This is a genomic window from Actinocorallia sp. A-T 12471, from assembly GCF_033875155.1.
Lineage (GTDB): Bacteria > Actinomycetota > Actinomycetes > Streptosporangiales > Streptosporangiaceae > Actinocorallia.
This window is the reverse complement of sequence record NZ_JAWZTE010000012.1, coordinates 1-56,366: the sequence shown is the minus strand read 5'-3', so window position 1 is coordinate 56,366 and position 56,366 is coordinate 1. Positions and strand designations below refer to the sequence as shown.

The window sequence follows — 56,366 nt, the reverse complement described above, 5'->3', positions numbered from 1 at the left end:
TACCCCGGCGACGACCGTCAGCTCGGCCTCGAGGTCGCCCGCATCCACGAACGCCCCCTGGACCGCCGCCGCCCGCTGTGGGAGCTGTACCTCATCCAGGGCCTCGAAGGCGGCCGCGCGGCCATCTACTGCAAGGTCCACCACGCGTGCGTCGACGGCGTCCTCGCCGCAGAGACCCTTGCCGCGCTCCTCGACCTCTCGCCCGAGGGCAACACCCCGCCGCCGTTCGCCGGCGAGCCGTTGACCCCTCCCGGGCTCGTCCCGATGCTGACCCAGAGCGCAAGGCGGGTCGCGCTGCACCCCGTCAGGACCGCCGAGGCGCTGGCCAGGACCGTCCCCTACCTCGACCAGCTGCCGATCGTCGGGCACCTGCCCGGCGTGCGCGAGGTGTCGAGCGCGCTGCGCAAGGCGCTCGGCAAGGAGAACCCGCAGCCCGCCGAGGTCGGCCCGGCCCCGCGCACCCCGTTCAACGCGCCGATCTCCCAGCACCGCGCGTTCGCGTTCGGCTCGCTGCCCCTCGAGGACGTCAAGGAGGTGCGGCGCGCGCTCGGCGTCTCGGTGAACGACGTCGTCATGGCGATGTGCACCGGCGCGCTCCGGCAGTGGCTGATCGACCACGACGCGCTGCCCGACCAGCCGCTCATCTCCGTCGTCCCCGTCTCGCTGCGGCGCAGGCACGGCCGCGACGACGGCAACGCCCTGTCGGCCATGTTCGCGCCGCTGCCCGTCCACATCGCCGACCCCGAGGACCGCTTCTACGCAGTCCGGGGCTCGATGCGCGGCGTCAAGCGGCGCTTCGCCGTCTCCTCCGGCACGTGGTTCGAGGAGCTGACCGGCATCCTGCCCCCGGCCGTCGCGGGCATGGCCACCAAGCTCGTCTTGTCGGCGGTCCCGGCGCTCAACCCGGTCAACCTGCTCATCTCCAACGTGCCGGGCCCCCAGCAGCCGCTGTACGCGCGGGGCGCGCGGGTCCTGGCCTACTACCCGGCCTCCGTCATCACCGACGCGACCGGCGGCGTCAACATCACTGTCTTCTCCTACGACGGCAACCTCGACATCGGCATCATCGCCTGCCCCGACCTGGTCCCCGACTCCTGGAACCTCGTGGACTACCTGCGCGACTCGCTGTCGGAGCTCCAGAAGCTCACGAAGGTCCCGGCCGAGGTCTGAGCCCGTCCCGCCCTGGGCCCGGCTCGCGGGCTCAGGGCAGCCGCCAGCCCACGGGGGTCGCGCCCTGCTGTTCGAGGGCGGCGTTGGCCCGGCTGAAGGGGCGCGAGCCGAAGAAGCCGCGGTCGGCGGACATCGGGCTGGGGTGGGCCGAGGTGATGCAGGGGTAGTCCGACAGCAGCGGCCGCAGGGACTGCGCGTCGCGGCCCCACAGGATCGCGACCAGGGGTTGGCGGCGTTCGGCGAGGGCGCGGATGGCCTGCTCGGTGACCTTCTCCCAGCCCTTGCCCCGGTGCGCGGCGGGCTTGCGCGGCTGGACGGTCAGGCTGCGGTTGAGCAGGAGCACGCCCTGACGGGTCCACGGCGTCAGGTCGCCGTTCGCGGGTCCCGGCAGGCCGAGGTCCTGCATGTACTCGGTGTAGATGTTCACCAGGCTCGGCGGCAGCGGCCACACCTCAGGCGCGACGGAGAAGCTGAGGCCGACGGCGTGGCCGGGGGTCGGATACGGGTCCTGGCCGACGATCAGCACCTTCACCCCGTCGAAGGGCTGCTGGAACGCGCGCAGCACGTTCGCGCCGGACGGAAGGTAGCTCCGCCCCGCCGCGATCTCCTGCCGCAGGAAGTCGCCCATCGCCGCGACGTCCGGCTCCACCGGGGCGAGCGCCTTCGCCCACCCCTCCTCAACGATCTCACTCAACGGCCGCGCCATAGCCCTACACCCTAATGACCCGGCTCACGCGCGGAGGGGGAACTAGCGGAGGATGCGGCCTTTGCGCTCCCCGGTGAACGCGCCCTCGACGACCACGGGGACGCCTTCCAGGAGGACGTACGGGATGCCGGTAGGGGGCGTGTCCGGGGTCGTGTAGGTGCCGGGGTGAGAGATGGTCGCGGGGTCGAAGCAGGTGATGTCGGCGTAGGAGCCGGGCAGAAGGGTGCCTCGTCCGTGCAGGGCGAAGGGGACGGCGTTGGCGGAGGTGATCTTGCGGACCGCCTCGGGGAGCGGGACGAGGGCGGCGTCGCGGACGTAAGCGCCGAGGAAGTGGGGGAAGCAGCCCCACGTGCGGGGGTGTTCCAGGCCGGTCGGGACGCCGTTGTCGGAGCCGATGCCGAGCAGCGGGTCGGCCAGCAGGGTGCGGACGTCGGGCTCGGACATCATCGTGATGACCATCGTCGCCGACGGGTCCGCGGCGATGAGGGCGCACGCGGTCGTGAAGGGATCGCCCGGCAGGGAGGCCAGGGTCCTGCCCACGACGGACGGGTCGGCGTGCGTGGTGATGAGGACGCCGTCCGGGGTCGTGTCGCGCCACAGGCCGGTGCCGCGCAACGGGACGGGGTCCTCGGCGGCGGCCCGCAGGGCGCTGAGGTCGCCGGAGAGGCGAGCGCGCAGGGCCTCCACGCCGCCTTCCAGGGCCGAGGGCGGGAGCAGCGCCGAGAGCGTCGTGCCGCCCGCGAGGTAGGGGTAGACGTCGCCGCGCACGTCGAGTCCCGAGGCGCGGGCCGCGCGCAGCCTTTCCAGGATCATCTCGGCGCGGCCGTGGTTGCGCGGCCCCGCGGTCTTGCAGTGCGAGACCTGAAGGGCGACGCGCGCCCTACGGGCGATCTCTATGGCTTCGTCCAACGCCTCGGACAGGCCCGCGCCCTCGTCGCGCAGGTGCGTCGTATACGGGCGGCCGTACCTGTGCGCGACCTTGGCGAGCGCGACGAGCTCGTCGGTGTCGCCGAAGGAACCGGGCGGGTAGATGAGCCCGCTGGACAGCCCGCAGGCGCCGGCCTCGAACGCCTCGGCGGCCAACGCGCACATCTCGTCAAGCGCCTTGTCCGTCATCTCGGGCTCCCACCCGACGACGGCCATGCGCAGCGTCGAGTGCCCGACAAGCGTCGCCATGTGGTTCGTCGGCCCGGCCGCCTCCATCGCCGCCAGGTAATCCGCGAACGACCCCGCCGTGACGGGCGCGCCCGCATATCCCGACATGACGTCGATATCCCGTTCCCGGACCGGCGCGTAAGAGAACCCGCAGTTCCCGTTGACCTCCGTGGTGACGCCTTGCAGCAGCTTGAACGGCTGCGCCTCCGGAAGCACGGGCACCATGTCGGAGTGGCAGTGCGGGTCGACGAACCCGGGCGCGACCGCGAGCCCGGCGACGTCGATCACCCGCCGCGCGGGACCCACCGAAGGCCCGATCGCGACGACCCTGCCCGCCGAGACCGCCACGTCGGCCGTGACCGAGGGCGACCCGAGGCCGTCGTGGACTTCGCCGCCGCGCAGAACGAGATCGTGCATGGCCGATCACTGTAGAGATCCGGATGTGAAGACGCGCGAGCGGAGATGACAAATGATTCCGACAGGTTTGTGAACATCTCCGATGAGGGCCGGGGCCCGCGCGGGCTAGGGTGCGTCAGTTCCCTCCCGAACGCGACTAGGAGGCCCCGTGGACTGGGGTGGACGGCTCGCCGAACTGGCCGCCGCGCACGGGGTGCCCGGCGCGTCGCTGGCGGTGCGGCACCGGGGCGGCACCGTCGAGCACGCCACAGGGGTGCTGAGCACCGCGACGAACGTGCCGGTGACGCCCGGCTCGCTGTTCCAGATCGGTTCGGTGACCAAGGTCTGGACGGCGACGCAGACGCTGCTGCTCGCCGAGCGCGGCGACCTCGACCTCGACGCCCCCGTCAGGGACGCGCTGCCCGAGTTCGCGGTCGCCGACCCGGCCGCCACCGCCGAGGTGACGATAAGGCAGCTGCTCAGCCACACCTCGGGCATAGACGGCGACTTCTTCTTCGACACGGGACGCGGCGACGACTGTCTGGAGAAGTACGTCAGGGAATGCGCGCGCCTTACGCAGCTGCACCCTCCGGGCGTCACCCAGTCGTATGTGAACGCCGGTTACAGCATCCTCGGCCGTATCGTCGAGAAGAAGACCGGCCTGGTGTGGGATCGGGCCATGCGCGAGATGGTCGTGGACCCCCTCGGCCTCGACGGCGTCTGCACCCTTCCCGAGGAGGCTTTGCTCCGCCGTACGGCGGTCGGACACCTCGGCAAGGGCGACAAGCTGAAGCCGACTCCCGTATGGGGGCTGATGCGCTCGGGCGGCCCCGCCGGGGCGACGATGTGCGCGACCGCCGCCGACGCCGTCGCGTTCGGCGCGGCGCACCTCGCGCCGGGCCTGCTCACCGAGGAGTCCCTGACGGCCATGCGCACCCCCCAGATCGAGGTGCCGAACCCGCACGGCCTCGGCACGCACTGGGGCCTCGGCTGGATTCTCGACACGTGGGACGGCCACCCCGTCCTGTGGCACTCGGGCAGCACGATCGGGCAGAACGCGGCGCTCTGGGTGGTGCCGGACGCCGACCTGATCGTCGCGCTGCTCAGCAACGGCGGCTACGACGGCGCGCTCGCCGCCGAGCTGTCCCGGGAGATCTTCGCCGAGCTGGCCGGGATCGCGGTGCGGGAGATGCCCGAGCCGTCGCCGGAACCGCTCGACCTTGATCTCGCCTCCTACACCGGCCTGTACGACCGCGGGCACGTCAGGACGACGATCACCGACACGCCGCGCGGCCTGCACGCGCGGGTCGAGACCACGACGCCGGCGCTGGCGGCGCTCTCCGAGCCGCTGGAGCTGGAACTGTCCCCTGTCGACGAGGTGACGTTCGTCGGCACGGCCGAGGGGAATCCCGCCAAGGTGCCGTTCGTCTTCCACCGGCTCCCCGACGGGTCATTCCACGTCCACTACAGCGCCCGTACCAACCCCCGGATAGCGGCGGCCGACAGTGCGCGCTGAGGGGTTCGACCGCGAGGCGATGACCGCCGACCTCGCGGCGCTGGTGTCGGCCGAGTCGCCGAGCGGCGACGCCGCCGCGCTCGCCGCGTGCCGCGAGGTCGTCGCGGAGCTGGGCGGCAGGCTGCTCGGGGCCGCGCCGACCGAGCTCGGCGAGCACCTGCGCTGGGGCCCGGAGCGGCCCAGGGTGCTGCTGCTCGGCCACTACGACACGGTCTGGCCGGTCGGGACGCTCGCGCGCCGCCCGTTCGAGGTCGCCGGAGCGCGCGCGACGGGCCCGGGATGCTTCGACATGAAGGCGGGGCTCGTCCAGCTGTTCCACGCGCTCGGCGCGGTGCCCGGCCGTGCCGACGTGGGCGTTCTTGTCACCTCGGACGAGGAGACGGGCTCGGAGACGTCGCGTGAGCTGATCGAGTCGACCGCGCGTGACGCCCAGGCCGTCCTCGTCGCGGAGCCGAGCGCGGGCGGGGCGCTGAAGACGTCGCGCAAGGGGCTCGCCCGGTACGACCTGCGGATCTTCGGCAAAGCCGCGCATACCGGGCTCGATCCGGAACGCGGGGTGAACGCGGCGCTCGAGCTGGCCCACCAGATCCGGGCGATCGCGGCGCTGGCCGCGCCCGCGCGCGGCACGACCGTCACGCCCTCGGTGTGCTCGGCGGGCACGACGGTCAACACGGTTCCGGCTTCTGCGGCTCTCGCGGTGGATGTGCGGGCCTATGACGCTGCCGAACTCGACAGGATCGACCGGTGGATGCGGGCGCGTCGCGCGGTCCTGCCGGGGGCGCGGCTCGAGGTGCACCCGGGTCCGCGCCGTGGACCGCTCCAGCGCTCGGCGTCGTTCGGACTGTTCCAACAGGCGGTCCGCGCCGCCGAGGAGACCGGGCTTCCCGCGCTGCGCGAGGCGTCGGTCGGCGGCGGCTCCGACGGCAACCTGACCGCCGCCCTCGGCGTCCCGACCCTCGACGGCCTCGGCGCGGTCGGCGGCGGCGCGCACGCCGACGACGAGTGGGTCGACCTCCGCGCCCTCCCCGACCGCGCCGCCCTCCTCGCCGCCCTCCTCCGCCGCCTCTCCTGACCGCCGGGCAGGGGAGGCTTGGGCCAGGAAGCCGGGCGCCCCGGCGCTGCCCCGCAGGCCCCCAGGGCCGGAGGGGCAGTGCCGGGCTTGCAAGCGCCCGGCTTCCGGGCCGCAATAAGCACTGTGAGATCGCACCAAAAAAGGGCTTTCGGTTGGCAGGGTGGACGATGAGTGCGGGCCGGAAGCGGGGCAGGCTTGTTCCGTGAGCGAGATCGAGGTGCGCGAGCCGCACGACCCCGCCGAGCACCGGGCGGCGGCTGAGCTGATGGCCGAGGTGTGGGGGCAGGCGCTCACCGAGCCCGGCATGCTGACGGCGCTCGCGCACTCCGGCAACTACGTCGCGGGGGCGTACCGGGGAGCTGAGCTCGTCGGGTTCTCCTTCGGCTTCCTGACCGCCGAGGGCGCGCTGCACTCGCACGCGACGGCGGTACGTCCCGACATGCGGGGGCGGGGGCTCGGCCGCAGGCTCAAGCTGCACCAGCGGGACTGGGCGCTGGAACACGGTCTGCACGAGATCGTCTGGACGTTCGACCCCTTGGTCCGCCGTAACGCGCACTTCAACATGCACGTCCTCGGGGCCTGCCCAGTGGAGTACCTTCCGGACTTCTACGGGGCGATGCGCGACCGCGTCAACGAAGGGGTTCCCTCGGACCGCCTCCTTGTCCGCTGGCCCCTCGACGCGCCTGCCACGCCCGTCCCGGATCGCGCGGCCCTCCAGGACGCCGGCGCACGCGTCCTCCTGTCCCCGGACTCCGAAGCCCCTGAGGACACCCCCTACAGCGGCGTCCTTCTCGTCGCCGTCCCCGCCGACATAGAGCGGCTGCGCGAGAAGGACACGGAACACGCCACCCAAGCCAGGTACGCGGTCCGTGCCGCCCTGGCCCCCGCGCTCGCGGCGGGCCTGCGGATCACGGGGATCACCCGCGACGGGTTCTACGCGCTCGAGGAGAGCCGATGACACTTGAGGGCCTTGAGCTGCGCTGGATCGACATCCCCCTGGTGTCGCCGTTCCGCACCTCGTTCGGCACCGAGACCGAGCGCCGCGTGCTGCTGGTGCGCGCGGTCACCGGCGACGGCGACGGCTGGGGCGAGTGCGTGGCGATGGCCGAGCCCGTCTACTCGCCCGAGTACGTGGACGGCGCGGCCCAAGTGATCCGCGACTTCCTCGTCCCGAAGCTCACCCCCGACGCCGACCCGTGGGCCGCCGAGCGCGCTTTCCGGCCCGTGCACGGCCACCCCATGGCCAAGGCGGCAGTCGAAGCGGCCCTGCTCGACGCGTGGCTGAGGGCGCGGAACACGTCGTTCGGCGAGTTCCTCGGCGCGGTGCGTCCGGCGGTCCCCTCGGGCGTCTCCGTGGGGATCATGGACTCCGTCCCGAGGCTCCTTGAGGCAGTCGACGGGTACGTCGCCGAGGGGTATGCGCGGATCAAGCTGAAGATCGAGCCCGGCTGGGACCTCGCGCCGGTGCGCGCGGTCCGCGAACGCCACCCCGACGTCATGCTCCAGGTCGACGCCAACACCGCCTACACCCTCGCCGACGCCCGCCACCTCGCCAAGCTCGACCCGTTCGACCTGCTGCTGATCGAACAGCCCCTGCCCGAGGACGACATCGCCGGCCACGCCGTCCTCGCGACCCGCCTGGCCACCCCGGTCTGCCTCGACGAGTCGATCACGTCCGCCGCGATCGCCGCCGACGCCATCGTGCGCGGCGCGACGTCGATCGTGAACATCAAGCCCGGACGGGTCGGCGGTTTCCTCGAGGCCCGCCGCGTCCACGACGTGTGCGCCGCGCACGGCGTCCCGGTGTGGTGCGGCGGCATGCTGGAGACGGGCATCGGCCGCGCCGCCAACGTCGCGCTCGCCGCGCTCCCGAACTTCACCCTCCCCGGCGACACCTCCGCGTCCTCCCGCTACTACGCCACCGACGTGACCGAGCCGTTCGTGCTGGAAGACGGTTGCCTGCGCGTCCCGACGGGGCCCGGCATCGGCGTCGTCCCCGACCAGGGCGTCCTGCGGGAGCTGACGGTGCGGACCGAGTTCCTGCCGGTCGGGATACACGGCTGAAAGAGGCGGGTCGTACCGTGGGCGCATGGCGTCCGGTTTGAAGCGATTGCTGGAGGATCTCGGCTCGACCGTCGTGGGGTTCGCCGCGCTCCCGTCGGACGGGGGCGCCGAGGTGACCGGGGTGCACATCCACGACCCGCTTGAGGGCGAGCCCGGTCTCGCGCCCGGCGCGCTCGTGCTCGGGGTCGGCCTCGACGGCGCGGCCGAGGAGCCCGTCGCGGCGCTGCTGGCCGAGCTGGCCCGCTGCGGCGCTGCGGGGCTGATGGTGAAGGCGGCCGCGCCGCCGGGACCCGCGCTGCGCAAGGCCGTCGCCGAGACCGGCGTCGGGCTGCTCGGCCTCACCCGCGCGGCGTCGTGGGCGCAGATCGCGGCGCTGGTCCGCTCGCTGCTCGGCGAGGGCGAGACCGGCGGCGACGAGAGCGAAGCCGACCTGTTCGCGGTCGCCAACGCCGTCTGCGCGCTCCTCGACGCCCCCGTGACGATCGAGGACCGCTCGTCGCGCGTCCTTGCCTACTCGGGGCGGCAGGAGGAGGCCGACGAGTTCCGCGTCGAGACGATCCTCGGCCGCCGCGTCCCGGAGAGATTCATCCGTCTTTATGAGGAGATGGGGTTCTTTCGGACGCTGTACCAGAGCCGCGAGCCCGTCCATCTCGACGTCCCGGGGATGCTGCCGCGCGCGGCGGTCGCCGTCAGGGCCGGGGACGAGATCCTCGGCTCGATGTGGGCGGCGGTCCGCGAACCGCTCACCGACCAGCGCGCCGCCGCGTTCGCCGACGCCGCCAAGATCGTCGCGCTGCACCTGCTGCGCCGCCGCGCCGGGTCCGACGTGCAGCGCAGGCTGCGCGCGGAACTGCTCACCACGGTCCTCACCCGGGGCGAGCAGGCCGCGGAGGCCGCCGCCCGCCTCGACCTCGCCACCAACCGGGTCTGCGTCCTGGCGGCCCAGCTGACGGCCGCGGGGGAGACGCTGAGCGCCCGCGCCGAAAGCGAACGGCAGCGGTTCTGCGACGCGCTCGCCCTGCACGTCGGGGCCATCCACCCACGGGCGGCAGCCGCCCTCGTAGGCAACGTCGCGTACGCCGTGCTGCCTTTGCAGGGCGGGCAGTCCCGCGCCGTCCAGGTCGCCGAGGACTTCCTCGCCCGCGTCGGCGCGCGCCACCCCGCCAACATCGGCGTCGGCCGCCTCGCCCGCTCCCTCGCCGACATCACCCGCTCCCGCGACGACGCCGACCGCGCGCTGCGCGTCCTGCAAGAACGCGGCGCGACCGGCAGGGCGGTCCACTTCCGCGACGTCCACTTCGACTCGCTGCTGCTCCAACTCGGCGACCTCGCCGCCCAACAGGACCAGGCCCCCACCGGCCCCTACCGACGCCTCATCGAGCACGACCGCGAACACGGCACCGACCTGTGCGCGACCCTCGCCGCCTACCTCGACGCCTTCGGCAACGTCAACGACGCGGCCGCCGCCGTCCGCGTCCACCCCAACACCTTCCGCTACCGGCTGCGCCGCCTCTGCGAGATCTCCGGACTCGACCTCGCCGACCCCGACGCGCGCCTCGCCGTCATGCTCCAGCTCAGGCTGTACGGATCGACAAGCGGGCCGTCGCGGCTTGTGCGATCCGATGAAGACTTAGCCGAGGGCGTTCGGAAACCTTGTGGATCTCCTCTCACCCCCCAGGGAGACCCCATGAAGAAGGCCCTCGCCGTCGGGCTCGCGGTGGCGCTGAGCAGCGCCGCGTGCGGCTCCGACGGCTCCTCCGACACGCCCGAGGTGGTCAGCGGAGGCACGTTCACGTTCGCGCTGTCGGCCGACCCCGGCGCGCTCGAACCCGCGAGCGCGGCCCTCGGCGTCACCAACACGACACTCGGGTTCGCCTACGACCCCCTCGTCCACTCCGACGCCGAGGGGCGGATCATCTCCGGGCTCGCCGAGCGGTGGGACGCCTCGGCGAACCAGGTCGTCTTCACGCTGCGCGAGAACGTCACGTGCGCGGACGGCTCGCCGGTGACGGCCAAGACCGTCGCGGACTCGATGAACTACCTGGCCGACCCGGCCAACAAGGCGATCCTGCTCGGCGTGCTCGTCCCGAGCGGGATGACGGCCACCGCCGACGAAGCCGCCGGAACCGTCACGCTCGCGACTAAGGAGCCGAATCCGTTCCTTCTCGAGTCGATGACGGCGGTCTCCGTGGTGTGCGGGAAGGGGCTCGCCGATAGGAGCCTTCTGCAAGCCGGGACGTCGGGATCGGGCCCGTACGAGCTCACCGAAGCCGTCTCGGGGGATCACTACACGTTCAAGGTCCGCAAGGGTTACGCCTGGGGGCCGGGCGGGGCCGGGATCGTCGCGGGGATGCCCGACACCGTCGTGCTGAAGGTCGTCAAGGACGAGTCGACGGCAGCGAACCTCATCACCACCGGCGGCCTTACGGCGGGTCAGTTCACCGGGCCGGACCGCGCGCGGGTGGCGGCGCTGCCCGGCGTCACCAAGGGCGAGGCGCCGGACGGCATCGGGGAGTTCTTCTTCCACCAGGGGGAGGGGCGGCCCGGGGCGTCACCCGAGGTGCGCAGGTCCCTCGTGCAGGCGCTGAACCTTGACGAGCTGCGCAAGATCGCGTCCGGGGGCAACGGGGTGCCCGCGACCCATCTGACGTCGCTCGCGCCCGACCCCTGCCGTGGCGACGCCGTCAGCGGGAACCTGCCCTCCTCGGACGCCACCGCAGCCGCAAGCGCGCTTGACGCGGCCGGCTGGAAGGCGGGTGCTGACGGTATCCGTACGAAGGACGGCAAGAAGCTCACCCTGCGCGTCGCGTACCAGACGTCGGCGGGGCCGTCCGTACAGGCGGGACTTGAGTACGTCGCGCAGAAGTGGAAGGACGTCGGGGTCGAGACCAAGCTCGTCGGCAGCGCCGATGCCGCCTACTCGGACTCGCTGTTCAAGAACGGCGACTGGGACATGGCGTGGGTGCCGCTCGGCCTCAGCCTGCCCACCCAACTCCTCGGCTACCTGTCCGGAGAGACGCCGGACAAGGGCGGCGTCAACTTCGCCCACCTGGACAACGCCGAGTACGTGCGGCTGTCCGGCGAGGCGGCCGGGAAGGTCGGCGCGGCGGGCTGCGACGGGTGGACCGCCGCCCAGGCCGCGCTGGTGAAGAACGTCGACGTGGTCCCGGTCGTGCTGCCGACGCAGCTCGTCGCGGCCAAGAACGCCGAGGTCGACGTGATCGGCGGCATCGTGCGTCCGACGTCCATCCGGATGCTCGCGCCGTGAGGTGGGGGCGGCGCGTTGTCCGGTTCGTCCTTTCCCTGGGCGGGGTCGTCGTGGCGTCCTTCGCCATGCTCCACCTCATCCCGGGCGATCCGGTGCGCGCCGCCCTCGGGCCCACCGCGCCCGCCGACGTCGTCGCGCGGCGCAGGTCGGAACTGGGGCTCGACCGGCCGCTGCCCGACCAGTTCACCGCGTACGTCGGCGGGATCTTCCGGGGCGACCTCGGGGAGTCGTTCCTTTCGCGCAGGCCGGCCGCCGAGGTGATCGGCGACAGGCTGCCCGCCACCGTCCAGCTCGTCGCGGTGACGATGCTGCTCGCCCTCGCCGTCGCGGTGCCGCTCGGGATGTGGGCGGCGGCCCGCACCGAGAACGGCAGGGGACGCTGCACGGAACTCGCGTTCACCACGGCCACGGGGGCGTTGTCGGTGGTTCCCGAGTTCCTGCTGGCGGTCGGGATGGTCGCGGTGTTCGGGGTGACGCTCGGCTGGCTGCCGGTCGCGGGCAAGGACGGGCCCGCGTCGTTCGTCATGCCGGTCCTCGCCCTCGCGGCCGGGCCGACGGCGCTGCTCGCGCGGCTCGTCCGGGTGGAGACGCTGCGGGAGCTCGGCGCGGATTATGTGCGGTTGGCGCGCGCTAAGAGGCTGCCGCCTGTACGCGTTCATCTGCGGCATCTGCTGCCCAACACCCTCACCGCGACGCTGACGACCGGGGGACTGCTGCTCGCGTCGCTGCTCGGCGGGTCGGTCGTGATCGAGTATGTCTTCCAGTGGCCGGGGCTCGGTGGGGCGGCCGTCGAGGCGATCGCGGGCAAGGACTACGCGCTCGCGCAGGCGGCGGTTCTGGTCTATGGGGCGATCTCGCTGACCGTTCTGCTCGCGGTGGACCTCGCGCTGGGTCTTCTGGACCGCCGCTCGGCCCTCGGGAGCCGGGGATGAGGCGGAGTCCGGCGGCGCGCTGCGGGGCCGTCCTCGTCGCGCTCACGCTCGTCCTGGCGGTGCTGGGGCCGTGGGTGTGGGGCGCGGAGGCCGCGCGGTTCGACCCCATGCACACCCTCGAGGGGCACAGCTCGGCGCACTGGCTGGGGACCGACGACGGCGGCCGCGACATGCTTGCCCGCACCCTCGCCGCCACCCGGCTGAGCGTGCTGCTCGCCGCTCTGGCGACGGCCTTGGGGGCCGTTCTGGGCGTCACCCTCGGGGCGTTGCCTTCGGTGCTCGGGGAGCGCGCTGCGCGGTTCGTCACGGCGGTCGTGAACGGGATGACGGCGATACCCGTGCTGCTGCTCGCCATGTTCGCGGCGCTGGTGGCGGGGACGGGGACGGCGGGCGCGGTCGTCGGGATCGGGGTCGCCTCCGCGCCGGGCCTGGCCAGGCTCACGCGGACCCTCGCGGCCGGGGTCGAGTCCGCCGACTACGTCGCGGCGGCGCGCATGCTCGGGACCGGACGGGTGCGGGTGCTCACCCGGCACATCCTTCCGAACATCGCGGAGCCGCTGATCCTGTCCGTCACAGCCGCGCTCGGGTACGCGCTGCTGGGCATGGCGACCCTTTCGCTGCTCGGCCTCGGCGTCCAGCCTCCGGACTATGACTGGGGACGGCTTCTGCACGACGCCCTACCGCGCGTGTACGTCGACCCGGAGGTGATCGCCGGGCCCGCGCTGGCCGTGGCCGTCGCGGGTATCGGGTTCACCCTTGTGGGGGAGTCCTTGGCCCGCGCCGCGGCGCGGACCCCTGTGCCGCCCGGAGCCGGGAAGGGGGCCGAGCTCCCCCTCGGGCCCGCCTCCCGGCCCGGGCTCTCCTCCGCTTCTGAGGCGGTTCTTGAGGTGCGGGATCTGACGGTGTTTTTCGGGGGCGTGACGCCGGTGCGAGGGGTGTCGTTCACCGTCGCGTCGGGGGAGGTCGTGGGGATCGTCGGGGAGTCGGGCAGCGGGAAGAGCCTTACCGCGCTGGCCGTAGGCGGGCTTGTGCCTTATCCCGGACGGGTGCGCGGGGATGTGCTCCTCGAAGGGAAGCCGCTCGGGGAGTTGTCGCGTAAGGAGCTGGGGACCCGGCTCGCGATGGTGTTCCAGGATCCGCTTTCCGCGTTGAACCCCGCGCTGCGGGTGGGGACGCAGCTCGCCGAGACCGCGACCGTCCATTTGGGGATGACGCGGCGTGAGGCGCGGGCGCGGGCCGTCGCACGGCTTGAGCGCACGGGGGTGGCGGCCGAGCGGGTGTCGTCGTTCCCGCACGAGCTCAGCGGGGGGATGCGGCAGCGCGCGGTCATCGCGATGGGGCTGATGGGCGATCCCCGGCTGATCGTCGCGGACGAGCCGACCACCGCGCTCGACACGACCGTCCAGCGCAAAGTGCTCGACCTCCTTGGCGAGGTCGTACGGGACACGGGAGCGGGGGCGGTGCTCATCTCGCATGACATCGCGGTCGTCTCCAGCCGGTGTGACCGGGTGCTCGTCATGTACGCGGGGAGGGTCGTGGAGGAGGTCCCCGCGGATCGGCTCCGCAAGGCAAGGCATCCGTACACGCGGGCGTTGGTGGCGTCGATACCCGACCTCGGTACCGACCGGAGCCTTCCGCTCGCGTCAATCCCGGGAGCACAGCCCGTTCCTTCCGCTGTGGGGGAGGGGTGCGCCTTCGCCGACCGGTGCGGGTTCGCGGATGAGGTGTGCCTCCGCGAGACGCCTGCGCTTGTGGGAGGGGTGGCGTGCCATCACCCGTCGGGGGAGGGCGCGGTGGGGGCGTCAAAGGAGGGGTCGCGGGACGGCAGGGGAGAGGTCGCGGCTGAGGGGAGCGGCGGATGAGGCTGTGGCGGCGTCAGGAGGGCGGGGACCGTGCGGCCGGGGGCGGGGTGAAGGTCGTGGATCTTCGCGTCCGGTACGGGGGTTTCACGGCCGTCGACGGGGTGTCGTTCGAGATCGCCGAGGGGGAGGTGCTCGGGCTCGTCGGGGAGTCCGGGTCGGGGAAGTCGAGCGTCGGGCGCGCGCTGGCGGGGCTCGTGCCTTACGAGGGGGAGGTGCGCGGGGGAGCACGCACCCAGATGGTGTTCCAGGATCCTTACGGGTCGCTCAACCCCCGGCTCAGGATCGGCGCGGCGGTCACCGAAGGGCTCGGGTCGGGCTTGTCGCGGGAGGAGCGGGCCCGTGAGGCGGGGCGGCTGCTGGAGACCGTGGGGCTCGCCGCCGACCTCGTCGGAAGGTACCCGCGCGAGCTGTCCGGCGGGCAGCGGCAGCGGGTCGCGCTCGCCCGCGCGCTCGGCGCACGGCCCGGCCTGCTCATCGCCGACGAGATCACCTCGGCGCTCGACGCGTCGGTCCAGGGCGCGGTGCTCAACCTCGTCCGCGACCTGCGCGACTCCCTGGGCCTCGCGGTGCTGTTCGTCTCGCACGACCTCGCCGTCGTGAGGTACGTGTGCGACCGGGTTGCCGTGCTGCGCGAGGGACGCATCGTGGAGTGCGGGACCGTCGACCAGGTAACGGGATCACCGGGACACGAGTATACAAAAGCCCTGCTAGAGGCGGTCCCGAGGCTGAAGTGATCGAACATCTGATCGAACGATGTGTTATACTCGGGGTATGGACGTGATGACGCTCCCCGGTCTCGAAACGGGCTCCGCAGAGATGGATCGCCTCACCCTGTCCGCCGATGAGATCTCCGCACTCGCGCTCTCCCTCGCGCACCTCGGCGCGGGTCCGCAGGCCGCCACCGCGCGGCGCGCGCTCGCCCACCTCGCCGAGCACGGCGGGCCCGACCTCGCCGCCCTGCTCACCCCACTCGAACCGGAGACGGCGCGCCGCGCCCGCGTCCTGGCCCAGGCCATCACCGAGCGCCGTGTCGTGCGCGTCCACTATGCCGACGAGCGGCGCCGGGTCTCGCACCGCGAGGTCGAACCCGTCACCACGCTCGTGCACGGCGACCACTGGTACCTCGTCGGCTGGTGCCGGCTGCGGCACGGCGTGCGCGCGTTCCGGCTCGAGCGCATCCTGGCCGTCGAACAGACCGAACTGCCCGCCTCCCCGCACCGTCCGGACCGCTTCCTGCCCTTCCAGGGCAAGCGCGGCCAGGGCGTCCGAGCCGCCTGACCCGCCGTCGGGGCCGCGTCCGACTCTCCCCCAGCGGCCGGCCCCGACGGCCAGCCCAGCGGGTCGGTGCGGGAGGATGGGCGCATGCATCTGGCGGACGGCGTGCGGACGGTCGTCACCGACCGCACCGGCGGGTTCAGCACCGGCCCCTACGACAGCCGCAACCTCGGCGCGAACGTCGGCGACGCGCCCCGGGCCGTCGCGCGGAACCGGGCCCGCACCGTCGCCGAGATCGGCGCGGCCGGCGCGGTGTTCATGCGGCAGGTCCACGGCACCCGCGTCGAGCAGGTCACCGCCCCGCACGACGGCGTGCCCGACACCGACGCCGTCTTCACCGACGTCCCCGGCCTCGCCCTCGCCGCGCTCGGCGCGGACTGCCCCGGCGTCGTCGTCGCGGGCGACGGCTGGGTCGGCGCGGCCCACGCCGGCCGCGCGGGCACCCTCGACGGCGTCGTCCCCGCCCTCGTCGAGGCGATGCGCAAGGCCGGCGCGGAATCCCTCACCGCGCTGATCGGCCCCGGCGCGTGCGGCGGCTGCTACGAGGTCCCCGAGGAGATGCGCGCGGCCTCCCCGCCCGTCATGCGCTCCACCACGACCTGGGGCACCCCCGCGCTCGACCTGCGCGCCGCCCTCACCGCCCAGCTCGCCGACCTCGGCGTCCCCGCCGTCCACGACCCCCGCTGCACCATCGAAACTCCCGAGCTCTACTCCTACCGCCGCGACACCACGACCGGCCGCTTCGCCACCTTCACCTGGCTCACCTGACCCGTGCGCGCCCGCCGCGCGGCGAGCCGACCTCAACGGCCTCACCGGTTCCGACGCGGCCCTGCGCTGAGACGAGCTGAGCCGCGGCCTCCACCGATGCGGGCCGGCCCCCGCCCGTGCGTAGGCTTGCGGGGTGAGACGAGCTGACCGCCCCCTCCCCGGGGTCCACAAGATCGCCCAAGGCGAGGCCGAACTCCTGCGCGACGCCGACCGCGACTCAGGCTGGCTCATCCTCATCGACGGCGTCCCCCAGTCCTACATAGACCTGGACGACCCCACCCACCTCGACTTCGAATACATGCGCCTTCTGGGCGACGTGGTCGACCACCTGGGCGTGGGCGACGAACCCCTCGACGTCGTCCACATCGGCGGCGCGGGCTGCACCCTGGCCCGCTACATAGCCGCCACCCGCCCCGACTCACGCCAAATAGTCTTCGACCTGGACGCCCCCCTCATCCAACTGGTCCGCGACAACTTCCCGGTAAAACACATCCGCGGCCTCAAAATCAAGATCGCCGACGGCCGCCAGGGCCTCTCCACCCTCCCCGACGCCTCCGACGACCTCATCGTCCTTGACGCCTTCTCCGGCGCAGTAATGCCCCTCCCCCTGGCCACTGTCGAATTCACCCAGGACGTGGCCCGAGTCCTCCGCGACGACGGCGTCTACCTGGTCAACGTCGCCGACGGCGCCCGCCTCCCCTTCGCCCGCCGCCTGGCCGCCACCCTCCAACAGGTCTTCCCCCACACCCTCCTCATGGCCGAACCCCCTCTCCTACGCGGCCGCCGCTACGGCAACCTCATCCTCGCCGCCTCCCACACCCCCCTCCCCACCCAGTCCCTGACCCGCATAACCTCCTCAAAACCCATCCCCGCCCGCTGCCTGGACACCGAAGCCCTATCCCGCTTCACCTCCGGCCACCCCCCCATCCACGACAACGACCAGGTCCCCCTCCCCACTCCGCCCAAGTCCCTCTTCACCTGACCCCCGCACCAACGCCGCAGCATCGCGGTTCCGGGGAACCTTGCGGGGGATTCGGGGGTCTTAAGGGGGACTGGGAGGAAGGGGCGAGTTGTGGGTGAGGGGTATCGGGTTCGGGAGGATGGGTTTGCGTTCTGGGCGCTTGTGGGGGCGTTGGTGGTGCTCGGGGTGGCCGGGGTGGCGGTGGCGGGGGTCGTGAGCGGGGGGCGGTGGGACGCGGTGCGGGGGAAGGGGGAGGCCGGGGTGTTCCGGTTTGAGGAGAGGGTGTGCTCGGGGGTGGGGCAGAACCGGTCTTGTCGGTGGACGGGGACGTTCAGCGCCGAGAGGGGAGGGTCGCGGGGCGGGGTCGAGCTTGTGGGGGGTGACGTCGAGGGGGCGCAAGGCAAGACCGTGCCCGCGGTCGACACCGGGTCGGGCAAGGAGGTCTTTGATCCGGGGATCTCGTGGACGGTGATGATCGGGCCCGCCGCCTGGGGGATCGGGGGAGCGGCGTTGCTGGTCGCCGCGCCCGTCGTGGTGGTGCGGAGGCGGCGGAAGGCTGGGTGACGGACCCCGGAAATGGGCGGCGCCCCCTTCTCCTTGAGGTCTTTGAGGAGGAGAAGGGGGCGCCTGTTCTCAAGGGGGTCAGGTGCCGATCTTGCCGCCGTCGTTCTTGGTGATGACGACGGTGGCGGAGCGGGGGCGGCCCGCCGGGTCGAAGTCGGGCCAGTTGGAGACGGCGCGGGGGTTGGCGGGGGTGGGGGTGCCCCACGCCGTGGACGCCTCGCCGGGGTGCTGGACGTTGACGAACAGGGAGCGGCCGTCGGCGGAGAACGTGAGGCCGGTGACCTCCGCGCCGCGCGGGACGGTCAGGAACCGCTTGATCTCCTTGGTCGTCGGGTCGGCCGCGAGCATCGCGCAGTTCCCGATGTTGTCGTAGCCACGCGACGGGAGCGTCTGCGACGAGTTCGAGATGTCCGTCTGGATCCACAGTCGGCCGTCGGTGTCGAAGCCGATGCCGTCGGGGGAGCCGAAGATCGCGTCGGGGCCGAGGTTGACGGCGCTGTCGTAGGCGGGGTCGCCCGCGAGGACGAAGACGTCCCAGGTGAAGGAGAGGGCGGTGTTGTCGCCGTTCTTCTCACGCCAGCGGATGATGTGCCCGTACGGGTTCGGCGTACGCGGGTTGGCTTTGCCGCCGTTGCCGACGCCGTTGGTGAGCGTCAGGTAGACGTCCTTGTTCCCGGGGTTGACGGCGACCCATTCCGGCCGGTCGAGCTTGGTCGCGCCGACGGCGTCGGCGGCGGTCCGGGTGCGGATGAGGACGTCGGCCTGGTCCTTCCAGCCGTTCGCCTTGGTCAGCGGGCCCTTGCCGAACTCCAGCGGCAGCCAGACGCCGGAGCCGTCGTCGTTGAACTTCGCGACGTACAGGGTCCCGTGGTCGAGCGGGCTCTGGCCGAGCAGCTTGCGCAGCCGCCACGCCCCGTCGCCGACGAACTTGTAGACGTACTCGCCGTCCTGGTCGTCGCCGGTGTAGACGACGACGCGGCCCTTGGACTCGGTGACTGTCGCGCCCTCGTGCTTGATCCGGCCGAGCGCGGTCCGCTTGACGGGCGTCGAAAGCGGGTTGAACGGGTCGATCTCGACGACCCAGCCGAACCGGTTGGCCTCGTTCGGGTTCTTCGCGATGTCCCACCGCGCGTCCGACTTGTGCCAGTTGTACCCGGACGCCGCGGTGATGCCGTACCGCTTCTGCTCCGCGTCCGGCGTGAAGGACTCGTCGGTCCCGAAGTACCCGTTGAAGTTCTCCTCGCAGGTCACGTACGTGCCCCACGGGGTGTAACCGCTCGAGCAGTTGTTGATCGTGCCCTTCGGCGAGCCGGTCGCCTTCAGCAGCGCGTGCGTCTCCTTGACCGGCCCGGAGAACTTGACGGGCGTGTCGGCCGTGACCCGCCGGTTGAACAGCGAGTCCTTCAGCTCCCACTTGCCGGTCTTCTTGTTCCGCTCGACCTTGACGACGCTGACGCCATGACCCGCGACGGCCTTGTCGACCTTCTCCTTGGTCATCGTCGCGCTGCCGTCGGCGTAGTGCAGGGTCGTGTCGATGTACTCGTGGTTGACCGCGAGCAGGCCCGACGATCCCGTCAGCGGGAACAGGTGCATGCCGTCGTGGTGCGCGCCGATCTGCTGGCGCTGCTCGGCGGCGGTGTTGGAGCCGTCCTTCTTGAACTTGGGTCCCTTGCTGCTGAGGGGGGTGCCCCACGGGATCAGGACCTGGGCGGAGTAGCCCTCCGGGACGCGCACGGCGTCGTCGGTGTTGGCCGCGACCGCCTTGAAGCCGAGCAGCTTCTTGGCCGGCTTGGTCGGCTTGCCGGGCTTGCCGTGGGCGGCGGCGGGGGTCGTCATGAACCCGGCGGCGGCGACGACGGTGCCGCCGACGATGACCGCCCTGCGGGACAGGACGTCGCGGATGTGCCGGTTGTCCGAGGGGTTGGACGGGACGTCGTCCGGGTCGACGTCGGCGGTGACGCGGGTCATGCGGAACTTCCTCATCGGCTCTGGTGCGGCTGTGCACGCTGGTGCGGGTGTTCGCTCCGTGAGCTTCGACGGCCCGGAAGGCGCGCGGGCAAAACCCCGGTGAACGACGGGCGAAGTACCGCGCAAACCATCGAATCCCCACTCTCGGCCTATACCCCTGCAACACCGGCCCCTTCGTGGAGATGTGGCCGGTGCTGCGGGAGTTCGCCGGGCCGATGCGCTGGTACCGGTGGGGGCAGCGCGGATCGGGATCGCGCGGCTGCCCGACACGCGCTACCACGACGTCACCCACGCGATCACCGGCGCGATCGCCGCCGTCGCGGGCTGTCTGGCGGCCTTCTCCCTCCTGTACTGGGCGGCCGCCGGGATAGCGCGCGCGTTCTCCGGGAGGGGTCGCGCGGCGGCCGGGCCGGATATGCCGCCACAATCGGCGGCATGACAGCAGACCTGCCCGGAGCCCGGAGGCTCGTGGACCTGAGCCACCCCGTCGTCTCCGGAATGGCGACGGTCCCCGGACTCCCGGGGCCCGAGATCGCCGACCACATGACCCATGCCGAGTCCCGCGAGCGTTACGCGCCGGGCACCGAGTTCCACTTCGCGCGGGTGACGCTGCTCGGCAACACCGGCACCTACCTCGACGCGCCCCTGCACAGGTACGAGGACGGAACCGACCTCGCCGGGCTGCCGCTTGCGTCCTTCGCCGACCTCGACGGCGTCGTCATCAGGGCCGAGGGCGTCACCGAGATCGGCCCCGAGCTCTTCGCCGACCGCGACCTGCACGGCAAGGCAGTCCTCGTGCACACCGGCTTCGACCGCACGTGGGGCACCGACGCCTACCTGTCGGGCGACCACCCCTACCTTGACGCCGCGGCCGCCGCCCTGCTCGTCGCGGAGGGCGTCGCCCTGCTCGGGATCGACTCCCAGAACGTCGACTCCATGACGGGCGGGGAACGCCCCGCCCACACCGAGCTGCTGGGCGCGGGAATCCCGATCGTGGAGCACATGACGGGCCTGGCCGCCCTCCCAGACGAGGGATTCCGCTTCCACGCCGCGCCTCCCGCCCTCGTAGGAGTCGGCACCTTCACCGTCCGGGCTTACGCGGTCGTCGGATAGCCAGGACAGGCCGTCATTACCGCGCAGTAGCCTTGGAACGTGAGCACCGACGGGAACAATCTCTTCCGGGTCGTGCCCGGACCGCCGAAGCTGGCGCTGCCAGGGCTGCTGCCGGTCTACGACCTCTACGTGCGGTCGGGCGCGGAACTGCTGAAGCTGACAAGCGCGCTGGAGGCCGAGCTGTGGCTGTCGGCCCAGCTCGGCGAGCTCAGCCAGGCCGCCCCCGACCCCGACGCCCTGGGCAAGGCGTACAGCGACCTCGTGAAGGTGCTGCGCCGCGCGGGCACCCCCGGCGCGCACGCCTTCCTCGCGACCATGGCGGCCGTCGGCCCCGACGACCACCGCCCCGCCGCCGCGAAGGCCGCAGCCGACCTCTCAGGCCCCCTGCTGCCCGCACCGCCCGCCTGGACCGCCGACCTCGGCAAGGCCGCCGCCGTCGACGCCTGCTCGATCGAGGACGGCACCCTCGACCGCACCCAGTACCTCGTGGAGTACCGCTATCCCGACGGCGGCGGCCACCACGCCATGTCGGTCTCCCTGTCGGCCGGTCTGCCCGTCCAGCTCGTCGCGGTCACCGACATGATGGGGATGCGCGCCGAGATCCGCAGGGTCCTCGAGGAGGGCGAGGTCGTGGTGAGCACGCTGCCGCTGCCCGTCGCGTCGCGGATTCTGCGTCCGGCGTTCGTCGAGCTGGACGCGGTGCCGCGCCGCGAGCTGACCGGCCCGTTCCACGCGAACCTGCTGTTCGCCGCGCACCGCATGTCCCTGCTGCCCTGAACGCCCCCCGGGAATCGGCGGCCGGGAAATATCCGACGGCCGCGAAACGACGGGCGGGCCGGTTGTCCGCGCGGATCTTTCGCGCATTTTCCGACACCCGCCCGCCCCGTTCGGTAAAAGATCGGCCGTGCGGGGCAGGTCGCTGGGACGTGCCTGGTCAACAGGGCAAAGATCGGGAGGCGGTCATCCTTTACCCTGGTCATGGAATGTCCATCCGATGGTCCGGGGTTGGACATTGTGCGGGCTCGATTCGGGCTCGCACGTCAGTGGTCCAGGAGGTGCTTTGATGGAAACCGCGATTCAGATGGTCTGCCTCGAGTGCGACACCCCGCTCGACTTCAGCGAGGACTGGGCGGACGGAGAGCTGGCCGGAATCCGGTTCGAACACCCCGCGCGGCCCGACGCCGCATGGGACCACGACCCGCTGCCCGCGCTCGCCGATCTCGCCGAGCCGGTGACCAACGGCTGCGACTGCTGCGGCATCTCCTCGCCGCGCCCCGAGGGCTTCGTCAACGTCTGGACGATCGCCCCCGACCGTCCGGTCACCCTGCGCGTCGGCGACCGCACGTACCACTATTCGACCCCCTGGCGGGTCTGCGCGGCGTGCTCGGCCGCGATCGCCGAGGACGACCTGAAGATGTTGCTGGCGCGCAACATCGAGTACAACCCCGCGCTGGAGAAGGTCACCCCGCAGCAGCGCGAGATGGGCCTGGCGCTCACCCGCGAACTCCTGCTTTCCTTCCTCGCGGCGCGCCCGCGCCTGCAGAGCGCGGAACCCAGCGTCTGAGCCGTGCGTTACGGGCTTGTGAAGTAGGTCACACAGGCCGCCTTGCGGGTCCGTACGGTAGGAGGTTTACGCTTCCGCAGGGAATCCCGACCGGACCGGCCATCCACGGTCACGCGGCAGACTGGGAGTCCCTGCAGGACGGGTCCGACCAGACGGACACCGAACGGATTACGGGAGAGCGGGAGAACAATGTCCGACTTCGGGCTTGATCACAAAGACGGGCGGCTGCCTCTTGAGGTAACCGAGGCGACCGAGGGCCCGGGCGGGCTCAAGATCGGCAAGCTCCTCAGCGAGACCGGGTACGTGACCCTGGACACCGGCTTCGTCAACACGGCGTCCTGCACGTCCGAGATCACCTACATCGACGGTGACGCGGGCATTCTGCGCTACCGCGGCTATCCGATCGAGGAACTCGCCGAGAAGTCCTCGTTCCTCGAGGTCTCCTACCTGCTCATCTACGGGGAGCTGCCGACCCCGGAGCAGCTCGCCGACTTCCAGGGCAACATCACCAACCACACGCTGCTGCACGAGCGGTTCCGCTCGTTCTTCTCCGGTTTCCCCAGCTCCGCGCACCCGATGGCGGTCGTGTCCTCGGCGATCGGCGCGCTGTCGACGTACTACCCCGACAGCCTCGACCCGTTCGTGCCCGAGCAGGTCGACCTCGCCTCGATCCGGCTGCTCGCCAAGCTCCCGACCATCGCGGCCTACGCGTACAAGACGTCGGTCGGCCAGCCGCTGCTGTACCCCGACAACAGCCTCGGCTACGTCGAGAACTTCCTGCGCATGACGTTCGGCCTGCCCACCGAGAACTACGAGGTCGACCCCGAGGTCGCCAAGGTCCTCGACATGCTGTTCATCCTGCACGCCGACCACGAGCAGAACTGCTCGACCTCGACCGTGCGGCTCGTCGGCTCCTCCCACGCCAACCTCTACGCGTCGGTCTCCGCGGGCGTGAACGCCCTGTGGGGCCCGCTGCACGGCGGCGCCAACCAGGCAGTCCTTGAGATGCTGGAGAAGATCAACGCCGACGGCGGCGACGTCAAGGCGTTCGTGAACAAGGTCAAGAACAAGGAAGACGGCGTGAAGCTCATGGGCTTCGGGCACCGCGTCTACCGCAACTACGACCCGCGCGCCGCGGTCGTGAAGAAGGCGACCCGCAAGGTCCTCGACACCCTCGGCGTCAACGACCCGCTGCTCGACCTCGCGATGCAGCTCGAGGAGGTCGCCCTCACCGACGACTACTTCGTGCAGCGCAAGCTCTACCCGAACGTCGACTTCTACACCGGCATCATCTACAAGGCGATGGGCTTCCCGGTGAACGCGTTCACCGTGCTGTTCGCGCTGGGCCGCCTCCCCGGATGGATCGCCCAGTGGCGCGAGATGATCAACGACCCGACCGGCAAGATCGGCCGTCCCCGGCAGATCTACGTCGGCTCCCCCGAGCGTCACTACCCGGCTTGATGAGCCCCTGCGCCGCGGTCTGACCTGCGGCGCGGCCCGTCAAGGCCGCCGACGAGCCCCCGAGGCCCGCCCCCCACACGGGGGACGGGCCTCGGCCAATTCCCGCGAGCCTTTGATTCCGCGGCCGCAGTCCCTTCGGGATTGCTGGGTGGGAAGCGAGGACCGCCTGGGACGCGGCCCGCGCGCCCCTGATCTCTTCCCCGCAGTCCCGAAGGGACTGCGGGGCCGATGTTCCGGGCGCGGCAGGCGAGACCGCATGCGGACAGTGGCCGCATCCGGCGCTCAGACCGACTCAGACACGGGCGGTCAGGCCGAGTCCCATGCGGACGGAATGGGCCTTTCCGGCAATCGGGCGGACCGGCTCAGGTGTGGGCGGAGCGGGTCTTGTTGGAGCCGGGGAGGGCGAGGCCGATGAGGCCCTTCAGGCCGGCGAGGGCGAACGTCGTCCAGTCGAAGTAGTCGCGCCACAGGACGATCCTGCCGTCACGGACGCGGAACGTGCCGGCCACCCAGAACTCGGCGCGGAACCCGCCGCGCACGAGCACGTCGGTCCGGCTGGTGAGGACCGTGTCGCCGTTGGCCGCGATGTCGTGGGTGACCACCTCGAAGGCGGTGAGGTGGCGCGTCATCAGCTTCAGCTGCCGCAGGGTCGCGGCGCGGCCGCGCGCGGGCGGAAGCGGGACGTTCTGGTACAGGACGCCGGGGGCGAGCAGCCGTTCGGCGGCGGCGAGGTCGAAGGACTCGAGGGCGGCGAGGAAGTCGAGGACGACGCGGGCGTTGGCGTCGTCCTTCGGGTCGTTCGCCGTGGTGGGCGTCGTGCTGTCTTCGTCCGGCATGGATCCTCCTCCGGGATCGCGGACTCCGTGTGATCCGGATCCTAAATCCCGATAAATCAAGTAGGAAATGTTGACTTGTCTGGTCCGTCCTGCTTCAGTGGAACGCATGAGCGCAAGCCTGACCCGGCGTCTTTACGTTGACCTGGGGCGCGTTCTCAGCGCGCAGTGTCAATGATCACGAGCGATCCGTCATCTCCCCCGCCAGACCCCCCGTTCCAAGGAAGACGCATGTTCAAGATCAGACACCTGCTGCCCGCGGCGCTCCTGCTCGCGACGACCGCACTCACCGGATGCGGCTCGGGCGGCGCGGCCGCCGAGAACGGCGTGACCACCCTGAAGTACCAGGGCTCCGTCGGCACCGTGACCCCCGCCGAACTCGCCGAGGACCTCGGGTACCTGCCCGGGATCAAGCTCGAGTGGGTCGGCAACACCATCTCGGGACCGCAGGACATCCAGTCCGTCGCGACCGGCCAGATCGACTTCGGCGGCGCGTTCAACGGCGCCATCGTCAAGCTCGTCGAGGCCAAGAGCCCGATCAAGGCGGTCGTCAGCTACTACGGCAGCGACAAGGACACCGCGATCGGTTTCTGGACCCTCGACGGCAGCCCCATCAAGGGCCCGCGCGACCTCATCGGCAAGAAGATCGGCGTCAACACGCTCGGCGCGCACCTCGAGGCCGTCATCAAGGAATACCTCCAGCGCGGCGGCCTCACCAAGGACGAGATCGGCCAGGTCGAGCTCGTCGTCGTGCCGCCCGTCAACACCGAGCAGTCGCTGCGCGCCAAGCAGATCGACGTCGGCGCGCTCAGCGGCATCCTGCGCGACAAGGCGCTGGAGCGCGGCGGCATCACCGAGCTGTTCAACGACGTCACCCTGCTCGGCGAGTTCAACGCCGGCAGCCTCGTCGTCCGCGACGACCTCGTCAAGAAGAACCCCGAGGCGGTGAAGACGTTCGTCACCGGCGTCGGCAAGGCGCTCGACTGGGCGCGCGAGACCCCGCGCGAGGAGGTCATCGCCAAGTTCAACGAGATCGTCGAGAAGCGCGGACGCAACGAGGACTCCAGCGCGCTCCAGTACTTCAAGGGCTACGGCGTCTCCTCGCCCGGCGGCCGCATCGCCGACACCGAGTTCCAGACCTGGATCGACTGGCTGACCCGCGAGGGCGAGATCAAGTCCGCGCTCAAGCCGGCCGACGTCTTCACCAACGAGTTCAACGCGGGGAGCTCGTGATGGGGCTGCCGAAGATCAGCATCCGGGGCGTCACCAAGACGTTCAACGTCCGGGACGCGGGCCTCGGCCGCCCGAGCGAGTTCACCGCGGTCTCCGACATCGACCTCGACGTCGCGGCCGGCGAGTTCCTCACGCTCGTGGGGCCGTCCGGGTGCGGCAAGTCGACCCTGCTCGACCTCGTCGCCGGGCTTAGCGAACCCGCGTCCGGCGAGATCCTGCTCGACGGCAAGCCCATCACCGGGCCGGGACTCGACCGCGGCATCGTCTTCCAGCAGTACGCGCTGTTCCCGTGGCGCACCGCGCGCGGCAACATCGAGTTCGGGCTCGAGGCGGCGGCCGGGCGGCTCGGGCTCGGCCGCAAGGAGCGGCGGGCGCGCGCTGCGGAGTTCCTCGACCTCGTCGGGCTCGCCGCGTTCGCCGACCGCTACCCGCACGAGCTGTCCGGCGGGATGCGCCAGCGCGTCGCGATCGCGCGGTCGCTGGCGTTCGACCCCGAGGTCCTGCTCATGGACGAGCCCTTCGCCGCCCTCGACGCGCAGACCCGCGAGTCGCTCCAGGAAGAACTCCTGGCGATCTGGCAGCGGACCGGCAAGACGGTCATCTTCATCACGCACGGCATCGACGAGGCCGTCTACCTCGGCCAGCGCGTCGCGATCATGACGTCGCGCCCCGGCCGCATCAAGGAGATCGTCCCGATCGACTTCCCGTCCCGCGAAGGCGACCTGCGCGCCGACCCGCGCTTCGGCGAGTACCGGCACCACATCTGGAGCGCCCTGCGCGACGAGGTCGCCGCCGCCCAGGCCCACGAACGCGAGGCGGTGACCTCCCATGCCTGAAACCTCCCTCGACTCCCCGAACCGCAGCACCCCCACCCCACCCCCAAATCCCCCAACCCCCGCCCCCCAGCCCCAAGAATCTCACCCCCAAGAATCTCAGACCCCAACCCAAGAAGCTCAGCAGCTCACCCAAGAAACTCGGGACCAAGAGACTCAGGCTCAGGAGACTCAGGTTCAAGAGGTTAAGGAGGTCGGCCAAGAAGCTCAGGGCAAAGGGGTTCGGGGTCGGGCGGGGGTCGGCTTCTGGGCGAGGGTCGGGCGGCTGGTGCGGAGGGGGGTGCACCGGATTGCGGCGATCGTGCTGTTCCTGCTGGTCTGGGAGGCCGCGCCGCGGCTCGGGCTCGTGGACGCGGTGTTCCTCACGCCGTTCTCCGAGGTCGTCGTGGCGACCAAGGACCTCGCGGTGAGCGGGGCGCTGTGGGAGCACACACAGGCGAGCCTCGTCAGGTCGCTCGCCGGGTTCGGGATCGCGGTCGCGGTCACGATTCCGCTCGGGCTGATCCTCGGCTGGTACCAGCCCGTCGCGGACTTCCTCGACCCGCTGCTCGAACTGTTCCGCAACACCGCGGCGCTGGCGCTGCTGCCCGTGTTCATCCTGATCCTCGGACTCGGCGAGACGTCGAAGATCTCGATCGTCGTCTACGCGTGCGCCTTCCCGATCCTGCTCAACACGATCGCGGGCGTGAAGGGCGTTGACCCGTTGCTGATCAAGTCGGCGCGGTCGCTCGGCCTGCCGCCGCACCGGCTGTTCCAGAAGGTGATCCTGCCCGCCGCCGTCCCGACGATCTTCACCGGCATAAGGCTCGCCGGGGCCTACTCGATCCTCGTCCTGGTCGCCGCCGAAATGGTCGGCGCGAAGGCCGGCCTCGGCTTCCTGATCAACGACGCGCAGTTTAATTTCCGTATTCCCGATATGTATTCTGGGATTATCACGATCTCGGTGATCGGGCTGCTGTTCAACGCGCTGCTGCTCCGCCTGGAGCGCCGCTTCTCGACCTGGAGGACAACCCGGTGAGCACCCGACGTCTGCACCTCAACGCCTTCGTCATGGGCGTGGGGCACCACGAGGCGGCCTGGCGCCATCCCCGCACCGACGCCGCCCACACCATCGACCTCGCGCACTACCAGCGGATCGCGCGCAAGGCCGAGGAGGGCAAGCTCGACTCGATCTTCTTCGCCGACGGCGTCGCCCTGTACGGCAACGTCCGCTACAACGCGCTCGACCAGTTCGAACCGCTGACCCTGCTCGCCGCGATCGCCGCGGTCACCGAGCGGATCGGGCTCATCGCGACCGCGTCGACCACCTACAACGAGCCCTACAACCTCGCCCGCAAGTTCGCCTCGCTCGACCACATCAGCGGGGGCCGCGCCGGATGGAACATCGTGACGTCCGCGTCGGAGGCCGAGGCGCACAACTTCGGCATCGACCGGCCCGACCACTCCGACAGGTACGCGCGCGCCGACGACTTCGTCGAGGCCGCGCTGAAGCTGTGGGACAGCTGGGAGGACGACGCGGTCCTGCGCGACGTCGGACGCGGGATCTTCGCCGACACCGGCAAGATCCACGAGATCGCGCACGAGGGGCCCTACTACCGGGTGAAGGGCCCGCTCAACATCTCGCGCGGACCGCAGGGGCGGCCCCTGCTCGTCCAGGCGGGGTCGTCGGAGACGGGCAAGGAGTTCGCCGCGCGCTGGGCGGAGGCGGTGTTCACCGCACAGCAGACCCTCGCCGAAGGCAAGGCGTTCTACGCCGACCTCAAGGGACGGCTCGCACGGTACGGGCGCAGCGAGGACGAACTCCTCGTCCTGCCCGGAATCTCCCCGTTCATCGGGTCCACCGAGGCCGAGGCCAAGCGGCTCGAGGAGGAGTTCCAGGAGCTCATCAACCCCGAGTACGGCCTCACCCAGCTGTCCCACATGACCGGACTCGACCTGAGCGGCCACCCGCTCGACGGTCCGCTGCCCGACGACCTGCCCGAGTCGACCGAGGGCAACCGCAGCCGCTTCGACCTCGTCATCGGGCTCGCCAGGCGCGAGGGCCTCACGATCCGGCAGCTCATCGCCCGCCTGGCCGGCGGACGCGGCCACCGCGTCGTCGCCGGGTCGCCCGAGCAGGTCGCCGACCAGATCCAGGAGTGGTTCGAGAACGGCGCGGCCGACGGGTTCAACGTCATGCCGCCGCACTACCCGCAGGGTCTCGACGACTTCGTCGACCACGTCGTGCCGATCCTGCGTGAACGCGGTCTGTTCCGCAGCGAGTACGAGGGCGCGACCCTACGGGAGAACTACGGGCTCGCAAGGCCCGACAGCCGTTACGCGGGCCGCAGCGGCGCCGCGCACGAGGAAGCAGGAGTGCCGTCTTGAGCGAGACCGTCAGCGAGGCGGTGGGCCACACCGTGACCGACCTGAACGCGCGCCGTGGCATCGGGCCCGAGCTGTACCGGGAGGCGCTCGGCGCGCACGCGGCGGGGGTCGTCGTCGTCACCGGGCAGACGCCCGACGGGCCCGTCGGGCTCACCGCGACGTCGTTCTCCGCGGTCAGCCTCGCGCCGCCCCTCGTGTCGTACTACGCGGCCCACTCTTCGCGGACGTTCCCCGCGTTGAGCAAGCTGCCGTACTTCGCCGTCAACATCCTCGCCGAGGACCAGCGCGACGTCGCCGCGCGGTTCGCGGCCAAGGAGGGCGACAGGTTCGCCGGGACGTCATGGCACACCGGCCAGTACGGGGTGCCGCTCATCGACGGGGCCGCCGTCCAGCTCGTCTGCCGCACCTACGATCGGCTCGATCTGGGGGACCACACCCTCGAGGTCGGCTACGTGCTCGCCGCGGACGTGACGGGAAGCACACCCTTGCTGTATCTTCGTGGTTCCTTCGGCGGCTTCGTTACTGAAAACCGCTGAATGTCCAGCTTGTAGGCCGGTTCCGGGCTCGCGCGGAGGGCCCGGAACCGGCACTGGTCTATACCAAAACGTAACCGCCCTGCTCAGGAGCGTTGGAACGGTACCGAGTTAACTTCGGGTTTACACAAGGGCAATCGACGTGAAATCGCGGCTCATCAGACTCTGCCGTAGGCAAAACCCCGGAGTCACCATCCCTCGCACACCAGGCAAGGATATTCATGAGCAGCAAGGTCAAGGCTGAGTACATCTGGATCGACGGCACCGAGCCCACCGCCCAGCTGCGGTCGAAGACTCGCATCCTTGACAGTGCCGAGAAGGCCAAGCTGGAGAACCTGCCGATCTGGGGCTTCGACGGCTCCAGCACCAACCAGGCAGAGGGCACCTCTTCGGACTGCCAGCTCAAGCCGGTCGCGGTGTTCCCGGACCCGGTCCGCGGCGGTGAGCACGTCCTGGTCCTGGCCGAGGTGCTGAACGTCGACGGAACCCCGCACTCGACCAACACCCGCGCGCTGCTCACGCCGATCGCCGAGAAGTACGCCGGGCAGGACCCGTGGTTCGGCATCGAGCAGGAGTACACCCTGTTCAAGGACGGCCGCCCGCTCGGCTTCCCCGAGCACGGCTACCCCGGCCCGCAGGGCCCGTACTACTGCGGCATCGGCGCCGACAAGGCGTTCGGCCGCGACATCGTGGAAGAGCACCTGGACGCCTGCCTCGCCGCCGGCCTGACCGTCTCCGGCATCAACGCCGAGGTCATGCCCGGCCAGTGGGAGTTCCAGATCGGCGCCGCCGGCCCGGTCGAGGTCTCCGACCACATCTGGATCGCCCGCTACCTCGCCGCGTTGATCGCCGAGAAGCACGGCGTCGTCTTCTCCATCGACCCCAAGCCGGTCAAGGGCGACTGGAACGGCGCCGGCGCGCACACCAACTTCTCCACCCAGGCGATGCGCGAGGGCTACGACCCCATCATCACCGCCTGCGAGGCGCTGGGCGAGAAGTTCCTCGAGCACGTCAAGGCGTACGGCGCCGGCGTCGAGGACCGCCTCACGGGCGCCCACGAGACCGCCCCCTGGAGCGAGTTCTCCTACGGCGTGTCCAACCGCGCCGCCTCCATCCGCCTGCCCTGGCAGGTCGAGATCGAGCGCAAGGGCTACCTCGAGGACCGCCGCCCGAACGCCAACATGGACCCCTACGTCGTGACCCGCATGATCACCGACACCTGCTGCACCGCCCTGGAAAAGGCCGGCCAGGTCTGACCCAAAGCCCCCCGAAGCCCCCGGCCCACAGCCGGGGGCTTCGGCCGTTTCCGGGCGCTGCCGCGCGGTGTGGGGGTCAGGTGCAGTTGGACCAGGGGGTGGTGGTTGAGGCTTTGGGGGTGCCGCCGGAGATCTTTACGCAGATGGAGGGGGCGGAGAGGTAGACGGGGCCCGCGTAGTAGGCGAAGGGGCCTCGGTCGGTGGCCGACTTGTTGTCGGACTGGCGGGTGAGGGTGGTCCAGACCGTGGTCTTCTTGCCCACGGCCGTGGTCTTCATGGTGACGGCGCAGTTGAGCTGGGTGGAGGCGCTGTAGAGCTGGTAGACGACGCCGCCCGGGAAAGTCGCCTTGCGCTGGACGGTGTAGCCGGTGCCCTTGCCGCCCGAGTCGCACACCCCGGCGGGGGAGTAGGGGTTCGTCGCCTGGCCGCCGGAAGGAGGGGAGGCGGGGGTGGGGGTGTTCTCCGACGGCTTGGGGGAGGGGGCCGCGGCGTCCTGTGACTTGGTGGGCTTGGGGGAGCCGGCGTTCGTGCGGGGCGGCTTGGGCGGCTTGCTGGGGGACGTCTGGGCCTGGGTGGGCTGAGGCGGTGCGGGGGCGGGTGCGGGAGGGAGGGCGGGCTGTTCGGCGGCGGAGAGGGTGTCCCCGTCACGGGCGACGAAATAGCCGGTGACGCCCACGCCCACACCGAGCGCGACGACTATGGAGGCCGCGGCGATCAGGGGTGTTCGCACCGAGCCACGGCCGCGCGACGCAGGCGCGGCCGCGTACGCGGGCGGAGGCTGCGTCCCGGGGTGGAAGGCGGGGGCCGGTGCTGGAGGCGGCGTCATGGGGGGCGGAGGGAACGCCGGGGCCGGGGCGTCGGGGGACGTCGAGCTGAGAAGGGTGGAGTGTGCCTGGGCGGGCGTGGGGCGGGCCGAGGGGTCCTTGGCGAGGGAGGCGGCGACGACCGAGCGCAGGGGTTCGGGGAGGGGGGACAGGTCGGGGTGGGTGTTGAGGATGCGGTGCAGGATCGCGCCGATCTCGGGGGCGGTGAACGGGGCGGCGCCCGTCGCGGCGAACAGCATGCTCGCGCCCCAGGAGAACATGTCCGACGCGCCCGTCAGCGGAAGGCCGTTGACCTGCTCCGGCGACATGTACGCGGGCGTGCCGACGGCCTGGCTCTGGGTCGTGGCGTCGAGCGCGCGGGCGATCCCGAAGTCGATGACGCGGGGGCCGTCGGGTCCCATGAGGACGTTCTGCGGCTTGAAGTCCCGGTGGACGAGCCCGGCCTGGTGGATCGCCGCGAGCGCCGTCAGGGTGCTCATCGCGAGGCGTTCCAGCGCGCCGCCCGCGCGCGGCCCCTCGGCGGTCACCAGCTCCTGGAGGGACACGCCGGGGACGTACTCGCTGACGATGTAGGGCTGGTCGCCGTCGAGGTCGGCGTCGAGGACCTGCGCGGTGCAGAACCTGGCGACGCGTTTGGCCGCGTCGAGTTCCCGGACGAACCTGCGCCGCGCGTCGCCGTCCTCGGCGAACCGCGTGTGCAGCAGCTTGAGCGCCACCTGTGCGCCGTCGCGTTCGGCGAGGTACACCGACCCCTGGCCGCCCTCGCCGAGCAGTCCCGTCAGCGTGTACGGGCCGACGGCCGCCGGGTCCCCCGCCCGCAGCGCCCGCGCCTCACCCATCCGTCTGCTCCCGTCTTCACCCCGATCGACCGTCCGACCTTACTCCGAAAGAGCGATTCGTACGATCTTGTCCGATAATCCGGGTATCCGCAGGCCATCCCCGGCACAAGGAGGCCCCGCGCGTCAGGCGCAGGTGCCCCAGCCCGCCGTGGCGCTGCCGTTGACGCCGCCGCCCGCGACCCGGACGCAGTCGCGCGGCGCGCGGATGAACAGCGGCCCCGCGTAGTACTCCTGGAGCCCACGGTCGGACGAGCCGGCCTTGTCGGACTTGCGGGTGACCCTCGCCCACAGGTCGGTGGGCACGCCGATGTCGGCGGTCTTGAGCGTCACGACGCAGTGCGTGCGGATCGCCGGGTTGAACAGGTGAACGACGCGCCCGCCCGTGAACGCCCGCGCGCGCACGACCCGGAAGCCGATACCGCGTCCGGCGGACTCGCACACCTGGACGGCCCCGTACGGGTTCACCGTCTCGGTCGGCGTGGGCGTCGGCGTGGGGGTCGGCTCCTCGGGGGGCGTGGGGGTCTCCGACGGGCTCGCCGTCTCGGTGACCGTCACCGTCGTGGTGGGCACGGCCGACGGCTTGCCGGAGGTGGCCTTGCCCGACGGCGTCGCAGAGGCGGACGTCGACGGCCTCGGCGTAGGCGACTTCCCGCTCCCCGACGAGCTCGGCGCGGGCCCCTGCGGCCCGCTGGGGAGCTGGCCGCCCGCGACGGCCCCCGGCGAGACAGTCACGGCGGCGTCCGCGTCGTCGGCCTTGTCGCCGCCGCCCCTGGTCAGCGCCCATCCGGTGACGCCGATCGCGAGCATCAGCGCGATGACGATGGCGATCACGATGGTGGGCCCGCGCCCGGCGAGCGCGTCGCTCTCCCCGGGCGGCGGCCCGATCTCGAACGGGTAGGGCTCCCGGTCGGGCTCCGAGTGCGGCGCGGGCATCGCGTGCGCGACAGGCCGCGAGACGGGCTCACCGGAGGACGCGGGAATCCCACCGCCCAGAGCACCGGAGTCCAGCGGATCGGGAACGGTCCCGCCGACCAGCGCGGCCTGGGCCTCGGCGGCCGTGGGCCGCAGCGCCGGGTCCTTGGCAAGGCACGCCGCGACGACCCCGCGCAGCGGCTGCGGCAGCGCCCCGAGGTCCGGTTCGTCGTTGATGATGCGGTACATGACCGCGCCGATCTCGTCGACGCCGAAGGGCGGCTCGCCGGTGGCCGCGAACACGATCGCCGACCCCCACGAGAACAGGTCGGACGCCGCGGTGAGCTGGCGGCCAGACAGCTGCTCGGGCGACATGTAAGCGGGCGAGCCGATGTTGTGGCTGTGCGAGGTGACGTTCAGCGCGCGCGCTATCCCGAAGTCGATGACGCGGGGCCCGTCGTCGCCGAGCAGGACGTTGTGCGGCTTGAAGTCGCGGTGGATGATGCCCGCGCCGTGGATGGCGGTGAGGGCGGTCAGGGTGCTGACGGCGAGGCGTTCCAGCGCCGCGCCGCCGCGCGGCCCCTCGCGCTCCACGAGGTCCTGCAACGCCACGCCGGGGACGTACTCGCTGACGATGTAGGGCCGGTCGCCGTCGACGTCGGCGTCGAGCACCTGCGCGGTGCAGAACCTGGCGACCCGTTTGGCGACCTCGAGCTCACGGACGAACCTGCCGCGCGCCTCGGCGTCGGCGGCGAACCGCGCGTGCATCAGCTTGACCGCCACGTCGACGCCGTCGCGGCGGCCGAGGTAGACGGTGCCCTGCCCGCCTTCGCCGAGGACGCCTAGCAGGGTGTAGGGCCCGATGGCCGCGGGGTCACCCGCTCTCAGGGCGTCCACCATGGTTCACTCCCGTCACGCGGTTCGAGTGCGGCTACTTTAATGGAGTGACCGGGTTCTTCCGATCTGTTTGTATGGTCTGATGAGCGAGATCACCTCTGAGGCCGAGCTCCGCGAGCTGCTCGGCGAGCCGACGCCGCGTGCGGTGGCCAAGGAAAGAGTCGCACTCCACGACCGCGATCTCGAGTGGATCGCGGCCTCCCCGTTCCTGGTGATGGCCACGGGCGACGCGGCGGGCAACCTCGACGCCTCCCCGAAGGGCGACCCGACGGGTTCGTTCGTGCACGTCATCGACCGGGTGACCCTCGCGATCCCCGAGCGCCCCGGCAACCGCCGCGCCGACGGCTACCGCAACATCCTCGCCAATCCCGGGATCGGGCTGCTGTTCCTGATCCCCGGCCGGAACGAGACGCTGCGCGTCAACGGGCGGGCGCGGCTGGTGCGCGACGCACCCTACTTCGACGAGCTCGTCGTGAAGGGCCACCGGCCGATCCTGGCCGTCGAGGTGGCGGTCGAGCAGATCTTCTTCCACTGCGCCAAGGCGTTCCTGCGCTCGGGGCTGTGGCGGCCGGCCACCTGGGAGCCCGATGTGCTGCCTTCGCACGCGAACCTCGTCAAGGAGACGATGGAGACCCCGGAGAGCGTGGCGGAGCTTGAGGCGTACTACGCGCCGGAGAGCTACGAGCGGTCGCTCTACCGCGAGGTCTAGGCGAGCCCGAGCAGCGGCAGGCAGGGTTCGAGCCCGGTGATCTCGGTCTCGACGGTGCGGTGCGCGGCCCAGGCTTCGCGGTCGATCAGGTAGCGGACGTCCTCCACACGGCGGCCCTGGATCTCGGTGAAGGTGCGGCCGTTGGTGGCGTAGCCGAGCCTGTGGGAGACCGCGTTGGACGCCGCGTTGTCGGTGTGCGCGGCGCTTCCCGCGGTGAGCGCGTCGAGTCCGGCGAAGGCGAGCGCGAGGACGGCCGCGCGCATCTCGACGCCGTAGCGGTTGCCCTGGTGGGCGCGGCCGAGCCACGACCCGGTCTCGACGTGCCGGGAGACGGCGAACCCGTGGCCGGAGACGTCCTGGAGGCCGAGGGGGCGGCCGCCTGCGAACACGGCGAGGCTCAGCCGCCAGTCGTCCGGCTGCCAGCTCGCCAGGCCGAGCCAGTGGTGCTGGATGACGCGGCGCGCGACGGTCTCGGGCGGCGCGTCGCTCCACGGGACCGTGAACGGCATCTCATCCGGCGGGTGGACTCCGGCCGCGGCGGTCTCGGCGAGCGCGTCGAGTTCGGTGTCGCGCGGCAGACGCAGTTCGAGGCGCGGGGTGCGTACCCGCAGGTCATAAAGCGGCCAGTGCTTCATGCCGACCCATGGTGGTGCGTCCGGCACCGGCTGTCACCTGGTTTTCGGCAGCAGGCCCCCGGCCGACGCGGGCGACAGCGACTCCCACCCTCCGATGGGCCCTTGGCCGACGGGTAGCGCGCGCAGAGCCCGTAGTACGGCCGGGTCCTGGAGCTCGAGCCACGCCACGAGCTGCCGGAACGAGACGAACCTGACGTCCGGGCGGCGCGCGTTGCGGACAAGGAAGTCGTGGACGGCGTCGAGGTAGATGCCGCCGTTCCAGTGCGCGAAGTGGTTCCCGATGACGAGCGGGGCACGGTTCCCCCGGTACGCGCGGTCGAAGCCGCCCTGGAAGAACGCGTCGGCCTGCGCGCGCCACCTGGGCCGCTGGTGCGCGCTGCCGTACATGCCGTGGGGGAGCTGGGCGCGCAGGATGTTGTAGTCCATCGCCAACACCTCGCCCGTACGTCCGGGGAAGGGCAGCGACTGTATGGGCAGGTGCCACAGGCCGCGCACCTCACGCGGCCACACCTGACGCCCGGTCCCGCTGGTGTCGTACTTCCAGCCGAGCTGCCTCGCCGCCTTGCGCAGCGCACGCCCGCCCTCAAGGCAGGGCGCGCGTCCGCCGACGAGTTCGGCCGCGTAGTCGAACGGCAGAGGCGGCAGGTCGGTGAAGCCGGTGTGCGTCTTCCAGGAGCCGACGAACCCGAGGGCCTGGCGGATCTCGCTCTTCCAGTCCGACGCCGTCCACGAGCGCACTCCATCGGGCCCGCAGAAGTGCCCGTTGAAGTGGGTGCCTATCTCGTGGCCCTCCCGCCAGGCGAGGGCGACGTTGAGGATGGTGTCGCGGATCTGCCGGTCCTTGAGGTAGCCGATGTCGGACGCCCCGGGCGACCTGTGCGGCGGCCGGTAGCGGGCGCGTTCGCGTTCCGGAAGGAGGTACAGGCCGGACAGGAAGAACGTCATGGTCGCGCCGTGCAGGCGGGCGGTCTGCCGGAACCTGGCGAAGGTCCCGTCGGTGGCCCCCGCGCCGTCCCAGGACAGCACGACGAACTGGGGCGGGCGTTCCCCCGGCTTGAGCCGCTCGGGGGTCCACGCGCGCGGCTGGGGGCCGGCGACGGCGGTGGAGCCGTCGCCCAGCGGCGTCGGGCCGGGGACGGAGGCGGGGGGCGTGTCCGGCGCGGGCGGTCCGGACAAGTCGTCGGCGGAGCCGTCTCCGCCAATTCCGCATCCGGAAAGGAGCGCGCACGCGAGCCCCCAGGCCGCCCACCGTGTCCAGCGCCGCACCCGTGTCCCCCCGCCGTCCCGTCCGCGATCCTGGGGGCTGAGGATCGCCGACGCGGGCGCGGCGGTCCGCGCGCTTGTGCGATCGGAACCGAATGTTTGCCAGGAGCTGAAGCGCGCTAGCGCGGGCTGCCGTAGCGCGCGAACGCCGCACGCGCGGGCGGGGCGTACCTGACGGCCCGGGGAAGCACGTTCCACAGGCCGTCGGCGCGCCGGACCGTCCTGGCGAAGGTGCGGTAGCGGCGTTCGTCGGCGGCCGACCAGGGCAGGCCGAGGATCTTCCGGGTCTCCGGCGGCAGCCCGCCGACCGTGAGGAACCGCGCGACGGCGTTCACGGGCCGGCTGATCACCTTCCAGACGACGGCGGGGACCTCCTTGGGCCTGGGCAGCCCCTTCTCGGCGTACCCGACGCTGTACTTGGCCGACTTGTGCGCCGCGACTTTCTCGGTGAGCATCTTGTGCCAGTACTCCTGGAAGGCTTCCCAGTCCTCGGGTACTGCCCTGTCGCTCACGCCGTACATCGCGTACCAGGTCTTCGACTCCTCGTACATGACGCGTCTTTCGGCTTCGGTGAGCGGTCGCATGAACGTCTCGGTGGCGTAGAAGAGGTGGTCCACGAAAGTGGCGTGCGCCCAGAAGTAGATCTCGGGATCGAGCGCGTGGTAGCGGTCGCCGTCCGGCATGACGCCCTTGATGTCGCGGTGGTAGTCGCGGACCGTCGCGCCGGTGGCGGCCGCGTCCTGGCCGCCGTAGACGGTGTTGAGGATGGGCCCGGCCGAGCGCTTGAGGCGGCCGAGGGTGTCGGAGAAGAAGACCGAGTGGTCGAGGACGCCCTGGCCGAGCTCGGGGAGCATCAGCTGGAGCACGCCCGCGCGCGGCCCGACGAGCAGGGCCCGGTTGTCTCCGAAGAAGCGCCAGGTCAGGGACGTGGGGCCGAGGGGCTGCACGGGTGACTCCTTCTTGCGGCGGTGGCGGTCGGGTGTTCTGGTCGGTCGCCTCAAGGATAATCTGGTGGCAACCGCCACCGACTATGTGTTTCCCCGGCCGAGCCGTCAAGATGGGGGGCGATGGGATCTCCGACACGTTCCTACCGGGGCCGCTCGGCCACCGAGCGCACCGCCGAGCGGCGTGAGCGCCTGCTCGCGGCCGCGCTCGAGCTGTGGGGGGACGGCGGCTGGGCCTCGGTGACCATGCGCGGTGTGTGCGCGCGGGCCGGCCTGAACGACAGGTACTTCTACGAGAGCTTCGCCGACGTCGAGGCGCTCCTCCTCGCCGTCTACGACCGCGCGCTCGACGACCTCGTCCGGCATCTGCGCCGCACCGCGCTCGCCGAGCCGGAGCCGCGCGCACGGCTGCGCGCGTCGGTCTCCGCGTTCGTCACCGCGTTCGCTTCCGACCCGCGCCGCGCGCGGGTGGGCCTCGCCGAGCCCGCGGGCAGCCCGGCGCTCGAGCGCCGCCGCCGCGCGACGTACGCGATGTTCGCCGAGCTCGCGCGCGGCGAACTGCGCCCGGCCGACCCCGCCGGGTTCGAGGCGGCGATGTACTTCGCGCTGGGCGGCGCGGCCGAACTGGTGATCCGCTGGGTGGAAGGAACCCTCCCGATGACCGCCGCGAACCTTGAGGAACGGGTGGCGACACTTGTCCTGACGGTGGTCGAGCGCCACCTGTGACCCTGCGATGATCGCGGCATGCGCATCGTCATCGCGGGCGGCCACGGCAAGATCGCCCTTCACCTGCTCAGGCAGTGGCCCGACGGCTCAGCCGTCGGCCTCGTCCGCAACCCCGACCACCTCGCCGACCTCGAGGCCACCGGACAGTCCGGCCTTGTGCTCGACCTGGAGCGGACGACCGTCAGGGAGCTGTCCGACGCGCTCTCCGGCTTCGACGCCCTGGTCTTCGCCGCGGGCGCGGGCCCCGGCAGCGGCGCGGCGCGCAAGCGCACGGTCGACCAGGACGCGGCGATCCTGTGCGCGGCCGCGGCCGAGCGCGCGGGCGTCGACAGGCTCGTGCAGATCTCCTCGATGGGCGCCGACCGCAAGCCAGACCCGGCCAAGGACGCGGTCTGGGCCGCCTACATCGAGGCCAAGGCCACCGCCGAAGCCGACCTGCGCTCCCGCGACCTCGCCTGGACGATCCTGCGCCCCGGCGTCCTCACCGACGACCCCGCCAAGGGCCGCGTCACCCTCGCCCCCTCCACCGGCCGTGGCCCCGTCCCCCGCGAAGACGTCGCCTCGGTCATCACCGCCCTCCTCACCCAGGGCACGGCCACCCGCCAGACCCTCGAACTCATCGAAGGCGACACCCCCATCGAAGAGGCCGCCGCCGCCCTCTAAGTGGTGGATGGGGCCGCGGCTGCCGGTGAGGGGGGCCGTGGTGCCCGCCCAGCGGGCGGCGATGATCTCGGCGGTGATGCTGATCGCGGTCTCCTCCGGGGTGCGCGCGCCCAGGTCGAGGCCGATGGGGGAGTGCAGGCGGGCAAGGTCGGCCTCGGTGAGCGAGGTCTCGCGGAGGCGGGCCATCCGGTCGTCGTGGGTGCGGCGCGAGCCCATCGCGCCGACGTAGGCGACGGGCAGCTTCAACGCCACCTCCAGCAGCGGGACGTCGAACTTCGCGTCGTGCGTGAGGACCGCCAGGACCGTGCGGCCGTCGATCCTGCCCGCCTCGGCCTCGGCCGCGAGGTACCTGTGCGGCCACTCCACGACGACGGCGTCGGCGTCGGGGAAGCGGCGGCGGGTCGCGAAGACCGGGCGCGCGTCGCAGACCGTCACGTGGAAGCCGAGGAACACCCCCGCGCGGGCGAGCGCGGCGGCGAAGTCGATCGCGCCGAAGACGATCATGCGCGGGCGCGGCGCGTAGGACTGGACGGCGAGGGTGAGGTCCCCGGCGAGCCGTTCGCCGTCCCTGCCGTACCTGAGCGTCCCGGTGGTCCCGGAGACGAGCATGCCGCGCGCGTCGTCGGTGACCGCCTCGTCGAGCCGGGCGGAGCCGAAGGTCCCCTCGGTCGAGTCCGCGCGCACCACCAGACGACGGCCGAACCGCGCGGCGTCGGCGGGGTCCACGCACGTCGCGACGGCCACGGGAACCCCCGCCCTGATGTCCGCGACGACCCCGCCGAGCTGCGGAAACGTCTCGGGCGACACCCTTTCCACATAGACGTGGATGGTCCCGCCGCAGGTCAGCCCGACGGCGAACGCGTCATCGTCGCTCACCCCGTACCGCTCGAGCACGGGCACGAAATCCGGGTCGGTAGCGGCGGCGTACGCGAGCTCGTAGACGGCCCCTTCTACGCACCCCCCGGACACGCTGCCCAAGGCGTCGCCTGACGCCGTCACCAGCATCGCCGCCCCCGGGGGCCGCGGCGCGGACCGCCAGGTCTCCACGACCGTCGCGAGCCCGACGGCACGGCCCGCAGCCCAGTGCTCGTGAAGGTCGTCCATGACGTCACGCAAGGGGCACGTCCATGTCGGTGCCGTCTGCGATGTCCTCGCAGGGCACCCGCTCGTGCTCGTGCGCCTTCAGATACGGCCGCGCCCCCACGTCCCCGACGGCGAGGGCGGCGACCCCCGCCCAGTGATCACGCCCGAGGACGACAGGATGCCCCTGACGCCCCTCGTACGTCGCCACCCGCAGCGACCCCCGCCCCGCCCCCTCGGCGACCCGCACGACGGCCTCAGGGGTGATCCAGGGCGTGTCCACGGGCAGCACCACCACCGCGTCGGCCTCCAGGGCGGCGAGGCCGGTGCGCAGCGACGACCCCATCCCCGACGCCCAGTCCGCGTTCACCACGACGATCACGCCCGGCAGCGGCGGCACCCGGCGCGCTTGCGCGCCGAGCACGGCCACCACGGGCGCGCACCCGGCCTCCCGCAGCGTCCGGACCCCGTGCTCGACGAGCAGGGTGTCCGGATCGCCCGGGGTCGGGACGAGCGCCTTGGGCATGCCGTAGCGCCGTCCCGCTCCCGCGGCGAGCAGAAGGCCGGGAATGGGCATTCAGTCCTCCTGGAGCGCGTTCCACCGCGCGGTGAGGCCCGCGCGCGACTCAGGGGGGAGCGTGCCGTACAGCCGGAAGCGTGCCATGCCTCCGTCGGGGAAGATGTCGAGCCGCACCGCGTCCACCGGCCGCTCGGAGCTCACCCGGAACCTGTGGCGGGTGTCGGGCTGGAGCCTGACGGGTTCCAGCAGCACGGGCCCGTCAAGCGCGCTCACCTTCGCCGTACCCGGGCAGTTGCCCTTGAAGTGCGAGGTGTCGAGTTCGATGAGCTGCGGCAGGCCGGGGGCGGCGAGTTTGATCTCGACCCAGTCGTTGCCGTCGTCACGGCGGCGGCGGGTCTCCCAGCCGTCTCCCATGGTCTGCGCGAGGCCCGGGAGCAGGAGCTGGTTGGGGGAGCCGTAGAACCTGTCGGAGCAGTCGGTGACGGCAGCGCCGTGCTCGGCGGCGGCGAGGTCGAACACGTCAGGGACCAGCGAGGGGTCGATGACGGGCGTGCCGTGTACCCGCAGCCTGGCTACGCCGCCGTCCGGGAAGATGTTCAGCCGCACATGGGTGACCAGCCGCTCCGACGGCACAGGGAAGGAGTTCTCTGTGTCGCCCTCAAGCGGCGAGCGGGGGATGAGGGGGAACCATGTCGCCTTCTCCAGGTCCTCGGCCGACGGGTAGTCCGGCAGGAAGCAGCCGTCCACCGACGCCTCGGTCGGGTAGTTGCCGGTGAAGAACGCGGTGTCGACGATGATGTTGCGCAGCACCCCGGGGACGCCGAGCCGCACGATCGCGTGGTCGTGTCCCGGCTCGCGCCGCCGCCTGGTCTCCCAGCCGTCGTAGATCTGGCCCTTGTGCCCGAAGGTCGCGAGGGTGAAGGTCGGGCGGTGCGGGTTGATCAGGTTCTCGCGGTCGGCGAAGAACTCGTCGTTGGCGAAGACGACGGTCCCGCCCATCGCGCGCGACGCAAGATCGAGCAGTTCAGTGAACAACGCTTTCCTCTCGGTGCAGGAACCGTCCGGCGGGCTGCCCGCCGGTCGGCTCGCCGCGCAGCCACGTCGTGTGCACGACGCCGCGAAGTGTCCTGCCGTGGTACGGCGTGACCGGATTGCGGTGGAAGAGGCGTGCCGCGTCCACGGTGAACTCCTCGTCCGGGGCGAACGCGACGAGGTCGGCGTCCGCTCCTGCTGCGATCCTTCCCTTCGCGGGCAGTCCCACAAGATCGGCGGGTGCCCGGCTCATCCATGCCACGAGGGTACTGAGTGAAATGTCGCGTTTGCTGGCCTCTGTCCACATGACGGGCAGGCCGAGCTGCACCGACGCGATTCCGCCCCAGGCCGTCGCGAAGTCGCCCTCCTTGAGATCGGGCGTGCAGGGCGAGTGGTCGGACACCACACAGGTGATCACGCCCTCCTTCAGCGCCTCCCACAGGGCGTCCTGGTGGGCCCCCTCGCGGATCGGAGGGCAGCACTTGTACTCGGTCGCAAGAGCGGGGACGTCCTCGGCCCGCAAGGTCAGGTAGTGCGGGCAGGACTCGGCGGTGATCTTCACCCCCTCGGCCTGGGCTTCGCGCAGGTACGGGAGGGCGTCGGCGGCGGCGAGGTGCAGGATGTGGGCGCGCGCGCCGGTCCTGCGGGCCGCCTCGATCACCGTCCTTACGGCCGCCGCCTCGGCCTCCGGAGGGCGGGACGCCACGAAGTCCGGGAAGGCGGGACGCGACTCCCCGACCAGCGAAGGGTCCTCGGCGTGCACGATGAACAACGCGTCCACCGTACGCATCGCCTGCTCGAGGCCCGCAGGGTCGAGCGGCGGGAACTCAGGGACGCCGGAGTCGATGAGGAAGCTCTTGAACCCGAACACCCCCGCCTCGTGCAGCGCGGCGAGATCGCCCGCGTTGCCGGGGATCGCGCCGCCCCAGAAGCCGACGTCCACATGGATCTGGCCCTCGGCCGCCTTCTGCTTCACCGCGAGGGAGGCGGCGTCCACGGTCGGCGGGAGCGAGTTCAGCGGCATGTCCACGATCGTCGTGACGCCCCCGGCCGCCGCCGCGCGGGTGGCGGTCGAGAAGCCCTCCCACTGGGTGCGTCCTGGCTCGTTCACATGGACGTGGCTGTCGACAAGGCCAGGCAGCAGTACGAGGTGGTCGGGGAGATCCGTGACGCCCTCGGCTTCGGCGTCGTAGGGAAGGACCTCGGATATCTTCCCGTCACGCACCACGACGGTCGCGGGGCCCTCGCCGTCGGGCAGCAGCACCCGCCTTGCGCGGACGGCCTTCAACGGGCCCTCTGCGTACGTCACAGCGCCTCCAAGGTGGTCGGGGAGAAGGGCAGGTCGGACGGGGCGAGCGCGCCGCAGTCCAGGGCGCGTCGCAGGTACGACGCGAGGGCGCGGGCCGTGGCGGGCTCGTCAAGGAAGCCGCTCTCCTTACGGTTCAGGTAGGCGTCGAGCCTTGTGACGGCCTCCTCCGCGCCCTCGCGGTAGAAGGCGTAGTTCGCGGCGAACCTTGTGGGGAGCTGGGCGGGGTGCAGGTCCCAGCCCTGGTAGAAGCCGCGTTCCAGGGAGCGGCGGACAAGGCGTGAGTGCAGCGCCCACGCCTCCCCGGTCCGCGCGCCAACGGGCAGCACGTTGGTGGACCCGTCGCTGAGCCGCACCCCCGTCCCGGCCGCCGCCGCCTGCATGACGACCTTGGCGTGGTCGGCCACCGGATGGTCCATCGCCTGGTAGGCGGCGGCTATCCCGCACGAGGCCGAGTAGTCGTAAGTGCCGTAGTGCAGGCCCGTACAGCGGCCCTCGGCCGCGTGGATCATGGGCGCGACGAGGGCCGTGCCGTCCGGGCCGAGGATCGACTGCGGGGTCTCGATCTGGATCTCGAACCGCAGCGCGCCCGGCGCCGGCTCGAGCGCCGCGCACACCTCGACCATCGCCTCCACCTGGGCGACCGAGGTCACCTTGGGGAGCGTGACGACGAAGCCGGGCGGGAGCGTGCCGAGCCCGTCAAGGACGATCTTGAGTGTGCGTACCGCGCGGCGGCGCAGGTCGGCCTCCAGGCACTTGATCCTTATGCCGGAGAACGGAGTGCGCCCCTCGGAGAGGAACCTTGCGGCGGCTTGGGCGTGCGCGTCCTCCTGGGCGTCGTCACGTCTGCCATAGCCATCCTCGAAGTCGATCCGAAGGTCCTCGATCGGCTCGGCCGCGAGCTTGGCGCGGACCAGGCCGTCGAGGTCGGGTGCGTAGGGGACGCCGTGCTCGTCAAGGGCGGCGAGGGCGGCCGCGCCCCACTCGGCGGGCAGGGCGGGCGTGAGGCGGTCGGCCGGGACGTAGACGGTGTGCACCGGCTGACGGCCGGGCCGGTCGCCCGGATAGCGCGCGGAAAGATCGGCGTCCGCCTTGGCAAGGCGGGCGTCGAGCCGTTGGTGGATCGCTTCTAGCATGCGGTTCCCGTGATGTGCTCAGGTCGCACGGGCACCCTCGTGAGGGCCGTGCCCGTCGCGGCGCGGATCGCCGCGACGACCGCGGGCGTCGAGGAGATCGTCGGAGGCTCGCCCACCCCGCGCAGCCCGTAGGGCGCGTCGGGATCGGCGAGTTCCAGGATGTCCAGCGACATCGGCGGCATGTCCATGATCGTGGGTATCAGGTAGTCGGTGAACGACGGGTTCCGCACGACGCCGTCCACGACCTGGATCTCCTCGAGCAGCGCGAGGCCGAGGCCCTGCGCGGTGCCGCCCTGGATCTGGCCCTCGACGGCCTTCGGGTTGACGGCCTTGCCGACGTCCTGCGCGGTCGCGATCTCCACGACGCGCACCAGGCCGAGTTCCACGTCCACGTCCACCGTCGCGCGGTGCGCGGCGAACGCGTACTGGACGTGCGCGTCGCCCTGCCCGGTCTCCGGGTGCAGCGGGTGGGTCGGCTTGTGCCGCCACTCCACGGTCTCCTCGAGCGCCTCGCCGCCCAGGAGGTCGGCGAGGGAGGCGACCTGGGCTCCCGTGGCGTCCACGACGCGTTCGTCGGCGAGGCGCAGGCCCTGGCCGCCGCCGAGACGGGCGAGCAGCCGTTCCCGCACCGCCTCGCAGGCCGCCTTGACCGCCCCGCCCGTCACATAGGTCTGGCGGGAGGCCGACGAGGAGCCCGCGGAGCCGACCGAGGTGTCGGCGGGCGCGATCGTCACCTGGGAGACGCCGAGCTCGGTCCGCGCGATCTGCGCGAGCACGGTGACCAGGCCCTGCCCGACCTCGGCGGCCGCGGTGTGCACGAGCACGGCGGGCCGGTCGCCGACGAGTTCGAGCCGCACCCGCGCGGTCGAGTAGTCGTCGAACCCCTCGGAGAACCCGACGTTCTTGATCCCGATCCCGTACCCGACCCCGCGCACGACGCCCTCGCCGCGCGTGGTGTTCGCGGTGCCGCCCGGCAGCAGGTCGGCCGGGCCTGGCGCGGGCCGCCCCTGCACCAGCCGCAGCAGCTCCGCCACGGGCGCGGCCCCCTCCACGACCTGCCCGGTCGGCATCAGGTCGCCGACCTTGAGCGCGTTGCGCACCCTCACCTCCACCGGGTCGACCCCGACGGCCTCCGCGAGCCTGTCCATCTGCGACTCGTACGCGAAGCAGGCTTGGACGGCTCCGAACCCGCGCATGGCTCCGCACGGAGGGTTGTTGGAGTAGACGACCTCCGCGTCCATCACCACATTGGGCACGTCGTACGGTCCGATACCGAGGGTCGCCGCGTTGGCGGCCACGGCGGGCGACGACGACGCGTAAGCACCCCCGTCGAGCAGGATGCGCGCTTTGACGTACACAAGACGGCCGTCCTCATCGGCCCCGTGCTCGTACCAGAGACGGGCCGGATGCCTGTGCACGTGCCCGAAGAACGACTCCTCGCGGCCGTACACCATCTTCACCGGGCGTCCCGTACGCAGCGCCAGAAGGCACGCGTGGATCTGCATCGACAGGTCCTCGCGCCCGCCGAACGCGCCGCCCACCCCGGCGAGGGTGAACCGCACCTTGTCCGGCGGAAGGCCGAGGCTTTCGGCGACCTGCCCCTGGTCGGAGTGCAGCCACTGCGTCGCGACGTACAGGTCGACGCCGCCGTCGTCGGCGGGGACGGCGAGGCCGGACTCCGGCCCGAGGAACGCCTGGTCCTGCATGCCGACGTCGTAGACGCCGCTGACCACGACCGGGGCGGAGACGTCGGGGTCGCCCCTGCGGATCGGCACGTGCCGCAGCAGGTTCGGCCGGTCGGCGTGCACGCGCGGCCCGTCCGGCAGGACCGCGGCCTCGGGGTCGGTGATCGGCGGCAGCACCTCGTACTCGACCCGGATCGCGGCGGCCGCGCGCGCGGCGGTCTCCGGATGGTCGGCCGCGACGATCGCGACGGCCTCGCCCTGGTAGCGGATCTCGTCGAACGCGAGCACGGGCTGGTCGGCGATCTCCAGCCCGTAGACCTTGCGGCCCGGCACGTCCTCGTGGGTGAGCACCGCGCGCACCCCCGCGATCGCCAGCGCGGGCCCGACGTCGATCCCGACGATCCTGGCGCGCGGGTGCGGGCTGCGCAGCGTCGCCCCCCACACCATCTGGTCGGCCCACAGATCCGAGGAGAACGCGAACTCCCCGGTGACCTTCAACCGCCCGTCAGGCCGCGCCGGGCTGCTCCCGACACCGGCCTCGACCTTCGCCGCAAGCCCCAGATGCGCCGTCATCGACCCCTCCTCAGCACCGCATACACGGCGTCCTGTCCTGCTGCGTCGTGTTCCACGGGCGTCATGTGGCGGCTCCGGCGAGGCGGGCGCTCGCCGAGGTCAGCCGTGCGGCCAGCGCGTCCTCGTCGGCCGTGGTGAGTCGTCCGTCGCGGACCACGGGCGCGCCGGCGACCAGCAGCGCGGCGAGCGGCGGCTCGGTGCCCAGCACGAGGGCGGCGACGGGGTCGGCGATCCCGGCGTGGGCGAGCGTGTCGAGCCGCCACAGGGCGATATCGCCGAGTTTGCCCGGCTCAAGCGAGCCGATCTCGGCCTCCCTGCCGAGGCAGCGCGCGCCGCCGATCGTGCCGAGCCGCAGCGCCTCGCGCGCGGTGAGCGCGGCGGGGCCTCCGGCGAGGCGGGCGAAGTACAGCGCCTGGCGCAGCTCGGGGGCGAGCCTCCCGGCCTCCTGGGAGGCCGCGCCGTCCACCCCGAGCCCCACGGGGACGTTCGCGCCGAGCAGCGCGCGCACCGGCGCGATGCCCGCGCCGAGCCGCGCGTTGGAGCTCGGGCAGTGCGCGACGCCGGTCCCGGTCGCGCCGAGCGTCGCGATCGACGCGTCGTCAAGGTGGACGGTGTGCGCGAGCCACACGTCGGGTCCGACCCAGCCGAGCCGCTCGGCGTACTGCACGGGCGTGCAGTCGAACCGCTCCCGGCAGAACTCCTCCTCCTCGACGGTCTCGGCGAGATGCGTATGCAGCCGCACCCCTTTGGCCCGCGCGAGCGACGCCGCCTCCCGCATCAGGTCCTCGGTGACGGAGAACGGCGAACACGGCGCGACGGCGACGCGCAGCATCGACCCGGGAGACGGGTCGTGGTACATGTCGACGGCTTCCGCGGTCGCGGCGAGGGCCTGCTCTGTGGTCTCCACGACGTTGTCAGGCGGGAGGCCGCCTTGCGACGCGCCCAAGTCCATCGAGCCGCGGCACGGGTGGAAGCGCAGCCCGATCGCCCGGGCGGCCTCCACCTGCGCGGCGAATACGTCGCCGCCTTCGCGCGGGAACACGTAGTGGTGGTCGGTGCTCGTGGTGCAGCCCGACAACGCCAGCGCGGCGAGGCCCGCCCCCGTCGTCGCGTACACGACGTCGGCGTCGAGCCCCGCCCACACCGGGTACAGGGCCTTCAGCCAGTCGAAGAGGATCGAGTCCTGCGCATACGCGCGGGTCGCCCACTGGTACAGGTGGTGGTGGGTGTTGACCAGGCCGGGGGTCGCCAGGCAGCCCGTCCCGTCGATGACGAGCTCGGCCCGGCGCGGCGGCCCGCCCGCGCCGACCGACGTGATCACCCCGTCCTCGACCAGCACATGGCCGCGCGCGTACTCGGTCCCTGCCGCGTCGACCGTGGCGATCGCGGCGTTCTCGATGAGCGTCGAGGTCATCGGCGTTCACCCGCCTCGGCGGCGGCGAGGCGAACCGCGTCCATGATCTTCTCGTAGCCCGTGCAGCGGCACAGGTTGCCCGCCAGGGCCTCGCGGATCTCCGGGTCGGACGGCTCGGGCGTGCGCGCGAGCAGGTCGTGCACGGACACGATCAGGCCGGGCGTGCAGAACCCGCACTGCACCGCGCCCGCGCGCAGGAACGCGCTCTGCACCGGGTCGAGGTCGTCGCCCTCGGAAAGGCCCTCGACGGTGACGACGTCGCGGCCCGCCGCCTGACCCGCCGCGACGAGGCACGCGCACACCGCGAGCCCGTCGAGGTAGACCGTGCACGAGCCGCACTCGCCCTGCTCGCAGGCGTTCTTGCTGCCGGGGAGGCCGAGCCGCTCGCGCAGCACGTACAGGAGGCTCTCGCCCTCCCACACGTCGTCGGCGGTCCGCTCCACTCCGTTGATCTTGCAGGTCACCCGCATAGCTCGCTCCAGGCCCAGGTCAGGGTGCGCCGCGCCAGCACGTTCAGGGCGTGGCGGCGGTAGGCGGCGGTGCCGCGCACGTCGTCGATCGGGGAGGCGGCCGCCGCGACGAGCTCGCCGAACCGCGCGGTGAGCCCGGGCGTCAGCTCGGCCCGCGACCCCCACGGCAGCTCGGCCGCGGCGAACGCCTCGGCCTCGGCCGCGCGCAGCGGCGTCGGGCCCGCCGAGCCGATGCCCGTGCCGACGGCCTGGGATTCCGGCCGCAGTTCGAGCGCGAAGGACGCCACCGCGATCACCATCGCGTTACGCGCGCCGATCTTGGCGAACTGCTGCGGACCCGGAGCGGGCGGCACAAGGACTGCCGAGATCAGCTCGTCGGGGGCGAGCGCGCTGCGTCCCGGCGAGAGGAAGAACTCGCCTATCGGGATCGTACGGACGCCGCGTACGGAGGCCGCCTCCACGAGCGCGTCCGCTGCAAGCAGGGGAGGGTGTCCGTCGCCCGCAGGGGAGGCCGATCCCAGGTTGCCGCCCAGCGTGCCCCGGTTGCGGATCTGAGGAGACCCGACGGTACGCGCCGCACGCGCGAGGCCAGGCAACCTGTCGCCCAGCTCGGCCATGATCCGCGCGTAAGGCACCCCCGCGCCTATGCGGAGCATCCCGTCGGCCTCAGACCACTCGCGCAGGGAACCCACCCGCGTGAGGTCAAGGAGCGCGTCCGGACGCCGCTTGCGGAAGTTCAGCTCGACCATGACGTCGGTGCCGCCCGCCAGCGGCACCGCGTCCGGCCGCCCGGCCTTGACGGCGAGGGCGTCATCCCAGCCCGCGGGGCTCAGGAACTCCATGCGAGCCCCTCGTCCGGGGCCCCGTCGCGCACCACGCCCCCCTCGATCAGCCCGTACGGCCGGTCGGCGGCGAAGTACACCTCGTCGGGGTTGTCGAGCCCGAAAGGCGATAGATCGACCAGGAAGTGGTGCTTGTTCGGCAGGGACAGCCGCACCTCGGCGACCTCGGGGACCTTCTCCAGCACCCGCGCGCCCATCGCGTACAGCGTCTGCTGGAGCGACAGGCTGTAGGTCTCCACAAAAGCCGAGATCAGCGACTCGCGGATCAGCGTGTAGGCGGGGCCCCAGTCGACGTCGAGGGTCCCGAACCGCCACGTCGCGGCCACGTCGGTGGCCAGGATGCGCTCCGAGGTCTCCGCGAGCGTCGTGTACTCGTCGCGCGGGAAGCCGTGGAACTCCGAGTCCGTGGTGTTCATCAGGGTCAGCCCGCGCAGCCCGCCGGTGATCCACGCCCCGTCGGAGGTGACGGTCGCGACCGCAGCGCGGATCTCGCCCCCCGCCTTGGCGAACGAGTGGTCGCCGACCCTGTCCCACGAGTAGGCGTCGATCGCGACGCGGGCCTTGGTGATCTGCTCCTGGGACGCGACGAAATGGCTGGCCAGCGACGTCGCGAACAGCTCGATCTCGCCGATCCCGAACTGCCGGGCGAAGGCGTAGACCGTGTTCTTCTGCGTGTCAGTGGGCAGGACGCCGGAATTGTCGCCCGTGAGGTGCGTCGCCTCCAGGTCGCCCGAGAGCTTGGTGCTGACGTTGAGGTCGGTCAGCGCGTGCCGGCCGCCGTCGCGCTCGACGCGCACGAGGCGGCACTCGGCCTTGCCGTAACCGTTCGGACCCAGGCTGAACTTCATTCACGAACCCCTGTATGTGGTGTAGCCGAAATTGCTGAGCAGCAGGGGGATGTGCAGGTGGCCCCGCCCGTCGGCGTCGAAGACGATCGACACCTCCGGGAAGAACGACCTCGGCACGTCGAACGTCAGCCGGTGCCGGCCAGGCCCGACATGCCAGCCGGAGATCCGGCCGTCGTCATCGGTCGTCCCCGTCGCCACCGTCTCCCACCCCTGCGGGCCGAGACTGTCGAGCGTTACGGGGACGCCCTGCGCGGGACGTCCCGACGTGGTGTCCAGGACGTGCGTGGAAAGACTCATGGGTTCACCAGCTTCTCCAGCCGCAGCCTGACGATCGCGGCGAGCTCGCGGCGTACGACGGCGCGCTCGGCGGCCGGGTCATTGCCCAGCCTGTCGAGGGCCGCCTGGAGGACTTCCCCCGCGCTCCTGCCTGTGGCGCGGATGAGGAAGACATGTCCGAACCTCTCCTCGTAGGCGACGTTCGCGGAGACCAGAGCCTCCTTGACGGCGTCGTCGGGGGTCGCGGCAGCCGACTGCTCCTGGCGCGACCAAGACGCCTCCCTGCCTTGGCCCGCCGCACGCTCCCCGATCCTCGGGTGGGCGGCCAGCGCTGTCAGGACCTCGTCCCAGGACAGGCCGTCAAGGACGCCGATCGCGTCCTCGGCGAAGGTCTCGGGATCGGGGTAGGGCCGCCCAGCGGCCACCTCACGCGCCCAGCGCGGGACGGCACAGCAGGCCAGCAGCCCCTCCTCGGCCTCCTGCGGAGGCGAGGCGTTGAAGTCCGCCATCGTCATGACTCGAGTCAATCTCCCCGGGTAGCACCGCCGAAACGTGCGAAGCACCGAAGATGAAACAACGGGGGGCTAGCTTCTTTGGAGACCGCTACAAGGAGGGGACCATGCAGCTCAGGGACGTGCTTGAGCAACCCGGCCGGAGCCTGCCCGTCCTGATCGGCGAGCAGCAGCTCGACCGGCCGCTGCGGTCGAGCTTCACCACCGACCTCCTCGACCCCGGCCGCTACCTCGTCGGCGGCGAGATGGTGCTGACCGGGCTGATGTGGCGGCGCGACCCGTCGGACTCCGAGGTGTTCGTGGAGAACCTCGCGCGCGCGGGGATCGCCGCGCTCGGCGCGGGGGAGGGGCTGCTCGGCTCGGTGCCCGAAGACCTCGTCGAGGCATGTCGCAGACACGCCGTCCCTCTGTTCGCCGTACCCGCCGACGTGTCCTTCCGCGAGATCACCGAGCGCATGGCCACCGTCCTGTGGGCGGAGCGCGAGGCCGCGGCGCTCGCGGCGCGGAGCCGTCACCGGGGGCTGATCGCCGCGCTGACCTCGGGCGCGACCCTGCGCGAGGTGTGGCCGACCGTGCACGCCTGGACGATCGGCTCGTCCGGAAGGATTCTCGCCGGAGGGCGGCTGCCCGAAGCGCGCAGGCTCGCGACCGCGTTCCTGTCCGCCGACCGACTGCCCGCCGCCGCCACCGTCGACGGGAGGCTGTACCGCATCGAGGGGCTGCCCGGCGTACCCCGGCTCGGCGGCAGGTTCGTCGCCAGCGTCTCGCCCGAGGGCATGGACGAACTCGTCTCCCTCGCCGCCCTCGACCTCGCGCGGACCGAGAGCGCGCGGCAGGTCGAGCGTCGGCTCGCCGCCCAGCTCGTCGCGGCGCTGGCGGCCGAGGAGAACCCGGCGGCCGCGCTGCGCGCCTGCGGCCTCGACCCCGACGCCGGCCACCTCGTCCTGGTCGGCTCCCTCACCGCCGGCCCGGCGGGCGCGCTCCTGGAGGAACTGACGAACGGGGCGGTCGCCGAACTCGACGGGACCGCCGTCGCCGTCGTGCCGGACGCGCCGGGGCTGCTCGCGGAACTGCGCGAGGACGTCCACCGGACGTCGGTCGCGACCCGGGTGACCGTCGGCGTCAGCAGGGCGGCCCGCGCGCAGGGTCTCGCCGCCGCACTCACCGAGGCCCGTCACGCCCACAGCTACGCCCTGGAGCGCCCCGGCCGCTCCCGCGTCGTCAGCTGCGACGAACTCGCCTCCCACGACCTCCTGCTCGCCGGAATCCCCGCGACGGCCCGCCAGGCGTTCGCCGACCGCCTCCTCGAACCCCTCGTCGACTACGACGCGCGCAACGGCTCAGAACTCCTGCGCACCCTCGAGGCGTTCCTCGCCTGCGACGGCTCATGGACCCGCTGCGCCAGCGTCATGCACGTCCACGTCAACACCCTCCGCTACCGCATGCGCCGCATCGCCGACCTCACCGGCCGGGACCTCGATCTTTTCTCCGACAGGGTCGACTTCCACCTGGCACTCCGCCTGCGCCGCTGACCGCCCGGACCACGCCCCCGTTCACCGCCGCTCACACGGCGAACGGGGGCGTTTTCTTTTCCGACTTATCGGTGTTCGTCGTGACCTGTTCCTGCGGCGCGCCGGGTTTTCCACAGGGGGTGAAGTGCCAGGTTGACGGGGTCGGCGCGGTCGTGTTTATGTATGTGACGTCAGGCTCAGGTTCGCGTCGCTCGGGGTTCGGGCGGGGCGCGCCGGGCCGTCCGGGGCCGAGCGTGCCCCGGTCGAGTTCTTGGAGGGGTGAGCGGTATGGCGGCGGACGGAGCAGGGGAGAAGCGGAGCCGGTCGAGCGGCGCGATCGCGCCGGGGGTGCGGCTGCGGCTCGACCCCGAGGACGAGGGCATGCACGAGCTCGGGCCAGAGGAGCACTTCAACGAGTCGATGTACTTCAACTTCTTCGATCCCGTCGAGCGGATCGGCGGGTGGGTGCGGCTCGGCAACCGGGCCAACCAGGGCTACGCCGAGCGGACCGTCTGCCTCTACCTGCCCGACGGCGAGATCGCGTTCGACTACGCGCGCCCCGCCATCGCGGACAATGCGCGATTCGCCGCCGGCGGCATGGCCTTCGAGGTGCGCGAGCCGTTCCGCGAACTCGCCGTGTCCTTCGAGGGCGAGGTCATCAGGCTCGCCGACGGCTTCGTCATGGCCGACCCCAAGACCGCCTACGCCACGAGCCCACGGGCGAAGGCCACGGTGGACCTCACCGTCGAGGGCGTCTCCCCGATGCTCGGCGGCGAGGCCGTCGCCGAGGACGGCGGGCCGCTGCCGGAGACCCACGGCGGCGACTTCGCGCGCGGCCACTACGAGCAGCACATCGTCTCCACGGGCTCCGTGCGCGTCGGCGACCGCGAGTGGCGGGTGCGCGCCCCGGGGCTGCGCGACCACTCCTGGGGGCCACGGCACTGGCAGTCGCCCTGGTGGTACCGCTGGCTGACCGGCAACTTCGGGCGGGACGCCGGGTTCGTCGCGAGCGTCATCGCGCGCCGCGACGGATCACGGACCGTCGGCGGCGTCGTCTTCCGCGAAGGCCGCTATGAGCAGATCCACGACGTGCGCCTGCGCACCGTCTGGCACGAGCAGAACGCCACCCAGACGGCGCTGTCCCTCACCCTCGCCACCGACGAGGGCTCCTACGAGGTCGAGGGATCCGTCCTGTCCATGGTGCCGCTGCGCAACCGCCGCACCGACGCCGACGGCTCCCCGCTCACCACCCGCATCGCCGAGGGCCTCACCGAGTGGCGCTGCCCGGCTCTCGCCGAACAGCCGGGCGGCGGCATGAGCGAGTACCTCGACCAGATCATCGACGGCGCGCCCGTGGGCCGCGCCGAGGAGGACCGCTGACATGGACATCGACGACAGCCCGAGTGAACGCGCCCACCGCGAGAGGGTGCGCGCCTACCTCGAGGAGCACCTGCACTCCCTGGTGCGCAACGCGCCAGCCGATCCCGAGAGCCCGGCGGAGGTCGAGAGATACCGGCGCACCCAGCGTCTGCTGTACGAGGGCGGCCTCGTCGGCGCGACCTGGCCCGTCGAGTACGGCGGCGGCGGCGCGACCCGCATGGCGCAGGCGATCATCGACCAGGAGCTCGCCGGGATCGGCGTGCCGCCGCTCGTCGGCCAGATCGGCCTCGGCATGTGCGGGCCGACCCTGATCGAGCACGGCACCGCGGCACAGAAGCGCAGATACCTCGGGCCGATCCTGTCGGCCGAGGAGATCTGGGCGCAGATGTTCAGCGAACCCGGCGCGGGCAGCGACCTCGCCGGCGTGTCCACCAGGGCCGTGCGCGACGGCGACGGCTGGCGGATCACCGGCCAGAAGGTCTGGACCTCGGGCGCGCACTACAGCGACTGGGGCATGATCCTCACCCGCACCGACCCGTCCGCGCCGCGCCACCGCGGCCTCACGATGTTCGTGATCGACCTGCGCGCCCCGGGCGTCGAGATCAGGCCGCTCCGCCAGATGAGCGGCGCGAGCGCTTTCAACGAGGTATTCCTCGATTCCGTCGCCGTCCCGGCCGACGCCGTCCTCGGGCCGGTGGGGGAGGGCTGGAAGGTAGCGCTCACGACCCTGCTGAACGAGCGGATGGCGATCGGCGGCGGCGGAGGCGATCTCGGCGGCAGCATCGAGGCCCTGGGCGACCTCGCGGCCGAAGTACTGCCGACCCTGCCCGCCGAACGCCAGGCCGTGGTCCGCCACGAACTCGGCCGCCTCCAGGTCCGCGCGCTCGCCTGCCGCTGGACCGGCTACCGCCGGCTCACCGCGCTCTCGCGCGACGAGATCCCAGGCCCCGAGGCCAGCGCGGGCAAGGTCGCGGGCACCGCGCTCGCCCGCGACATCGTCAAGCTCGCCGTCAGCCTGCTCGGCGCGGACGCCGCGTTCGCCGCGGGCGCGGACGGCTCGGCGCACTGGCAGCACGTGCGCAGCCTGCTGCCCGGCCTCGAACTCGCCGGCGGCGCGACCGAGATCCTCAAGAACGTCCTGGGCGAGCGGGTACTCGGCCTGCCCAGGGAGCCGCGCCCCGAACCCGCGGCGGCCCGGGACGCCGAGCACGAGACGGCAGGTGCCTGACATGGATTTCGACCTCTCCCAAGACCAGCGCGACCTCCAGTCGGCCGCCCGGGCCTGGTTCACCGCCGAGTGGGCCCCCGACGAACTGCGCGCCGTACTCGACGGCTCCCCGCTCCCCGACCTGCGCCCCGCACTGGCGAAGGTCGGCTACCTCGACGTGCTCGCCGCCGGCGGCACCGTGCTCGACCTCGCCGTCATCGCCACCGAGGCGGGCCGCGTGCTCGCACCCGCGCCCCTGATCGGCACCGCGGCCCGCGCCGTCCCGCTGCTCCAGGCGTCCGGCGCGCACGACCTGCTGGCCGAGGTCGCCACCGGCCTCACCTCAGTGGCGGTCCTCGACGGCGACTTCCACCTCGCCGCCGACGGCACGGTCAGCGGCCGCTGCGACCTCGCCCCCAACCTCACCGCCGCCGACCTGTTCCTCCTGCTCGCCGAGTCGTCACAGGGCCCAAGGATCCTCGCCGTGCGGCGCGGCCCCGAAACCACACCGATCGACCGCGCGATCCTTGACGCCAGCCGCGATCTGGGCGGCATCATCCTCACCAACGCGCCCGCCACCGTCCTCGACCCCCCGGAACCCCGCGCCGCCTGGGCACACACCGCCCTCCTCGGCACTGTCATCGCGGCAGCCGAGGACCTCGGCACCCTGGAACGATCCCTGGAGATGATGGTCGCCTACGCCAAGGAGCGGCACACCTTCGGCCGCGCCATCGGCTCCTACCAGGCCGTCAAACACGCCTGCGTAGACGTCTACGTCGACCTGGAACTGGTCCGCAGCCTCGTCTGGCTGGCCGCCTGGACCGCCGCCTCAGCCCCCGACCGCCTCCCCCTCCCCGCCTCCGCCGCCGCCTCCCTGTCCAGCGAAGCCCTCACCCGAGCCACCGACTCCCTCATCCACATCCACGGCGGCCTCGGCTTCACCTGGTCCCACAACGCCCACCTCTACTGGCGCCGAGCCCAAACCTCCCACCCCCTCCACCCCACCCCCAACACCCCCCACCCCACCTAACCCCACCTAACCCCACCCACCCCCAAACCCCCACCCCACTCACACCCAACCCAACCCCACCCCCTGGCCACGAACGCGCCCAACCTCATGTAGCCCTCTCCCCCCAGCCCACAGCCCACAGCCCACAGCCCACTCCCCACTCCCCACAGCCCACAGCCCACCCGCACCGCACCGCGCACGCGCACGCGCACCGCGCACGCGCACGCGCACCGCGCACGCGCACGCGCACCGCGCACGCGCACGCGCACGCGCACCGCACCGT

At 71.9% G+C, this 56,366-nt stretch carries 51 protein-coding genes and 1 pseudogene (1 of these 52 running past the window's edge); 31 read left to right on the top strand and 21 right to left on the bottom strand.

The window, feature by feature from the left end; genetic code table 11:
* Nucleotides 1-1,170: the 3' portion of a wax ester/triacylglycerol synthase family O-acyltransferase gene (locus R9X44_RS27680; RefSeq protein ID WP_319817238.1), read on the top strand. 276 nt of this gene lie to the left of the window's left edge; 1,170 of the gene's 1,446 nt are visible here — the last part of the coding sequence; its start codon lies beyond the left edge, outside the window; the stop codon is at nucleotides 1,168-1,170.
* 31 nt (nucleotides 1,171-1,201) lie between these two features.
* On the opposite strand, the gene R9X44_RS27675 is transcribed toward R9X44_RS27680, so the two are convergent.
* Both R9X44_RS27675 and R9X44_RS27670 read right to left on the bottom strand, forming a co-directional pair.
* The gene (locus R9X44_RS27675) at nucleotides 1,202-1,876 is read right to left on the bottom strand and encodes a uracil-DNA glycosylase (RefSeq protein WP_319817237.1); all 675 of its coding nucleotides are present in this window, start codon (nucleotides 1,874-1,876) and stop codon (nucleotides 1,202-1,204) included.
* Between the two features lie 42 nt (nucleotides 1,877-1,918).
* Nucleotides 1,919-3,448, bottom strand: a complete 1,530-nt coding sequence (locus R9X44_RS27670) for a D-aminoacylase (protein WP_319817236.1) — start codon at nucleotides 3,446-3,448, stop codon at nucleotides 1,919-1,921.
* 148 nt (nucleotides 3,449-3,596) lie between these two features.
* On the opposite strand from R9X44_RS27670, the gene R9X44_RS27665 reads away from it, so the two are divergent.
* The 12 genes from R9X44_RS27665 to R9X44_RS27610 all read left to right on the top strand — a co-directional run bounded on the left by R9X44_RS27665 (nucleotide 3,597) and on the right by R9X44_RS27610 (nucleotide 17,709).
* Nucleotides 3,597-4,943 carry a serine hydrolase domain-containing protein gene (locus tag R9X44_RS27665; RefSeq protein ID WP_319817235.1) on the top strand — a complete coding sequence of 449 codons (1,347 nt, stop codon included), beginning with the start codon at nucleotides 3,597-3,599 and terminating at the stop codon, nucleotides 4,941-4,943.
* A complete protein-coding gene (locus tag R9X44_RS27660) occupies nucleotides 4,933-6,015 on the top strand; it encodes a M20/M25/M40 family metallo-hydrolase (protein WP_319817234.1) in 1,083 nt (360 codons plus the stop codon). The genes R9X44_RS27665 and R9X44_RS27660 overlap by 11 nt, the downstream gene beginning before the upstream one ends.
* 202 nt (nucleotides 6,016-6,217) lie before the next feature.
* Complete coding sequence (locus tag R9X44_RS27655) at nucleotides 6,218-6,973, top strand: GNAT family N-acetyltransferase (protein ID WP_319817233.1); 756 nt, start codon at nucleotides 6,218-6,220, stop codon at nucleotides 6,971-6,973.
* Complete coding sequence (menC, locus tag R9X44_RS27650) at nucleotides 6,970-8,079, top strand: o-succinylbenzoate synthase (RefSeq protein WP_319817232.1); 1,110 nt, start codon at nucleotides 6,970-6,972, stop codon at nucleotides 8,077-8,079. Before R9X44_RS27655 ends, menC begins: the two co-directional genes overlap by 4 nt.
* A gap of 25 nt (nucleotides 8,080-8,104) precedes the next feature.
* Nucleotides 8,105-11,347: an ABC transporter substrate-binding protein gene (locus R9X44_RS27645; RefSeq protein WP_319817231.1), complete on the top strand. Its 3,243-nt coding sequence runs from the start codon at nucleotides 8,105-8,107 to the stop codon at nucleotides 11,345-11,347.
* Nucleotides 11,344-12,279 carry an ABC transporter permease gene (locus tag R9X44_RS27640; protein WP_319817230.1) on the top strand — a complete coding sequence of 312 codons (936 nt, stop codon included), beginning with the start codon at nucleotides 11,344-11,346 and terminating at the stop codon, nucleotides 12,277-12,279. The genes R9X44_RS27645 and R9X44_RS27640 overlap by 4 nt, the downstream gene beginning before the upstream one ends.
* The gene (locus R9X44_RS27635) at nucleotides 12,276-14,141 is read left to right on the top strand and encodes a dipeptide/oligopeptide/nickel ABC transporter permease/ATP-binding protein (RefSeq protein ID WP_319817229.1); all 1,866 of its coding nucleotides are present in this window, start codon (nucleotides 12,276-12,278) and stop codon (nucleotides 14,139-14,141) included. Before R9X44_RS27640 ends, R9X44_RS27635 begins: the two co-directional genes overlap by 4 nt.
* Complete coding sequence (locus R9X44_RS27630; RefSeq protein ID WP_319817228.1) at nucleotides 14,138-14,875, top strand: ABC transporter ATP-binding protein; 738 nt, start codon at nucleotides 14,138-14,140, stop codon at nucleotides 14,873-14,875. Before R9X44_RS27635 ends, R9X44_RS27630 begins: the two co-directional genes overlap by 4 nt.
* Before the next feature lie 37 nt (nucleotides 14,876-14,912).
* A complete protein-coding gene (locus tag R9X44_RS27625; RefSeq protein WP_319817227.1) occupies nucleotides 14,913-15,419 on the top strand; it encodes a helix-turn-helix transcriptional regulator in 507 nt (168 codons plus the stop codon).
* A gap of 84 nt (nucleotides 15,420-15,503) precedes the next feature.
* Complete coding sequence (locus tag R9X44_RS27620; RefSeq protein ID WP_319817226.1) at nucleotides 15,504-16,184, top strand: polyphenol oxidase family protein; 681 nt, start codon at nucleotides 15,504-15,506, stop codon at nucleotides 16,182-16,184.
* Nucleotides 16,185-16,317: 133 nt separating this feature from the next.
* Nucleotides 16,318-17,166, top strand: coding sequence for a fused MFS/spermidine synthase (locus tag R9X44_RS27615; protein WP_319817225.1), 849 nt, complete (start codon nucleotides 16,318-16,320; stop codon nucleotides 17,164-17,166).
* Between the two features lie 351 nt (nucleotides 17,167-17,517).
* Complete coding sequence (locus R9X44_RS27610; RefSeq protein ID WP_319817224.1) at nucleotides 17,518-17,709, top strand: hypothetical protein; 192 nt, start codon at nucleotides 17,518-17,520, stop codon at nucleotides 17,707-17,709.
* Between the two features lie 78 nt (nucleotides 17,710-17,787).
* On the opposite strand, the gene R9X44_RS27605 is transcribed toward R9X44_RS27610, so the two are convergent.
* Nucleotides 17,788-19,677 (bottom strand): PhoX family phosphatase, encoded by a 1,890-nt coding sequence (locus R9X44_RS27605; RefSeq protein ID WP_319817223.1) that lies wholly within the window; start codon nucleotides 19,675-19,677, stop codon nucleotides 17,788-17,790.
* A 229-nt stretch (nucleotides 19,678-19,906) separates the two neighbouring features.
* Here R9X44_RS27605 and R9X44_RS27600 point away from each other — a divergent pair, with 229 nt between their 5' ends.
* From R9X44_RS27600 to R9X44_RS27580, 5 genes are all read left to right on the top strand, one after another.
* Entirely contained in the window at nucleotides 19,907-20,116 is a 210-nt protein-coding gene (locus R9X44_RS27600) for a hypothetical protein (RefSeq protein ID WP_319817222.1), read from the top strand.
* Complete coding sequence (locus R9X44_RS27595) at nucleotides 20,113-20,790, top strand: cyclase family protein (protein WP_319817221.1); 678 nt, start codon at nucleotides 20,113-20,115, stop codon at nucleotides 20,788-20,790. Before R9X44_RS27600 ends, R9X44_RS27595 begins: the two co-directional genes overlap by 4 nt.
* A gap of 39 nt (nucleotides 20,791-20,829) precedes the next feature.
* Nucleotides 20,830-21,567: a hypothetical protein gene (locus R9X44_RS27590; protein WP_319817220.1), complete on the top strand. Its 738-nt coding sequence runs from the start codon at nucleotides 20,830-20,832 to the stop codon at nucleotides 21,565-21,567.
* Between the two features lie 286 nt (nucleotides 21,568-21,853).
* Nucleotides 21,854-22,354 (top strand): hypothetical protein, encoded by a 501-nt coding sequence (locus tag R9X44_RS27585; RefSeq protein ID WP_319817219.1) that lies wholly within the window; start codon nucleotides 21,854-21,856, stop codon nucleotides 22,352-22,354.
* A gap of 189 nt (nucleotides 22,355-22,543) precedes the next feature.
* Nucleotides 22,544-23,815, top strand: a complete 1,272-nt coding sequence (locus tag R9X44_RS27580; protein WP_319817218.1) for a citrate synthase — start codon at nucleotides 22,544-22,546, stop codon at nucleotides 23,813-23,815.
* A 362-nt stretch (nucleotides 23,816-24,177) separates the two neighbouring features.
* Here R9X44_RS27580 and R9X44_RS27575 read toward each other — a convergent pair whose 3' ends face one another.
* On the bottom strand, nucleotides 24,178-24,651 hold the full coding sequence (locus R9X44_RS27575) for a limonene-1,2-epoxide hydrolase family protein (protein ID WP_319817217.1): 474 nt from the start codon (nucleotides 24,649-24,651) through the stop codon (nucleotides 24,178-24,180).
* Nucleotides 24,652-24,879: 228 nt separating this feature from the next.
* Between R9X44_RS27575 and R9X44_RS27570 the strand changes: the two genes are divergently transcribed.
* From R9X44_RS27570 to glnII, 6 genes are all read left to right on the top strand, one after another.
* Nucleotides 24,880-25,881 (top strand): ABC transporter substrate-binding protein, encoded by a 1,002-nt coding sequence (locus tag R9X44_RS27570; protein WP_319817216.1) that lies wholly within the window; start codon nucleotides 24,880-24,882, stop codon nucleotides 25,879-25,881.
* Nucleotides 25,881-26,717: an ABC transporter ATP-binding protein gene (locus tag R9X44_RS27565; RefSeq protein ID WP_319817215.1), complete on the top strand. Its 837-nt coding sequence runs from the start codon at nucleotides 25,881-25,883 to the stop codon at nucleotides 26,715-26,717. Before R9X44_RS27570 ends, R9X44_RS27565 begins: the two co-directional genes overlap by 1 nt.
* Nucleotides 26,718-26,994: 277 nt before the next feature.
* The gene (locus tag R9X44_RS27560; RefSeq protein ID WP_319817214.1) at nucleotides 26,995-27,732 is read left to right on the top strand and encodes an ABC transporter permease; all 738 of its coding nucleotides are present in this window, start codon (nucleotides 26,995-26,997) and stop codon (nucleotides 27,730-27,732) included.
* A complete protein-coding gene (locus R9X44_RS27555) occupies nucleotides 27,729-29,081 on the top strand; it encodes an LLM class flavin-dependent oxidoreductase (RefSeq protein ID WP_319817213.1) in 1,353 nt (450 codons plus the stop codon). Before R9X44_RS27560 ends, R9X44_RS27555 begins: the two co-directional genes overlap by 4 nt.
* Nucleotides 29,078-29,617, top strand: a complete 540-nt coding sequence (locus R9X44_RS27550) for a flavin reductase family protein (RefSeq protein WP_319817212.1) — start codon at nucleotides 29,078-29,080, stop codon at nucleotides 29,615-29,617. Before R9X44_RS27555 ends, R9X44_RS27550 begins: the two co-directional genes overlap by 4 nt.
* Before the next feature lie 218 nt (nucleotides 29,618-29,835).
* Nucleotides 29,836-30,870: a glutamine synthetase GlnII gene (gene glnII, locus R9X44_RS27545; protein WP_319817211.1), complete on the top strand. Its 1,035-nt coding sequence runs from the start codon at nucleotides 29,836-29,838 to the stop codon at nucleotides 30,868-30,870.
* Nucleotides 30,871-30,946: 76 nt separating this feature from the next.
* On the opposite strand, the gene R9X44_RS27540 is transcribed toward glnII, so the two are convergent.
* Nucleotides 30,947-32,533, bottom strand: a complete 1,587-nt coding sequence (locus tag R9X44_RS27540) for a serine/threonine-protein kinase (protein ID WP_319817210.1) — start codon at nucleotides 32,531-32,533, stop codon at nucleotides 30,947-30,949.
* A 123-nt stretch (nucleotides 32,534-32,656) separates the two neighbouring features.
* On the bottom strand, nucleotides 32,657-34,345 hold the full coding sequence (locus R9X44_RS27535; RefSeq protein WP_319817209.1) for a serine/threonine-protein kinase: 1,689 nt from the start codon (nucleotides 34,343-34,345) through the stop codon (nucleotides 32,657-32,659).
* Nucleotides 34,346-34,424: 79 nt separating this feature from the next.
* Between R9X44_RS27535 and R9X44_RS27530 the strand changes: the two genes are divergently transcribed.
* Complete coding sequence (locus tag R9X44_RS27530; protein ID WP_319817208.1) at nucleotides 34,425-35,051, top strand: pyridoxamine 5'-phosphate oxidase family protein; 627 nt, start codon at nucleotides 34,425-34,427, stop codon at nucleotides 35,049-35,051.
* On the opposite strand, the gene R9X44_RS27525 is transcribed toward R9X44_RS27530, so the two are convergent.
* The 3 genes from R9X44_RS27525 to R9X44_RS27515 all read right to left on the bottom strand — a co-directional run bounded on the left by R9X44_RS27525 (nucleotide 35,048) and on the right by R9X44_RS27515 (nucleotide 37,896).
* On the bottom strand, nucleotides 35,048-35,686 hold the full coding sequence (locus tag R9X44_RS27525) for a GNAT family protein (protein ID WP_319817207.1): 639 nt from the start codon (nucleotides 35,684-35,686) through the stop codon (nucleotides 35,048-35,050). The two genes, R9X44_RS27530 and R9X44_RS27525, sit on opposite strands and share 4 nt — an antisense overlap.
* A 33-nt stretch (nucleotides 35,687-35,719) precedes the next feature.
* Nucleotides 35,720-36,952: a hypothetical protein gene (locus R9X44_RS27520; RefSeq protein WP_319817206.1), complete on the bottom strand. Its 1,233-nt coding sequence runs from the start codon at nucleotides 36,950-36,952 to the stop codon at nucleotides 35,720-35,722.
* 116 nt (nucleotides 36,953-37,068) lie between these two features.
* Nucleotides 37,069-37,896, bottom strand: a complete 828-nt coding sequence (locus R9X44_RS27515; protein ID WP_319817205.1) for an oxygenase MpaB family protein — start codon at nucleotides 37,894-37,896, stop codon at nucleotides 37,069-37,071.
* A 120-nt stretch (nucleotides 37,897-38,016) separates the two neighbouring features.
* Here R9X44_RS27515 and R9X44_RS27510 point away from each other — a divergent pair, with 120 nt between their 5' ends.
* Nucleotides 38,017-38,619, top strand: a complete 603-nt coding sequence (locus R9X44_RS27510; RefSeq protein WP_319817204.1) for a TetR/AcrR family transcriptional regulator — start codon at nucleotides 38,017-38,019, stop codon at nucleotides 38,617-38,619.
* A gap of 18 nt (nucleotides 38,620-38,637) precedes the next feature.
* The gene (locus R9X44_RS27505; RefSeq protein WP_319817466.1) at nucleotides 38,638-39,282 is read left to right on the top strand and encodes an NAD(P)H-binding protein; all 645 of its coding nucleotides are present in this window, start codon (nucleotides 38,638-38,640) and stop codon (nucleotides 39,280-39,282) included.
* A gap of 3 nt (nucleotides 39,283-39,285) precedes the next feature.
* On the opposite strand, the pseudogene R9X44_RS27500 reads toward R9X44_RS27505, so the two are convergent.
* The 12 genes and pseudogenes from R9X44_RS27500 to uraD all read right to left on the bottom strand — a co-directional run.
* Nucleotides 39,286-40,398, bottom strand: a pseudogene (locus R9X44_RS27500) (XdhC family protein); the annotation flags it as partial.
* Entirely contained in the window at nucleotides 40,391-40,939 is a 549-nt protein-coding gene (locus R9X44_RS27495) for a nucleotidyltransferase family protein (protein WP_319817203.1), read from the bottom strand. The pseudogene R9X44_RS27500 and the gene R9X44_RS27495, both read right to left, overlap by 8 nt.
* The gene (gene alc / locus R9X44_RS27490; protein WP_319817202.1) at nucleotides 40,940-41,917 is read right to left on the bottom strand and encodes an allantoicase; all 978 of its coding nucleotides are present in this window, start codon (nucleotides 41,915-41,917) and stop codon (nucleotides 40,940-40,942) included.
* Complete coding sequence (gene allB / locus R9X44_RS27485) at nucleotides 41,907-43,223, bottom strand: allantoinase AllB (protein WP_319817201.1); 1,317 nt, start codon at nucleotides 43,221-43,223, stop codon at nucleotides 41,907-41,909. The genes alc and allB overlap by 11 nt, the downstream gene beginning before the upstream one ends.
* On the bottom strand, nucleotides 43,220-44,356 hold the full coding sequence (locus tag R9X44_RS27480; RefSeq protein ID WP_319817200.1) for a DUF6986 family protein: 1,137 nt from the start codon (nucleotides 44,354-44,356) through the stop codon (nucleotides 43,220-43,222). Before R9X44_RS27480 ends, allB begins: the two co-directional genes overlap by 4 nt.
* Nucleotides 44,350-46,614, bottom strand: coding sequence for a xanthine dehydrogenase subunit D (gene pucD, locus R9X44_RS27475; protein ID WP_319817199.1), 2,265 nt, complete (start codon nucleotides 46,612-46,614; stop codon nucleotides 44,350-44,352). Before pucD ends, R9X44_RS27480 begins: the two co-directional genes overlap by 7 nt.
* Nucleotides 46,615-46,675: 61 nt before the next feature.
* Nucleotides 46,676-48,028 carry an 8-oxoguanine deaminase gene (locus R9X44_RS27470; RefSeq protein ID WP_319817198.1) on the bottom strand — a complete coding sequence of 451 codons (1,353 nt, stop codon included), beginning with the start codon at nucleotides 48,026-48,028 and terminating at the stop codon, nucleotides 46,676-46,678.
* Nucleotides 48,025-48,498, bottom strand: coding sequence for a (2Fe-2S)-binding protein (locus R9X44_RS27465; RefSeq protein WP_319817197.1), 474 nt, complete (start codon nucleotides 48,496-48,498; stop codon nucleotides 48,025-48,027). Before R9X44_RS27465 ends, R9X44_RS27470 begins: the two co-directional genes overlap by 4 nt.
* On the bottom strand, nucleotides 48,489-49,340 hold the full coding sequence (locus tag R9X44_RS27460) for an FAD binding domain-containing protein (protein WP_319817196.1): 852 nt from the start codon (nucleotides 49,338-49,340) through the stop codon (nucleotides 48,489-48,491). Before R9X44_RS27460 ends, R9X44_RS27465 begins: the two co-directional genes overlap by 10 nt.
* Nucleotides 49,328-50,188 carry a factor-independent urate hydroxylase gene (gene pucL / locus R9X44_RS27455; protein ID WP_319817195.1) on the bottom strand — a complete coding sequence of 287 codons (861 nt, stop codon included), beginning with the start codon at nucleotides 50,186-50,188 and terminating at the stop codon, nucleotides 49,328-49,330. The genes R9X44_RS27460 and pucL overlap by 13 nt, the downstream gene beginning before the upstream one ends.
* Nucleotides 50,189-50,485, bottom strand: a complete 297-nt coding sequence (gene uraH, locus R9X44_RS27450) for a hydroxyisourate hydrolase (protein WP_319817194.1) — start codon at nucleotides 50,483-50,485, stop codon at nucleotides 50,189-50,191.
* Nucleotides 50,482-50,979: a 2-oxo-4-hydroxy-4-carboxy-5-ureidoimidazoline decarboxylase gene (gene uraD / locus R9X44_RS27445; RefSeq protein ID WP_319817193.1), complete on the bottom strand. Its 498-nt coding sequence runs from the start codon at nucleotides 50,977-50,979 to the stop codon at nucleotides 50,482-50,484. Before uraD ends, uraH begins: the two co-directional genes overlap by 4 nt.
* Nucleotides 50,980-51,083: 104 nt before the next feature.
* On the opposite strand from uraD, the gene R9X44_RS27440 reads away from it, so the two are divergent.
* From R9X44_RS27440 to R9X44_RS27425, 4 genes are all read left to right on the top strand, one after another.
* Nucleotides 51,084-52,508, top strand: a complete 1,425-nt coding sequence (locus tag R9X44_RS27440; RefSeq protein WP_319817192.1) for a PucR family transcriptional regulator — start codon at nucleotides 51,084-51,086, stop codon at nucleotides 52,506-52,508.
* 267 nt (nucleotides 52,509-52,775) lie between these two features.
* The gene (locus R9X44_RS27435) at nucleotides 52,776-53,867 is read left to right on the top strand and encodes a hypothetical protein (RefSeq protein WP_319817191.1); all 1,092 of its coding nucleotides are present in this window, start codon (nucleotides 52,776-52,778) and stop codon (nucleotides 53,865-53,867) included.
* Nucleotide 53,868: 1 nt separating this feature from the next.
* Nucleotides 53,869-55,095, top strand: a complete 1,227-nt coding sequence (locus R9X44_RS27430) for an acyl-CoA dehydrogenase family protein (protein ID WP_319817190.1) — start codon at nucleotides 53,869-53,871, stop codon at nucleotides 55,093-55,095.
* A gap of 1 nt (nucleotide 55,096) precedes the next feature.
* Nucleotides 55,097-56,104, top strand: a complete 1,008-nt coding sequence (locus R9X44_RS27425) for an acyl-CoA dehydrogenase family protein (protein WP_319817189.1) — start codon at nucleotides 55,097-55,099, stop codon at nucleotides 56,102-56,104.
* The last annotated feature ends 262 nt before the right edge of the window (nucleotides 56,105-56,366 follow it).

What these genes read in the sequence shown, in the direction of transcription:
- R9X44_RS27630 (WP_319817228.1), top strand. Translation starts at nt 14,138, where the DNA reads ATGAGGCTGTGGCGGCGTCAGGAGGGCGGGGACCGTGCGGCCGGGGGC.
- R9X44_RS27495 (WP_319817203.1), bottom strand. Translation starts at nt 40,939, where the DNA reads ATGCCCATTCCCGGCCTTCTGCTCGCCGCGGGAGCGGGACGGCGCTAC.
- R9X44_RS27505 (WP_319817466.1), top strand. Translation starts at nt 38,638, where the DNA reads ATGCGCATCGTCATCGCGGGCGGCCACGGCAAGATCGCCCTTCACCTG.
- R9X44_RS27565 (WP_319817215.1), top strand. Translation starts at nt 25,881, where the DNA reads ATGGGGCTGCCGAAGATCAGCATCCGGGGCGTCACCAAGACGTTCAAC.
- glnII (WP_319817211.1), top strand. Translation starts at nt 29,836, where the DNA reads ATGAGCAGCAAGGTCAAGGCTGAGTACATCTGGATCGACGGCACCGAG.
- R9X44_RS27430 (WP_319817190.1), top strand. Translation starts at nt 53,869, where the DNA reads ATGGACATCGACGACAGCCCGAGTGAACGCGCCCACCGCGAGAGGGTG.
- R9X44_RS27635 (WP_319817229.1), top strand. Translation starts at nt 12,276, where the DNA reads ATGAGGCGGAGTCCGGCGGCGCGCTGCGGGGCCGTCCTCGTCGCGCTC.
- R9X44_RS27575 (WP_319817217.1), bottom strand. Translation starts at nt 24,651, where the DNA reads ATGCCGGACGAAGACAGCACGACGCCCACCACGGCGAACGACCCGAAG.
- uraD (WP_319817193.1), bottom strand. Translation starts at nt 50,979, where the DNA reads ATGACGATGGCGGACTTCAACGCCTCGCCTCCGCAGGAGGCCGAGGAG.
- R9X44_RS27425 (WP_319817189.1), top strand. Translation starts at nt 55,097, where the DNA reads ATGGATTTCGACCTCTCCCAAGACCAGCGCGACCTCCAGTCGGCCGCC.
- R9X44_RS27585 (WP_319817219.1), top strand. Translation starts at nt 21,854, where the DNA reads ATGGAAACCGCGATTCAGATGGTCTGCCTCGAGTGCGACACCCCGCTC.
- pucL (WP_319817195.1), bottom strand. Translation starts at nt 50,188, where the DNA reads ATGAAGTTCAGCCTGGGTCCGAACGGTTACGGCAAGGCCGAGTGCCGC.
- R9X44_RS27625 (WP_319817227.1), top strand. Translation starts at nt 14,913, where the DNA reads ATGGACGTGATGACGCTCCCCGGTCTCGAAACGGGCTCCGCAGAGATG.
- R9X44_RS27525 (WP_319817207.1), bottom strand. Translation starts at nt 35,686, where the DNA reads ATGAAGCACTGGCCGCTTTATGACCTGCGGGTACGCACCCCGCGCCTC.
- R9X44_RS27570 (WP_319817216.1), top strand. Translation starts at nt 24,880, where the DNA reads ATGTTCAAGATCAGACACCTGCTGCCCGCGGCGCTCCTGCTCGCGACG.
- R9X44_RS27440 (WP_319817192.1), top strand. Translation starts at nt 51,084, where the DNA reads ATGCAGCTCAGGGACGTGCTTGAGCAACCCGGCCGGAGCCTGCCCGTC.
- R9X44_RS27460 (WP_319817196.1), bottom strand. Translation starts at nt 49,340, where the DNA reads ATGGAGTTCCTGAGCCCCGCGGGCTGGGATGACGCCCTCGCCGTCAAG.
- R9X44_RS27530 (WP_319817208.1), top strand. Translation starts at nt 34,425, where the DNA reads ATGAGCGAGATCACCTCTGAGGCCGAGCTCCGCGAGCTGCTCGGCGAG.
- pucD (WP_319817199.1), bottom strand. Translation starts at nt 46,614, where the DNA reads ATGACGGCGCATCTGGGGCTTGCGGCGAAGGTCGAGGCCGGTGTCGGG.
- R9X44_RS27510 (WP_319817204.1), top strand. Translation starts at nt 38,017, where the DNA reads ATGGGATCTCCGACACGTTCCTACCGGGGCCGCTCGGCCACCGAGCGC.
- R9X44_RS27465 (WP_319817197.1), bottom strand. Translation starts at nt 48,498, where the DNA reads ATGCGGGTGACCTGCAAGATCAACGGAGTGGAGCGGACCGCCGACGAC.
- R9X44_RS27435 (WP_319817191.1), top strand. Translation starts at nt 52,776, where the DNA reads ATGGCGGCGGACGGAGCAGGGGAGAAGCGGAGCCGGTCGAGCGGCGCG.
- R9X44_RS27675 (WP_319817237.1), bottom strand. Translation starts at nt 1,876, where the DNA reads ATGGCGCGGCCGTTGAGTGAGATCGTTGAGGAGGGGTGGGCGAAGGCG.
- R9X44_RS27595 (WP_319817221.1), top strand. Translation starts at nt 20,113, where the DNA reads ATGACAGCAGACCTGCCCGGAGCCCGGAGGCTCGTGGACCTGAGCCAC.
- R9X44_RS27540 (WP_319817210.1), bottom strand. Translation starts at nt 32,533, where the DNA reads ATGGGTGAGGCGCGGGCGCTGCGGGCGGGGGACCCGGCGGCCGTCGGC.
- R9X44_RS27470 (WP_319817198.1), bottom strand. Translation starts at nt 48,028, where the DNA reads ATGACCTCGACGCTCATCGAGAACGCCGCGATCGCCACGGTCGACGCG.
- uraH (WP_319817194.1), bottom strand. Translation starts at nt 50,485, where the DNA reads ATGAGTCTTTCCACGCACGTCCTGGACACCACGTCGGGACGTCCCGCG.
- R9X44_RS27620 (WP_319817226.1), top strand. Translation starts at nt 15,504, where the DNA reads ATGCATCTGGCGGACGGCGTGCGGACGGTCGTCACCGACCGCACCGGC.
- R9X44_RS27535 (WP_319817209.1), bottom strand. Translation starts at nt 34,345, where the DNA reads ATGGTGGACGCCCTGAGAGCGGGTGACCCCGCGGCCATCGGGCCCTAC.
- R9X44_RS27605 (WP_319817223.1), bottom strand. Translation starts at nt 19,677, where the DNA reads ATGACCCGCGTCACCGCCGACGTCGACCCGGACGACGTCCCGTCCAAC.
- R9X44_RS27670 (WP_319817236.1), bottom strand. Translation starts at nt 3,448, where the DNA reads ATGCACGATCTCGTTCTGCGCGGCGGCGAAGTCCACGACGGCCTCGGG.
- R9X44_RS27580 (WP_319817218.1), top strand. Translation starts at nt 22,544, where the DNA reads ATGTCCGACTTCGGGCTTGATCACAAAGACGGGCGGCTGCCTCTTGAG.
- R9X44_RS27480 (WP_319817200.1), bottom strand. Translation starts at nt 44,356, where the DNA reads ATGCTAGAAGCGATCCACCAACGGCTCGACGCCCGCCTTGCCAAGGCG.
- R9X44_RS27645 (WP_319817231.1), top strand. Translation starts at nt 8,105, where the DNA reads ATGGCGTCCGGTTTGAAGCGATTGCTGGAGGATCTCGGCTCGACCGTC.
- menC (WP_319817232.1), top strand. Translation starts at nt 6,970, where the DNA reads ATGACACTTGAGGGCCTTGAGCTGCGCTGGATCGACATCCCCCTGGTG.